Source organism: Sporosarcina sp. Y352 (genome assembly GCF_056786535.1).
This window is the reverse complement of record NZ_JBXCJE010000007.1, coordinates 115,343-173,013: the sequence shown is the minus strand read 5'-3', so window position 1 is coordinate 173,013 and position 57,671 is coordinate 115,343. Positions and strand designations below refer to the sequence as shown.

Annotated in this window: 47 protein-coding genes, 1 pseudogene and 1 other annotated feature (2 of these 49 running past the window's edge); of the genes and pseudogenes, 35 read left to right on the top strand and 13 right to left on the bottom strand. The window is 38.9% G+C overall.

From position 1 onward, the window contains the following. The 12 genes from AC1TO6_RS13740 to AC1TO6_RS13685 form a co-directional block, all read left to right on the top strand. Nucleotides 1–994 carry the 3' portion of a catalase gene (locus AC1TO6_RS13740; protein WP_482102201.1) on the top strand. Its footprint begins 368 nt before the window's first position, so 994 of the gene's 1,362 nt are visible here — the last part of the coding sequence; the start codon falls outside the window, past its left edge; it ends in the stop codon at nt 992–994. A gap of 191 nt (nt 995–1,185) precedes the next feature. After that, a complete protein-coding gene (locus tag AC1TO6_RS13735) occupies nt 1,186–1,740 on the top strand; it encodes a DUF6241 domain-containing protein (RefSeq protein ID WP_482102172.1) in 555 nt (184 codons plus the stop codon). Between the two features lie 364 nt (nt 1,741–2,104). Then, a complete protein-coding gene (locus AC1TO6_RS13730) occupies nt 2,105–3,247 on the top strand; it encodes an ABC transporter ATP-binding protein (RefSeq protein WP_482102171.1) in 1,143 nt (380 codons plus the stop codon). Next, nucleotides 3,225–4,718 carry a CehA/McbA family metallohydrolase gene (locus tag AC1TO6_RS13725; RefSeq protein ID WP_482102170.1) on the top strand — a complete coding sequence of 498 codons (1,494 nt, stop codon included), beginning with the start codon at nt 3,225–3,227 and terminating at the stop codon, nt 4,716–4,718. Before AC1TO6_RS13730 ends, AC1TO6_RS13725 begins: the two co-directional genes overlap by 23 nt. Nucleotides 4,719–4,774: 56 nt before the next feature. Beyond that, a complete protein-coding gene (locus AC1TO6_RS13720; protein WP_482102200.1) occupies nt 4,775–5,716 on the top strand; it encodes an ABC transporter permease in 942 nt (313 codons plus the stop codon). A gap of 25 nt (nt 5,717–5,741) precedes the next feature. Beyond that, nucleotides 5,742–7,433: an extracellular solute-binding protein gene (locus AC1TO6_RS13715; RefSeq protein WP_482102169.1), complete on the top strand. Its 1,692-nt coding sequence runs from the start codon at nt 5,742–5,744 to the stop codon at nt 7,431–7,433. A gap of 60 nt (nt 7,434–7,493) precedes the next feature. Beyond that, nucleotides 7,494–8,390: a carbohydrate ABC transporter permease gene (locus AC1TO6_RS13710; protein WP_482102168.1), complete on the top strand. Its 897-nt coding sequence runs from the start codon at nt 7,494–7,496 to the stop codon at nt 8,388–8,390. Between the two features lie 11 nt (nt 8,391–8,401). Further along, entirely contained in the window at nt 8,402–9,292 is an 891-nt protein-coding gene (locus AC1TO6_RS13705; protein WP_482102167.1) for a metallophosphoesterase family protein, read from the top strand. Then, nucleotides 9,293–10,633: an MATE family efflux transporter gene (locus AC1TO6_RS13700; RefSeq protein WP_482102166.1), complete on the top strand. Its 1,341-nt coding sequence runs from the start codon at nt 9,293–9,295 to the stop codon at nt 10,631–10,633. It begins immediately after the preceding gene. A gap of 43 nt (nt 10,634–10,676) precedes the next feature. Beyond that, complete coding sequence (locus AC1TO6_RS13695) at nt 10,677–11,456, top strand: DeoR/GlpR family DNA-binding transcription regulator (protein ID WP_482102165.1); 780 nt, start codon at nt 10,677–10,679, stop codon at nt 11,454–11,456. A 13-nt stretch (nt 11,457–11,469) separates the two neighbouring features. Next, nucleotides 11,470–12,492 (top strand): histidinol phosphate phosphatase domain-containing protein, encoded by a 1,023-nt coding sequence (locus AC1TO6_RS13690; RefSeq protein WP_482102164.1) that lies wholly within the window; start codon nt 11,470–11,472, stop codon nt 12,490–12,492. Nucleotides 12,493–12,872: 380 nt separating this feature from the next. Beyond that, nucleotides 12,873–14,288: a short-chain fatty acid transporter gene (locus tag AC1TO6_RS13685; protein ID WP_482102163.1), complete on the top strand. Its 1,416-nt coding sequence runs from the start codon at nt 12,873–12,875 to the stop codon at nt 14,286–14,288. Nucleotides 14,289–14,500: 212 nt separating this feature from the next. On the opposite strand, the gene AC1TO6_RS13680 is transcribed toward AC1TO6_RS13685, so the two are convergent. Then, complete coding sequence (locus AC1TO6_RS13680; RefSeq protein WP_482102162.1) at nt 14,501–15,853, bottom strand: trypsin-like peptidase domain-containing protein; 1,353 nt, start codon at nt 15,851–15,853, stop codon at nt 14,501–14,503. Between the two features lie 439 nt (nt 15,854–16,292). Between AC1TO6_RS13680 and AC1TO6_RS13675 the strand changes: the two genes are divergently transcribed. Then, nucleotides 16,293–18,830 (top strand): EAL domain-containing protein, encoded by a 2,538-nt coding sequence (locus AC1TO6_RS13675; protein WP_482102161.1) that lies wholly within the window; start codon nt 16,293–16,295, stop codon nt 18,828–18,830. Nucleotides 18,831–19,042: 212 nt separating this feature from the next. Here AC1TO6_RS13675 and AC1TO6_RS13670 read toward each other — a convergent pair whose 3' ends face one another. Continuing rightward, nucleotides 19,043–19,309: a hypothetical protein gene (locus AC1TO6_RS13670; protein ID WP_482102160.1), complete on the bottom strand. Its 267-nt coding sequence runs from the start codon at nt 19,307–19,309 to the stop codon at nt 19,043–19,045. A 204-nt stretch (nt 19,310–19,513) separates the two neighbouring features. On the opposite strand from AC1TO6_RS13670, the gene AC1TO6_RS13665 reads away from it, so the two are divergent. The 5 genes and pseudogenes from AC1TO6_RS13665 (at nt 19,514) to AC1TO6_RS13645 (ending at nt 23,688) form a co-directional block, all read left to right on the top strand. After that, nucleotides 19,514–20,155 carry an alpha/beta hydrolase gene (locus AC1TO6_RS13665; RefSeq protein WP_482102159.1) on the top strand — a complete coding sequence of 214 codons (642 nt, stop codon included), beginning with the start codon at nt 19,514–19,516 and terminating at the stop codon, nt 20,153–20,155. A gap of 71 nt (nt 20,156–20,226) precedes the next feature. Further along, on the top strand, nt 20,227–21,015 hold the full coding sequence (locus AC1TO6_RS13660; protein WP_482102158.1) for a 2-keto-4-pentenoate hydratase: 789 nt from the start codon (nt 20,227–20,229) through the stop codon (nt 21,013–21,015). A 22-nt stretch (nt 21,016–21,037) separates the two neighbouring features. Next, a pseudogene (locus tag AC1TO6_RS13655) lies at nt 21,038–21,220 on the top strand (4-oxalocrotonate tautomerase); the annotation flags it as partial. A 248-nt stretch (nt 21,221–21,468) separates the two neighbouring features. Further along, nucleotides 21,469–21,789, top strand: a complete 321-nt coding sequence (locus AC1TO6_RS13650) for an SGNH hydrolase domain-containing protein (protein ID WP_482102157.1) — start codon at nt 21,469–21,471, stop codon at nt 21,787–21,789. Nucleotides 21,790–22,132: 343 nt separating this feature from the next. Beyond that, nucleotides 22,133–22,397: a binding site (T-box leader), on the top strand. Between the two features lie 64 nt (nt 22,398–22,461). Then, nucleotides 22,462–23,688 carry an MFS transporter gene (locus tag AC1TO6_RS13645; RefSeq protein WP_482102156.1) on the top strand — a complete coding sequence of 409 codons (1,227 nt, stop codon included), beginning with the start codon at nt 22,462–22,464 and terminating at the stop codon, nt 23,686–23,688. Nucleotides 23,689–24,235: 547 nt separating this feature from the next. Here AC1TO6_RS13645 and AC1TO6_RS13640 read toward each other — a convergent pair. Next, entirely contained in the window at nt 24,236–24,553 is a 318-nt protein-coding gene (locus AC1TO6_RS13640; RefSeq protein WP_482102155.1) for a DUF3817 domain-containing protein, read from the bottom strand. A 263-nt stretch (nt 24,554–24,816) separates the two neighbouring features. Here AC1TO6_RS13640 and AC1TO6_RS13635 point away from each other — a divergent pair, with 263 nt between their 5' ends. Both AC1TO6_RS13635 and AC1TO6_RS13630 read left to right on the top strand, forming a co-directional pair. After that, nucleotides 24,817–26,205 carry an MFS transporter gene (locus AC1TO6_RS13635; RefSeq protein ID WP_482102199.1) on the top strand — a complete coding sequence of 463 codons (1,389 nt, stop codon included), beginning with the start codon at nt 24,817–24,819 and terminating at the stop codon, nt 26,203–26,205. 14 nt (nt 26,206–26,219) lie between these two features. Then, nucleotides 26,220–27,401: an amidohydrolase gene (locus AC1TO6_RS13630; RefSeq protein WP_482102154.1), complete on the top strand. Its 1,182-nt coding sequence runs from the start codon at nt 26,220–26,222 to the stop codon at nt 27,399–27,401. Nucleotides 27,402–27,683: 282 nt separating this feature from the next. Here the strand turns inward: AC1TO6_RS13630 and AC1TO6_RS13625 are convergent, their stop codons facing one another. From AC1TO6_RS13625 to AC1TO6_RS13600, 6 genes are all read right to left on the bottom strand, one after another. Continuing rightward, nucleotides 27,684–29,051 (bottom strand): amino acid permease, encoded by a 1,368-nt coding sequence (locus AC1TO6_RS13625; RefSeq protein WP_482102153.1) that lies wholly within the window; start codon nt 29,049–29,051, stop codon nt 27,684–27,686. Nucleotides 29,052–29,366: 315 nt separating this feature from the next. Then, nucleotides 29,367–29,501, bottom strand: a complete 135-nt coding sequence (locus tag AC1TO6_RS13620) for a hypothetical protein (RefSeq protein WP_482102152.1) — start codon at nt 29,499–29,501, stop codon at nt 29,367–29,369. Continuing rightward, on the bottom strand, nt 29,488–30,213 hold the full coding sequence (locus AC1TO6_RS13615) for an amino acid ABC transporter permease (RefSeq protein ID WP_482102151.1): 726 nt from the start codon (nt 30,211–30,213) through the stop codon (nt 29,488–29,490). The genes AC1TO6_RS13620 and AC1TO6_RS13615 overlap by 14 nt, the downstream gene beginning before the upstream one ends. A gap of 26 nt (nt 30,214–30,239) precedes the next feature. Next, entirely contained in the window at nt 30,240–30,938 is a 699-nt protein-coding gene (locus tag AC1TO6_RS13610) for an amino acid ABC transporter permease (protein WP_482102150.1), read from the bottom strand. Between the two features lie 120 nt (nt 30,939–31,058). After that, nucleotides 31,059–31,904 carry a transporter substrate-binding domain-containing protein gene (locus AC1TO6_RS13605; protein WP_482102149.1) on the bottom strand — a complete coding sequence of 282 codons (846 nt, stop codon included), beginning with the start codon at nt 31,902–31,904 and terminating at the stop codon, nt 31,059–31,061. A 16-nt stretch (nt 31,905–31,920) separates the two neighbouring features. Next, nucleotides 31,921–32,673 (bottom strand): amino acid ABC transporter ATP-binding protein, encoded by a 753-nt coding sequence (locus AC1TO6_RS13600; protein ID WP_482102148.1) that lies wholly within the window; start codon nt 32,671–32,673, stop codon nt 31,921–31,923. A 200-nt stretch (nt 32,674–32,873) separates the two neighbouring features. On the opposite strand from AC1TO6_RS13600, the gene AC1TO6_RS13595 reads away from it, so the two are divergent. Beyond that, nucleotides 32,874–34,037, top strand: a complete 1,164-nt coding sequence (locus AC1TO6_RS13595) for an acyl-CoA dehydrogenase family protein (RefSeq protein ID WP_482102147.1) — start codon at nt 32,874–32,876, stop codon at nt 34,035–34,037. A 67-nt stretch (nt 34,038–34,104) separates the two neighbouring features. Here AC1TO6_RS13595 and AC1TO6_RS13590 read toward each other — a convergent pair whose 3' ends face one another. Then, nucleotides 34,105–34,320 (bottom strand): hypothetical protein, encoded by a 216-nt coding sequence (locus AC1TO6_RS13590; RefSeq protein ID WP_482102146.1) that lies wholly within the window; start codon nt 34,318–34,320, stop codon nt 34,105–34,107. A gap of 273 nt (nt 34,321–34,593) precedes the next feature. On the opposite strand from AC1TO6_RS13590, the gene AC1TO6_RS13585 reads away from it, so the two are divergent. The 3 genes from AC1TO6_RS13585 to AC1TO6_RS13575 all read left to right on the top strand — a co-directional run bounded on the left by AC1TO6_RS13585 (nt 34,594) and on the right by AC1TO6_RS13575 (nt 38,105). Further along, entirely contained in the window at nt 34,594–36,168 is a 1,575-nt protein-coding gene (locus tag AC1TO6_RS13585) for a sensor domain-containing diguanylate cyclase (RefSeq protein WP_482102145.1), read from the top strand. A 65-nt stretch (nt 36,169–36,233) separates the two neighbouring features. Further along, the gene (locus AC1TO6_RS13580) at nt 36,234–36,680 is read left to right on the top strand and encodes a GatB/YqeY domain-containing protein (RefSeq protein ID WP_482102144.1); all 447 of its coding nucleotides are present in this window, start codon (nt 36,234–36,236) and stop codon (nt 36,678–36,680) included. A 342-nt stretch (nt 36,681–37,022) separates the two neighbouring features. Continuing rightward, nucleotides 37,023–38,105, top strand: a complete 1,083-nt coding sequence (locus tag AC1TO6_RS13575; RefSeq protein WP_482102143.1) for an NAD/NADP octopine/nopaline dehydrogenase family protein — start codon at nt 37,023–37,025, stop codon at nt 38,103–38,105. 106 nt (nt 38,106–38,211) lie between these two features. Here AC1TO6_RS13575 and AC1TO6_RS13570 read toward each other — a convergent pair whose 3' ends face one another. Next, on the bottom strand, nt 38,212–38,622 hold the full coding sequence (locus AC1TO6_RS13570; RefSeq protein ID WP_482102142.1) for a GlcG/HbpS family heme-binding protein: 411 nt from the start codon (nt 38,620–38,622) through the stop codon (nt 38,212–38,214). 278 nt (nt 38,623–38,900) lie between these two features. Between AC1TO6_RS13570 and AC1TO6_RS13565 the strand changes: the two genes are divergently transcribed. The 9 genes from AC1TO6_RS13565 (at nt 38,901) to AC1TO6_RS13525 (ending at nt 54,663) form a co-directional block, all read left to right on the top strand. Beyond that, nucleotides 38,901–39,770 carry an alpha/beta hydrolase family protein gene (locus AC1TO6_RS13565; protein WP_482102141.1) on the top strand — a complete coding sequence of 290 codons (870 nt, stop codon included), beginning with the start codon at nt 38,901–38,903 and terminating at the stop codon, nt 39,768–39,770. A gap of 549 nt (nt 39,771–40,319) precedes the next feature. Next, nucleotides 40,320–40,928: a competence protein ComK gene (locus AC1TO6_RS13560; protein WP_482102140.1), complete on the top strand. Its 609-nt coding sequence runs from the start codon at nt 40,320–40,322 to the stop codon at nt 40,926–40,928. Between the two features lie 851 nt (nt 40,929–41,779). Continuing rightward, a complete protein-coding gene (locus AC1TO6_RS13555) occupies nt 41,780–42,466 on the top strand; it encodes a GDSL-type esterase/lipase family protein (RefSeq protein WP_482102139.1) in 687 nt (228 codons plus the stop codon). 178 nt (nt 42,467–42,644) lie between these two features. Beyond that, nucleotides 42,645–43,295: a hypothetical protein gene (locus tag AC1TO6_RS13550; protein ID WP_482102138.1), complete on the top strand. Its 651-nt coding sequence runs from the start codon at nt 42,645–42,647 to the stop codon at nt 43,293–43,295. Between the two features lie 639 nt (nt 43,296–43,934). Next, the gene (locus AC1TO6_RS13545; RefSeq protein WP_482102137.1) at nt 43,935–45,230 is read left to right on the top strand and encodes a lamin tail domain-containing protein; all 1,296 of its coding nucleotides are present in this window, start codon (nt 43,935–43,937) and stop codon (nt 45,228–45,230) included. After that, on the top strand, nt 45,169–48,468 hold the full coding sequence (locus tag AC1TO6_RS13540) for an endonuclease (RefSeq protein WP_482102198.1): 3,300 nt from the start codon (nt 45,169–45,171) through the stop codon (nt 48,466–48,468). The genes AC1TO6_RS13545 and AC1TO6_RS13540 overlap by 62 nt, the downstream gene beginning before the upstream one ends. An 844-nt stretch (nt 48,469–49,312) precedes the next feature. Next, a complete protein-coding gene (locus AC1TO6_RS13535) occupies nt 49,313–52,345 on the top strand; it encodes an efflux RND transporter permease subunit (protein ID WP_482102136.1) in 3,033 nt (1,010 codons plus the stop codon). A 615-nt stretch (nt 52,346–52,960) separates the two neighbouring features. Further along, a complete protein-coding gene (locus AC1TO6_RS13530) occupies nt 52,961–53,686 on the top strand; it encodes a 3D domain-containing protein (protein WP_482102135.1) in 726 nt (241 codons plus the stop codon). A gap of 260 nt (nt 53,687–53,946) precedes the next feature. Further along, nucleotides 53,947–54,663, top strand: a complete 717-nt coding sequence (locus AC1TO6_RS13525) for an SGNH/GDSL hydrolase family protein (RefSeq protein WP_482102134.1) — start codon at nt 53,947–53,949, stop codon at nt 54,661–54,663. 100 nt (nt 54,664–54,763) lie between these two features. Here AC1TO6_RS13525 and AC1TO6_RS13520 read toward each other — a convergent pair whose 3' ends face one another. Further along, nucleotides 54,764–55,408, bottom strand: a complete 645-nt coding sequence (locus AC1TO6_RS13520; RefSeq protein WP_482102133.1) for a hypothetical protein — start codon at nt 55,406–55,408, stop codon at nt 54,764–54,766. Between the two features lie 291 nt (nt 55,409–55,699). On the opposite strand from AC1TO6_RS13520, the gene AC1TO6_RS13515 reads away from it, so the two are divergent. Both AC1TO6_RS13515 and AC1TO6_RS13510 read left to right on the top strand, forming a co-directional pair. Further along, a complete protein-coding gene (locus AC1TO6_RS13515; protein WP_482102132.1) occupies nt 55,700–56,047 on the top strand; it encodes a VOC family protein in 348 nt (115 codons plus the stop codon). A gap of 130 nt (nt 56,048–56,177) precedes the next feature. Continuing rightward, entirely contained in the window at nt 56,178–57,050 is an 873-nt protein-coding gene (locus tag AC1TO6_RS13510) for a hypothetical protein (protein WP_482102131.1), read from the top strand. 161 nt (nt 57,051–57,211) lie between these two features. Here the strand turns inward: AC1TO6_RS13510 and AC1TO6_RS13505 are convergent, their stop codons facing one another. Further along, nucleotides 57,212–57,671, bottom strand: the 3' portion of a protein-coding gene (locus tag AC1TO6_RS13505) for an acyltransferase family protein (RefSeq protein WP_482102130.1). Its footprint extends 596 nt past the window's final position; only the last 460 of its 1,056 coding nucleotides appear in the window; its start codon lies beyond the right edge, outside the window; the stop codon is at nt 57,212–57,214.

Below are 57,671 nucleotides of genomic sequence, written 5' to 3'. Positions count from 1 at the left end.
TTTTGATCTGGTCTTCAACCACATCCCTGTATTTTTGGTACGAGATGCCATACGCTTTCCGGACTCCATTAAGGCTTTTCTACCCTCGCCGGTAAATAACTTGATGGATCCCGAACGATTCTGGGGCTTCGTAGCTACAGCGCCAGAAGCAACCCATTTCGTTGTTCGGCTGTACTCTGATGCAGGCACAGTAAAAAGCTTTCGCCACATGCCGGGTCACAGTGTGAACACCTACGTTTGGAGGAATGAGCAAGGCGTTCGCAGTTATGTTAAATACCACTGGATTCCTGAGGCGGGGGAGCAGTATATAGACGCTCAAGAAGCGGCCAGGTGGAACTGTGAGAATCCGGATATTGCAGGTAAGGACTTACATGACACAATCGCTTCAGGAAAGCCCGTTGTCTATGGGCTTTATGTGCAGCTCATGAATCCACAAGACGCAACCACTCTACCCTTTGATCCATTGGATGATACGAAAATTTGGGATGAACAGCAGTATCCGTTGATACCGGTTGGCCGCCTGATGTTGAATCAAAATCCGGATAACTATATGGAACAAGTAGAGAAAGTGGCATTTTCACCGTCGAATCTTTTGGATGGGGTCGAATTATCTGATGATAAAATGCTGCAAGGACGCGCCAATATTTACTCGGATTCTCAGCGTCGGCGGCTTGGACCCGACTTCCGCAAAATCCCCATCAATCATCAGAGTGACTGGACGCCTGCAACACAAGTGACAAGTGGAAATGGCAGATACGTGGAAGGTCATCTCGTACGATCCGATTTGCCAAAACAAGATGATTTTACGCAGGCTGGGCAATATTATAATGCGCTTCCCCCTATGCAGCAAGAGCACCTAATAACGAATCTTTCTGCTGATCTCGCCGGCATATCCCCTGGAACGCTACGCATCGTTTTGACGTATCTGCACAACGCGTCTCCGGAATTGGGAGAACGGGTTGTAAAGGCAATTGAATTGCAGAAAAAAGGTTAAGGCTTGGCGCGTGTGCACAAAATCACTCAGAAAGTTCAAGACGATTTCATTCGATTGGAATCAGACCAGACAAATTGCTGTCTGGTTTTTCATTTGCAGGACTTAAAAGAAAGCACTAAAACGATTCTGGCAATTTTGATGATATAATAAAATATCGCTATTGTTTTTACAATTAAGTAGGGAGCGGTTTCATGAAACATAAAAAAGTTTTATACATAGCACTGGGAATAGTTGTACTTGGCTTAAGTGCCTATCTCGTTTTCCATCAATTCAGTAAAGGTAATGTAACAATCGAAGAAAAGACCGCTGATCCAAAAGGTGGAGGCGGGGAAGATTTTCAAACAGTCATTGAAATTGACGAAGTTAGAAAAGAACCAATTGAAGAGGAATTCCCAAGCTCGATGGATGAATTTGATGTGCAAGATGCGATTCATGGCATGTCACATCAAAAAGTGCAAGCAGCAGATAAATGGGGCTTCATTCCTTTAACTCAAGACCGTGTGAAACGCTTGATAGAAGTCGTTGACGAAAACAAATTCAACTATGAGCATGCAGACACATTTTTGCGGATCCTTACGCGCTGGTCAAACAATGATTTCTCACAGGCAGATGACGATCATAACGCGATTTGGGAACTTCAAGAAGGGACTGTGGGACGAGCAACAGGTATCTTGAGTGCTCAGGAAGAAAGGAAATTCATTAAAAAACATTTTAAAGTTGAAGTCAGAGAAGTAACCCCAGATTAAAAACTGGTGTTACTTTTTTTGTGTTTAAAATAAACGAATATCAAGAAATCGATTTCTGTATGAGATTCATCCGTTGTCAAAAAAACCATATCTTCTCATTTGATTTGACGGTAATTGTGTCGCGTTCACTTTGGCTAGAGCAAACCGATAAGGGGCAGAAGGAGAGTACATAACTAAATCCCGACCCGCCTAAAACGCTTGAATTTTATGAACTTATCTTGCAGTAGAAGCCATTTTAGGGTTTTATTCACAGGCACATTAACAAACTATTTACATTAGCAACACATTTGCTTAATGTTTGTTTGATAAATTATTGATGTAAACAAAAACGAAGCAGAAAAAATAAGTGTACCTGGGAGGCACCATGGCTAAATTATTAATACGTAATTTATCAAAAGAATATAGTGGCGGTGTAAAAGCGGTCAATGACTTTAATTTATCCATAGATGATGAGGAGTTTATTGTATTTGTTGGGCCGTCAGGTTGTGGGAAATCTACAACATTGAGAATGATTGCCGGATTGGAAAGTATTAGTGAAGGTGAAATACTCATCGATGATAAGGTCATAAATCGTCTTCATCCAAAAGACAGAGACATTGCAATGGTTTTTCAAAACTATGCGTTGTATCCACACATGACGGTATATGAAAATATGGCCTTTTCATTGAAATTAAGAAAGACACCCAAAAAAGAAATAAAAGAACGTGTGCATAAAGCAGCAAAAATCTTAGACATTGAATCTTTGTTAGGTAGAAAACCAGCGGCGTTATCCGGTGGTCAAAGGCAACGTGTAGCCCTTGGAAGAGCAATTGTACGTGATGCTAAAGTGTTTTTGATGGACGAACCCCTTTCTAATCTTGATGCGAAATTAAGAACTCAAATGCGTGCAGAAATTACAAAGCTACATAAAGAATTGAAAACAACAACCGTCTACGTTACCCATGATCAAACGGAAGCAATGACCATGGCAACTCGAATTGTCATATTAAAAGATGGTGTCATTCAACAAGTCGGAACGCCTAGAGAAATTTATGCAAAGCCGAACAATATTTTTGTTGGTAGTTTTATCGGTGCCCCTGCGATGAATTTTATTGAGGGGACATTAATAGACAGTGGATTGGATGTAGCAGGAACAATTATTCCGCTCCCCATTGATCAAATTAATCATTTACAAGCAAGAGGATATGTAAATAAAAGCATTGTCATCGGTGTAAGACCTGAACATATTAATATTTGCGATGAAGAGAGTGTAAACGACACGAGATACAATTTTACAACGAATGTTGAGTTAGCTGAGCTAACAGGATCCGAGACCATTTTACACGTGACTTTGAATAAAAAACAGTTGGTTGCGAAAGTAGATATGATTGAACCATTTGATGCTGACCAAGCAGTTGAAATGGTATTCGATTTTGACCATATACACTTTTTTGATAAAGACTCGACGGAACGAATTGAATTAAATTCGATAGGGATGAACGCAGATGAAACAGTTGTCGCTATTTAAAAAAACATTAGGAACCTATCAGATTACAGTTACCCCTGATGCACATCAATCCCATGTTTTATTAAGGGTGGAAGTGCCAAAGTCGACGCAAGAACTCGTTATTCAATACTCGTATTCACCAAGCGAGGAAAAGGAAAAAACGAATATCGATCAATTGTTTTCATTGTTTCAACAAGAAAATAATATGGCCACTTCAGATAGAGCACATATTCAATCCGTGAGAAACTTAATCACCATTTCAGCCAGTTCAAGTCAAGGGTATGAAGGAAGTTGCCATCGTTTTGAGCCCGCAAGTACGATTGTTATTAACAACACAGCTTCTTCACCAGGTATGAGAACAGGGAAAATCGAACCTGGATTTTGGGATATATCTTTTAACTTACATGCGCTAGTCACGCCAAAGACCATGATTACTTGTACAATCCATGCCTTATATGAAGATGAAATAAGCGTTCATCTGCCTATGAAAATAGAGAAAAAAGAAAAAAAGCCCTTAAAAAGACAACGCAACAAAAAAGCACATTCTACCTATCAAAAAGTTGAGTTGCATTCACATACACAACATAGTGACGCAATACATACAACGACAGAATTAGTAAACGAAGCCATTAAGCAAAAAATCGGTTGGCTAGCGATAACAGATCATAATACGTTAAGCGCATTTGATGAACTATCAATTAAAAGTCATTCAATCCAATTGATTAAAGGAATTGAAATGACGACATTACATGGTCACTTTTTAACATTAGGCTATCAAAATCAAAAGCCGGTAGATTGGACCTTAATTGATCGATTTAATATTAATGAAAAACTAAAGGTTATGAAAGAACAAGGTTTAGTCATTGGGATCGCTCATCCTTTTGATGTGGGCAGTCCATATTGTACAGGCTGTAGATGGCAGTATGTTTTGGAAACTGTTGAATATATAGATTTTATCGAAGTATGGAATTCAGAAGATCCCCACGATTCGTTGTCAAATGCAGATGCCGTTGCAAAATGGACGCAGTTGTTAAATGACGGTATTGAAATGGCTGCCACGTGCGGAAGGGATTGGCATCACTCTAATACAACAAAAAAACCTGCCTATTTGTATGTGGAGGCAGAAAAAAATGCAACTGAAGATGAAATATTACATGCAGTTAAACTCGGCAGAAGTTATATGACGCTTTCACCGAAAATCGAATTTGTCATTAACAATGAATGGACAATCGGAGACAGGATTACTATAGATGATTTGCCTGAATTGGAAATACGCATTCGACTGATCAACGCAGAAAATGTGAATATAGTTAAAATAGAATCAAATTTGGGAGAGTTATATGAAAGTGATCAGCTAGATACGAATTATTCTCTTAATCTAAAAGGAATAAATGAGCTGAAATGGTTAAGAGTATCTGCATTTGACCATGATCTCAATCGAATCTTATTAACGAATCCCATTTATTTTGCTGACAATCAAAAAAGCGATTAGGAAGGAGGATTTACTACATGGTGGTCACAACCGGGAAATATATGGGGAATTCAACTATGTTGAGAAAGAAAAAAAGGAAAGTTAAGCCTATGAAGCTCAACTATGAAAATTTATGGCAGCATCGGGCGCAATATTTAATGCTTTTACCTTGTATCCTATTCTTCATCATTTTTTCTTACTTACCAATGGCTGGTATGGTACTGGCATTTAAGGAGTTTCGATTTGATACAGGCATTTTTGGTGGTGCTTGGGTTGGGCTAGAATACTTTCGACGATTTTTCCAAGATCCTCAAAGTTGGACGTTTATAAAAAATACACTCATCATCAGTTCGATGAAATTAATCCTAGCATTACCATTTCCAATTATTTTGGCACTCATGTTTAAAGAGGTAAAAAACGATAAAATCAGGGGGATTTTTCAAAGTATTACTTACTTGCCCCACTTTCTATCGTGGGTAGTGGTTGTGGGAATACTTCAGAGTATTTTAGCACCAAACACAGGGTTGTTTAATCAGGCACTGTCCTTTTTCGGCGGTGATGGAAGTAAGTTTTTCTTAATGGATGAGGCAAGTTTCCATCCAATAATGTTTTGGAGTTACGTTTGGAAGGACATTGGCTGGAATTCAATTATCTATTTTGCAGCGATTGCTGGTATTAACCCCGCTCTGTATGAGGCTGCAGCAATTGATGGAGCGAATCGGTGGAGGCAAATCTGGCATATTACACTAACGGGGATAAGGCCAACAATCTTAATCTTGTTCATTCTCTCGTTAGGAAATATTCTATCTGCTGGATTTGATCAAATCTACCTGTTGAAAACACCTGGAAATACAGAGGTTTCTGAAATCATTGACACGTATGTAATACGTACTGGACTTCAAAGCGGTCAATTTGGCTATGCGACAGCAATTGGAATGATGCAAGGTGTTATCGGATTGATCGTCGTACTCGTAGTCAATCGTTTTGCAAATAAGAAGTTTAATACATCATTATGGTAAATAAAAATCAGAGGAGGAATTCACAATGAAGAAGTTATCACATCGATTATTCATACTGTTATTGGCGGGCGTATTATTGCTCACTGCCTGTTCAAACGATACAGACGACAACGCGGGACGCGAAAAGCCTGAGGGGGCGCCAGATACATGGATTGCTGACCGAACAATAAAAGGATTAGTGTTTCAGGGCGCAGGAGATACATCTGCAGAAATAAACCCGGAAATCGCAGCAGAATTAAAGAGAAAAACAGGAATTACACTAGAATTACAAGGGATTACTGGAAGTTCGACGGATGCATTGACTTCAGGGTTGGCCGCAGGTGATTTACCAGATTTTATCGCCTATTATTTAGATCATAGTGGACGACCTGAAATGCAAGTATTGTTAAAGGCTGGTCGTGAGGGCATGTTCCATGATTTAACGCCTATGCTACAAAACTCAACTATTTATAGTAAGTATTTTGAAGAAGGTTACTTACCGAAAGACACAAGAGACAATATTATGTTTAGGGATGAGTTTGACAAAGAAAGCTATTTTGTACACATGTCGATCCCACGTGAGGAAGGTACAGTAACTCGTAAATATGTTGGAGGACCGTATATTTTAAAAGACATCGTTGATGAATTAGGCATCAATCCAGCAGAAATAGATACAACGGAAAAGCTACGTGAATTAGCGGAACAGATAAAGGAAGGGAATTTCGAAGACAATAATGGAAAACCAATAACACCAATCGGTCCAACGGCATGGGGTGGACAAGACAGAGACTTTATTTTCAATGACCTAGTGTGGACTGGTGCAACAGGTGAGAAATTCTTGAAAGATAAAGTTGGAAAAATAAAGCATGAATCACAAACAACTTACGGACTAGAACGAGTCGAATTTATTAGAGGATTATTAAACGAAGGGCTACTACATCCAGAGTTCTTCACGATGGAAGAAAACAGAGCGAAAGAAGGCATTGTAAACAAATCGTTCGGTATTGTTTCTGATATGCATAATTACGTTGTACAAAATAATGACATGAAATATGTTCCACTTGGACCTATAGATACAGTGAACGGCGATTATAAAATGCAGTTGTCTTACAAATCTGGATATGCCGGATGGTCAATTCCTACAACAACGAAGCACCCAGAGGATGTAGTGAAGTTAGCCGACTTTTTAGCAAGTCGTGAAGGGAAATTATTAAGTCAATATGGAATTGAAGGTAGAGATTATACGTTGAATGAGGATGGAAATCCGATTGTGAATGAAGAAGTTTTAGCGTTAAAAGAAAATGATCCAGCTGAAGCAGCGAAGCTTGGTTTCAGAGGCGCTGGCTCCTATTGGGCTGAGCATCTTGGCTATACGGATATCGATAATATGGCGGATTTCGGTGAATATGAATATGGCGAAAGTATAGCCAATGACAATCAACAAGCTTCTCAAAAAATAATTGAACTATGGAATTATGATGAAAAATTTGCAAATGCCAGTGTAATTGATGGGTCGACTTCTAAATCATTTATCTTTGAATTTGACAATGGTGACAATTTAAATATCGCTTTAGATACGTACAATGAAAACTTGTTGCGAGCTTACTATAGTAAAACGGATGAAGAAGCGAAAGAAATTCTACAACAATCAAAAGAGTTACTTGAAAAAGCTGGATTAGATGAGTATATAGAGCTCATCGAGGAAAAAGAAAAATCAGGAACGACAATTAAGTTTTAAAACTAAATAGCTTGTTTTCTTTAGTAAAGAGAGCAAGCTCCTTTTAAAGGAGGGGTTGGCATGTCAGGTGGGCATAGTAAGTCATGGCGTTTCTTTAAAATATTAAATATTGTCATTGTGGTTCTACTTTGTTTAACAATCATTCTCCCTTTTTTGAATATACTAGCCCTCTCATTTAATGATGGAACGGATGCCCAGCGTGGCGGAATCAGTTTTTTTCCTCGAGATTTTAGCTTTGAAAACTATGTAGAGGTATTTAAGGAATCAGCCATACTGAGTGCATTTGGTATAAGTTTGTTTAGAACGGTAGTAGGAACGGTTATTAGTGTGTTTTTAACTGCAATGGCAGCTTATGCACTTAAAACAAAGACCTTACCAGGAAGAAAGTTCATTACATTTTTCGTCTTTTTCACGATGCTATTCAGTGGAGGAATTGTACCGTATTACTTGGTTTTAACTGAGCTCCAATTAACAAACACGATTTGGGTATATATTATTCCAAGCCTTTACAGTGTGTGGAATATTTTAATCATGAGGACGTTTTTCTATCAAATTCCAGACAGTATTGAGGAAGCAGCTAGAATCGATGGTTGCACTGAGTTTCAAATATTCTTGAAAATCATTCTTCCAATGAGTAAGCCTGTGATCGCAACGATTGGCCTATTTACTGCTGTTGGTCATTGGAATGATTGGTTCTCGGGGTCCTTCTATGTTAGAAATCCTGACCTTAAACCACTCGCAACCCTGCTTCAAGAAATGTTAACGAGTCAACAAGCATTAGCCGATAGCTTGTTGAGAAATTCTGGTGCCTATGCAGCTTTAGAGAATATAACGGTAACAGGTGATTCATTGAAGATGGCAACGATAATCATTGTTGTTGCACCAATTGTCATGGTTTATCCGTTTATCCAAAAGTATTTCGTGAAAGGTGTAAATATTGGTTCAGTTAAAGAATAGGAGGTTGAATGATGAAACTTACTGTGGGAGAAGAAGGGAAGTTCAGGATTTTGCAATTTACGGATTTACATGTGGGTTCAATGCCATTTCATGATCATGATGATCTTACGTTTAATCATTTAAAAGAAATGACTGAGCAAGCAAATCCAGATTTAATTGTCATTACAGGAGATTTAATATGGTCTGAAGGTGTACCAGGCCCTGAAAAAAGTTTTGAAGCATTAGTAGACGTATTAAATGCATTAAATAAACCAATAGCGATTACATACGGTAATCATGATGCAGAAGAAGGCATTACACGTACGCAATTACGAAAGATGGAAGAAAAAATTGAACAATTGGTTGAGAAAAAGCATTTACATGTTGTTGAGGATAGAGCTTCTTATTGTGTTGAAATTAATACCAATGAAGGCGAAGTTTCACATGTACTCTACTTAGTAGATAGCGGTGCAATTGACCCGCTAAAGATTGGTACATATGAGTTTGTTCATCCTGACCAAGTGACGTGGTTTAACAAAGTTTCCGAGTTATATAAGAATAGGGAGAACGAAGTGAAGCAAGATTTATTGTTTTTACATATTCCACTTCCGGAATATAAAGATGCATTCATGCATGGAAAAGTAAATGGTCAGAGATATGAGAGCATCTCTTCACCTGTGGTCAATACGGGATTATTTACGTCGTTATTACTAAACGGACATATTGCAGGCGTATTTTGTGGCCATGATCATGACAACGACTTTGTTGCCGATTATCATGGCATTCAATTAGGCTACGGTAGAGTGAGTGGGTTTCAGTGTTATGGAGAGCTTGTGCGTGGTGCCCGTGTAATCGAGATGAATCACAAACAATTATTTCAGACATATCTCATTGAAACGAACAACTATAGAAATTATAAGTAAATGAAAAACTTCAAAGAAATTCCTAATTTTAAATATCTATTCATTCCTTTGTTAGTAGAGCAATTTTTTCAACTATTACTAGGTAACATGGATGTGCTAATGCTTAGCCAGTACTCAGATAATAGTGTTGCTTCCGTTGGGCTAGCAAATCAATTAATCGTCGTCACAACTATGATATACGGATTTATAAATATTGGAACAACGATTCAGCTAACCCAACTTTCAAGTACGGATCAAAAGGAAAAAAGCGCAAAAATATTTACACATGCAATTTATTTAAATGTCATTTTCACCATCATTATGATGACTGTACTACTCGTTTTCAACGAAACTTTACTAAAATTAATTCAAACACCAGAAAACTTAATGGCCGAAGCATCGATTTACTTAAAAACTATCGCATACGGACTCATTTTTCAATCCATTATGGGCTTGATGGGAAGTGTTTTTAGAAGTTATTCGATGGTTAAGTTTGTGATGTCTGTGACAATATTCATTAATGTGTTAAATATTATATTCAACTATACAGTCTTATTTACACCCATAACCATTTTCGGAGAAGGCGTTTTTGGAGTTGCAGTTTCGACCAATATAAGCCGGATGATTGGTATGATTATCCTGTGTATCTATTTTTTGAAGTATAAGCAACTCCTTTTTGGCTTTATAAATTGGAAAAGTATTGAATTAAAAGTCATAAAAAAAGTACTTGTACTTGGCATTCCTTCAGCCGGAGAACATGTTTCTTACAACTTATCGCAAGTGATCATCACAGGTTTTGTCGCAAGTTTGGGCGCTGCTACGATAACAGCGAAGATTTATACACAAACAATTACTTCGATGGTATTTGCATGTTCAATGGCAATATCGCAAGCAGCTCAAATCATAACTGGTAAGCTGATTGGCAGCAATATGAAGGATATGGCTTACAACTTTTCAGTGAAGTTATTAATGAAGAGTATCCTTGCAACCACTACTTTAACAGCTGTGATTGCATTGTTATCTTCATTTATTATTACCTTATTCACCACAAATGAAGAAATCATTCAACTGACGATTCCGCTATTTTTTCTAAGTGTTTTATTAGAACCTGCTAGAACAGCAAATGTGATCCTAGTTTCAACTTTGAATGTAGCGGGAGATGTGAAGTATCCTGTATTAATCAGTATTATTGTAGTATGGGGGTTTGTCATTCCGATGAGCTTTATCGTCGGCGTTTGGTTAGGGTACGGGTTAATAGGAATTTGGATTGTATTTATAGTAGATGAGTGGATTCGAGCTTTATTGTTATTTTTACGCTGGAAAAAAGGCCATTGGAAAACCTTGAACATACTGGTGGATTGACAATTTTGTATAGATAAGAACAGCTGTAAGGGAGGATGTCATGATGAATAAAGACGAACGATACCGGTTTATTTTAAGTCAATTGGAAAAGTACGACAAAATAATGGTCGCCGATATTGCAAAGAGTCAAAATGTCACCCCCGAAACGATAAGAAGAGATCTGGCAGATCTTGAGATGAATTCACAACTGACACGTATTCATGGTGGGGCGGTTCCTTTTATACCTACTCAAAAAGAGATGGTCTATGATAGTAAAATGTCATTAAACTATGAGAATAAGTTGGAAATCGCCAAAAAGGCCGCGGAGCTCATTCAGCATGGAGATACGATAGCGGTAGATGTAGGTACGACAACGGTTCACATTGCAGACATGATTGAAGACATTCACTCATTAACGATTGTCACGAACTCTTTAAGTGCAGCTCTTCGATTTAATTTAGCGATTGAAGAAAAGCGTATTTCAGGACAAGTAATTATGCTACCTGGAGTTACGCATCCTGAACAATCATCTGTGAAAGGCACATACACCGTTGAATTTCTAAAAAGATTTAATTTTAACAAGGCCTTTATATCTTGTGGTGGGGTGACCAAAGACGCTGTCTATGATTTTGATATGGATGAATCACTCATATCAGAAGTCATGATTCAGCAAAGTCAAGAAGCCGTTTTGCTTACCGATTCATCCAAGTTAAATAAAAAATCGGTGTTCGAAGTAAGTCCGATTTCCAAACTAACCAAAATTATTTGTGATCAAGAAAAACCGTTAGACTGGCTCGAAAGTGGATATGAGTGGATATCTGTTACTGATCCAGTTTTGCAATAGGAGGAAGAATCGAATGAAAGTAGACTATCATATACACCTTGAAGAAGGACCTTACTCGTTATCGTTTGTTGAAAAAAGTTTGCAAGCAATGGAGCATTTTGAGCCAAGTCAAAAAAGTAAGCATACGAAAGAATGGTTGGTCGAATCCAGTGATAGGATGAGCAAACGATTAGATGAAAGTGAATACTCTACATGGTGGTTAGACTTCTATTTGCAAGAAGCTTTAAATAAAGGGATTAAAGAAGTGGGTATTGTTGATCACTTATACAGATTTAAGGAAACAAGAGATTACTTCACTAGATACATAGATGTGCGTTCGGATGATATAGGTAAGCAGCAAGCAGATTGGTTAGATAAAGTGATGGTAAGAAGTTTACAGGATTTTGTTTCGTTGATAACGATTGCAAAAAAAGAGTGGAAGTCAAAAGGTGTGACACTGAAGTTAGGAATAGAAGCAGACTATTTTGTTGGCGGAGAAGATGAATTAAAATCTATATTAAGTGACTTTGACTTCGATTATGTAATTGGTTCTGTTCATTTTTACGATGGATGGGGATTTGATAACCCTGCTCTCCAAAATATATTTAAACTATATGATGTAAATGAGCTTTACAAAAATCATTTCGAAACAGTCAAAAAAGCTGCGATGAGTGGGATCTTTGATTTCATCGCGCATTTAGATAATATAAAAGTTTTTAATCACCGACCTCCTGAAATGAGTTTGGTCGATGTATATAAAGACGTAGCAAAAGTGTTAGTTGAAAATGATGTAGCAACAGAAGTCAATGCGGGATTATATTACCGCTATCCTGTTAGAGAATTATGTCCAAGTCCTAAGTTTTTGGATATCTTAATAGCGGAAGGGGTAAAGTTCACTACATCATCTGACTCGCACTACCCGAATGATGTAGGTATTTACGCAGATCAAATTAAGAGTATGTTAATTGAAAAAGGTGTTAAAGAGGTAGTGACTTTTACGGATAGAAAAAGAGTCATGAAACCTTTTCACTATGATCATCTCGTTGTTTCATATTAATTGGGTAACTCATTAAAACTGCATAATAAAAAAACCAGACATTTGGGAAATGTCTGGTTTTTCTGGTGCGTTGCAAGCAAAACTAATCAAAGAATACAATGCAATTGCGTAGTTTAAAAGAGGAACACAAATACAAACACAAACACAAACACAAACACTTATTTGGTATATTTCAACAATCTATATCGCTCCTTTTACTAAATAGGATTCTATTTTTGAACTTTACATATATTCAAACAAACTGTAATATCAATCCTTGAGGACTGTTAAAGGAGGGAATGAATTCATTTTTTGGAAACAGTTACATAGTTTGTGAATGACGCAACAAGATGAAACAAATTTTTACATCTTAACAACTTAGAGTGAGGGGTGCGTGTCGTTTGAATAACAAGAAAAAAGATGTGAAACAGGAAAGCGCTATGGAGCGATTGGGGATTTCACTAGCGAATTGGAGTGAAAAGTGGTTCCCGGATGCGTATATTTTTGCGGTGATTGCAGTCGTTTTAATTGCAATTGTTGCCTTACTAATGGGACGGACTCCCGTTGAAATTGGGGTCGATTTTGGTACTCACTATTGGGACTTAATACCTTTTACAATGCAAATGGCCTTTATTATTATTACTGGATACGTCGTAGCTTCTTCTAAACCTGTTCATACATTAATTGCAAAACTTGCTGAAATTCCTAATTCACCGAAGAAAGCAGTCGCTTTTGTAGCGTTCTTTTCTATGTTTACATCTCTCATAAGCTGGGGATTTAGCTTGGTGTTTAGTGGAATTCTTATTAAAGAAATTAGCAGACGCGTCGACGGTGTCGATTACCGTGCGATGGGCGCGGCAGGATTCCTTGGGCTTGGAAGTGTTTGGGCACTAGGCCTTTCTTCTTCAGCGGCATTGTTAATGGCGACAAAAGCTTCAATTCCGCCAGCTTTATATGAAATCAGTGGTACGATTTCGATGTCGCAAACAATTTTCACTTGGCAAAACTTAGTCATGATCGTTGTTCTAATCACTCTATCAGTGTGGATTGCATATGTGTCTGCTCCTGGTAAAGACAGAGCGAAGACTGCCGAAATGGCTGGTATTGATTATAAGAGAATTGGTACCCTTGATAAAGAAAAAAAGAAGGCTGAAAGGCCGGGAGAATGGCTAGAATACAGCCCGATCTTAACACTTTTATTGGTCGGTATCGGTTCGATTTATATTATAAATGTGATTGCGCAAACAGGACCGATCGCTGCTCTTAATCTCAACAATTACAACTTTATGTTATTAATGTTAGGATTGCTTTTGCACTGGACACCAAGAAATTTCTTGAATTCAGTTGCCAATTCAGTACCTGCCATTGGTGGTGTGCTCATTCAGTTTCCTCTCTATGCAGGAATTTTCGGAATCTTAATGAACTCTGGACTGAATGATGTGGCAGTGAAGTTCTTTCTGTCGATTTCGACTGAAAATACGTTTCCGCTAATTGCCGGGATATATTCAGCCATTTTAGGGTTGTTTCTCCCTTCAGGCGGCGGAAAATGGATTGTGGAAGCGCCGTACTTGCTCGCAGCCGCAAAAGAATTAAATGTGAGCATGGCCTGGATTGTACAAGTATACAATGCTTCGGAGGCCCTTCCCAACATGATAAATCCATTCTTTATGTTGCCTTTATTGGGGGTTTTGGGTGTCAAAGCAAAAGACCTTGCCGGATATTCCATTTTACAATTGATATTCCACGCACCGGTTGTCCTATTCTTAGTATGGATTTTGGCAAAAACAATGCCTTATATAGCTCCTATTTTTGAATAAGTTTACTAGATTTTTACCCTTGGGAACTCTAGTAGGAGGCATTTAGATATTCCAGAGTGACGGTTGTTTGGTTGTGAGACAAATCGGAGTTGTATTAGAACCAGGCACCTTAAATTCATAAACAAAAAACCAGACATTGGCGAATGTCTGGTTTTTTGTTTATGATTTTTCAAGTACAGGTATCCTTCATTAATCTGCGTCTTAGAAACCTGTTAATTATAAATGAAAATATCCGTGATCTGGTAGGACCCGTATTCATCAACAATGATTGTATAGTCTTTTTCACGCTCGTAGTAGATGAGTTCTCCCGCTGCTGTGGTGAAGTCGAATTGTTCAAGTGTCGATACATAAGCTATTTCGTCGTGAATTTCAATACCGGTGACCGTATTGTTTGTGAAGTTAAATGTCATCCCTTGACCCGCAATCTCTGCTACATAGTCTTCCAGTTCGCGGTACGCCGCACTACCGGGCAACAGCATGTCTTGAATCCAGTAAAAATCTTCATCTTGCAAGGCCGTTGCATAATTGTCACGAAACGTGAGGATGAAACTTTCCAATTCACTTTCATCGAAATAGACAGTAGAGGTGACAGGGACTTCTTCGTCCACGACTTCCTCTTCGACGTACTCCTCGTAATTGTCTTCCGCTTCCGTCGTGGCACTAACATCGGCGTACTCATCATAGAAACCAAATACCCCGGCAACTTGATGATTCGTCATAGGGGATTTAGCCCAGGAATCCAGAAGGTCGACCATGCTATACATGGGTATCGAGAAGGCAAAATTGTTTTTATTTGTATAAAGAAGTGAGTTAATGCCAATTACTTTTCCAGATTTAGCATCTAACAGTGGACCGCCACTGCTTCCTTGGTCAATTTGTGCATCGACTTGATAGACATTGTCATAGCTGAATTCAAAATCAATTGTTCGATTAATGCCTGTCAAATAGCCGACAGAAGCGGAGTTTTCCAATCCTTGGGGGCTGCCAAGCGCAATCACTTCGGTTCCAATCGCAGATTCTTGCATTTCTACAGAGAGCGGTTCCGCGTTTACATAGTCCGCAACCTGTATCAATGCAACGTCATAAAGATCTGATATGCCGATGACTTGCCCAGGTGTGTCCTTGCCGCTCGAATCTCGGACAATCACCTCCGTGTAACCGACGACAACATGCGCATTCGTTACGACCAGTCCGCCTTTTTTATATAGGAAACCGGATCCGAGTCCCTCTTGCGTGAAAATCGTAAAGACCTTTGGCAACGATTCTTTAATAACTGCCGTTTTTTCTTTTTCAAGACTTTGTACACGTTCCACTTTCTTAACAACAGGCTGCACAACCTGTTCCACTTCTTTTGGTTTTTCCACAGCCATGCTCTGAACGATTTCGCTGGGCTTCTTGTCGTTTAACACTTGAACCAGCACATATCCGACTCCTGCCAATAAGAAAACAGTAAAGACGATGCCTATCCACAACCACTTTTTTCCGGATTTCTTCATAGAAGTACCGCAACTGCCACAAAACAGTGAAGTAGCTTCGTTTTTACCCCCACACTTCTGACAAAACATGGCCATACCTCCAGTAGTTTACTACTATCAGTATCACCCTATTTGACTTGAATTGAAAGAGTGATTTGAATTAAATGTATCCGTGCAAGAGGAAGCTTAGAATTATGGGGGCTGTCAGATGTTCGTGGAGTTATCAGTCTGCATGCAAGCATTATTTATATACTTACTAGTACTTTCGAAATCTATTTCTATGGAATTAGGTGGTTTTTGAAATAGGTATAATAGCATAAAAATCGTTGACTTAATCTGAGAATGACGGTAAATTTATGTAGAGAGTTGATTTGCCAAAATACTTTTATAATTTACATATACCAATGAATTGCTCGAATGTTAATGGAAAAACTCGAAATTTAATATTATCATTTTAGGTGTCTTTCACTATGAAATAATAAAGCCAATTTGAACAATATAAATTCACGTCTAGTAAGGAGGGGTGTACTTGTTTTCACGAATGAATAAAAAGAAAAAGTTAATGGCTTATTTGGAAGAGGAAAAAAGCTCATATCCTCAAATCTTTGAAAATTCTCCTGATATACTTCTCTTCGTTATTGATCTAAAAGGGATAATTGTGAATATCCGTGGGGGGAGTAACCAATTAGCGGGAGTTAGCGTTGAAGAAATTATTGGGGAAAAGTATAGCAATTTCATTTATAAAGAAGATGTAGAAAGGGTGGAAGGTTATTTCACCGACGTGTTAAAAGGAGAAGCTCAATATGTGAAATATAGGGTTCTAAATGAAAATGGGGAAAACATTCATATCGATGTAACGCTGACACCCATTCAATTAGAGAATGATGAAGTAATCGGTTTGTATGGATTAACACATAATATTTCCTATAAACAAGAATTAAAGCAAGATCTTCAAGAAATGCGTGAAAAACTTCAATCATTAATCCATTATTCTCATGAAGTTATCGGAATGCTCGACAAAGATGGAACAATCATCTTTGAAAGTCCGTCAATTGAGGCTGTTCTTGGCTATAAAGTGGAGGAGCTTACCGGAAAAAACTTTTTTGATTTGATGCATCCTGATGACCTTCAATCGAAAAAGAGTAAATTCAAAGAAGTTCTCAATCGACATAACACTCCTTTCACGGTAGAGCTTCAATTAAAACACAAAAATGGGGAATGGCGTGATGTTGAGGTCATCTATACGAATCTCCTCAATACACCAAGTGTGAATGGAGTTATTTGCAATATCCATGACATTACTGAATTAAAAGAGCAACAGCGAGAAATTCACTATATGGCTTACCATGATTATTTAACTGAATTACCAAATCGACGTGCTTTTGAAAATGGGTTGGATCTTGAAATACGCCTAGCGAATGTCGATAAGCGAAAGTTCGCCGTTTTGTTTCTTAATTTAGATGGATTTGGCTTTCTAAATGATTCATTAGGTCATGATATCGGTGATCTTTTATTAATTGAAATCGCAAGGCAATTAAAAAATAAGCTTACTAAAAACTTCAAAATGATAGCGAGAATAAGCGGAGACGAATTCGCGATTTTAACGACAAACCATCAAGACATATATTCAATTGAACAAATTGCGAAGAGGGTACTGCACGTTTTTGAGCAATCATTTGACATTAAGGACTACACTCTTTCCATTACGACGAGTATTGGGATTAGTATTTATCCTGAATCCGGAGATGACGCCGTTTCTCTGATGAAAAATGCGGGTCTAGCATTGTACCTAGCGGAGAAATCAGGAAATAATAAGTATCAAATTTTTTCACCATCCGCCAATGTCGGCACATATAAGACTTTTTCATTAAGAAATGAGCTCAAGAAAGCGTTAGAAGAAAATCAGTTTCTCGTCTATTACCAACCGATTGTACATGCGCGGACGAATCAAATCGCTAGTGTAGAAGCACTAATCCGCTGGAATCATCCTGATTGGGGAATCGTTCCTCCAGATGAATTCATCCCGCTGGCTGAAGAGTCTGGATTGATCACTCAAATTGGTGAATGGGTATTGCGGACGGCTTGCGAAAACGTATGCATATGGCATAAGGCCGGGCATTTCATTCAGGTATCGGTTAATTTGTCACTTGTGCAGTTTTTACAAACGGACTTGGTGGATATGATTTCTAGTGTTTTACAAGAAAATAAGTTAGATGCAAAATGGCTTAACATTGAGATTACCGAAAGTACGTTGATGGATCAAGAAGAAAAAGTGTTGGATAAAATAAAGCGTTTGCAGGCGTTGGGTATAGAGATTTCTCTTGATGATTTTGGTACAGGCTACGCGTCATTTAAAAGTTTAAGAGATATGAAACCGGACGTATTGAAAATAGATCGAGAGTTGATAAAGGACGTGTCTTCCGATAAGGACAGTGCTGAAATTGTTACTTCGATTATTCAGTTAGCCCATAGGCTCTCCATAGAAGTCGTAGCGGAAGGTGTCGAAACGATAGAACAGCAGGAATTTGTAGCTGATTTACAATGCGATTGGATTCAAGGGTATTTATTTAGTAGGCCAGTTTCAGAAGAAAATATCATCAAGTTATTAACAGGGCAATTGAATCCTGAAATTGAATCTATACCATTTAAAGAAAGAAGAAAGTATTTTAGAATTGATTTTAAGTATCCACTCGAAGCACTTATGACGATCTCTGAATTGAATGGAAAAAAGGTTCAATTGGGAAATACAAAAATAGTAGTTGAAAATATAGGGCCGGGCGGATTACGTTTTTTATCGAACATTAAACTTCCCGTAAGGTCGGATATTATATTGAAGTTTCAATTAACCATAATGAACGAAGAAATGACTTTTTATGGGACAATTGCGTATGATGCAGAACAGGAAAACCTCAACCAATACGGTATTAAATTTGTGGTTGATGAGAAGGAAAGAGAATACTTTATCAAGCATTTCAATCAATTCCAACTGCAGTTGAAAAAGGACCCGCTCCTAACCGGTCATTCTTTTATAACAGACAGTGTGGGGAAATACTTTAAGGGATTGTAGGATCTCCTAGGCGTTTGTTGGTCAAACTACTTGGGGAATGCACTGGAATGGCATGGGTATTTGTTTGAGGGAGTGTCCAACAAGGATAATGATCAGGTTTTGTCGAACTATATAAAGTAGGATTCATAGCTCTGTAAATAACAATAACGAATTTTAATAAAAAAACATCTCGAAAGATGTTTAGCAAAAATGTATGAATAGGGAGTAGATTTCTATCTCCAAGGTGAATTCATCTGTCTTTTCATTTTTTCTATTTCAGAGGTTAAATAATCAATCTGTTTTTGCATATTTTTACTATCTCCAGCATTATTTTGTTCTTGCCGTGCTTCTTCTAATGCTAGGACTGCTGCCAAAGTGGAAAGGGCATCCCCAAATGTAGTTATTACGCCTGCAATGACAGCAAGTTTAGCACTTTCACTGTCTGTTTGATTTTGACTATCTTGATTTTGATTGGAAAAGAATAAATTACTATTATTCAAACTGTTAACCTCCAATCACTTACACGTACTGTGTTTAATATATTCAAATATGTACTATTTCGTGAAAAGGTTTTAAGGTATTTAAAACATAGCACGACCATTATGTGTAATTGGAATTTGATAGTTGGTATGATTAATTTGGGGAATATCATATTACAAAATTAAAATCTGAATGCTACAGTAAATGTATCCAGGAGGGGCAAAATGGTAAACAAATTTGAGTACGAAGTGATGATGCCATCAAAGATTGAACCAGGAAAAAATCTACCTGTGTTATTTGCTCTACATGGCATTGGCTACAATGAACAACATATGCTAAGTATTTTTGAAGATGTAAAAGAGGATTTTATTTTAATTGGCATCCGAGGTCATTTGGAGCATGAAAAAGGATATGCGTATTACTACTTGAAAGGATACGGAAATCCGGATCGGGACCTTTTCGATGAAAGCATGAAAGGCTTAGAAAGCTTTATTGAATATGCATGCGCAACCTATCCGATTGACCGTGGACAAATATACTTAGGCGGCTTTAGTCAAGGCGCTATATTATCCAATTCACTTGCGTTAGTACTAGGGGATAAAATTAAAGGCATCGTCTCCATGAATGGTTATATTCCAGATTTCGTAGTGGAGGAATACCCGATAAAACACGTCAATCATCTGTTAGTTTATTTATCGGACGGTGAAACAGACACTATTTTTCCGCCGGAAGTCGGGAAAAAGAATGATGCCTATTTTAAAGAAGCAGGCGCCACTGTAGATTATAAAACCTATCCGACGGGCCATAAAATTGGAGAGGCTAATAAAAATGATCTAAGTCGCTGGCTGACTGAGACAATACGTTGAACTAGGTCGCTTACATGAAAGCTGAGCGCTCCAAACAAAAACTAGTATGTTGTAAAAAGGAGGAAATAGCTATGAATGCCAATCAAATAAAAGAAATTGCTACCTATTTAGTTGCAGGAGAAGTAGAAAAGCGTGAAATAGAAAAAGTGACAGCCCGTTTGAAGCCCGATTTAACAGTTGAAGAAGGGTATCTCGTTCAACAAGAGCTGGTTTCTATTAAGTTGGCTGAAGGTCGCAAGATTGTTGGGCCCAAAATGGGATTGACGTCTCAAGCTAAAATGCAGCAAATGAATGTTGATGAACCCATATATGGATACGTTTTCGATTATATGTTGATCGACAACGGAGGAGAGGTTTCCCTTAGTGATTTAATCCATCCGAAAGTAGAAGCGGAAATCGCTTTTGTGATTGGGGAAGACATTGTAGGACCTGGTGTGACAGGTGAACAAGTGTTGGCGAAAACCGAATCGGTTGTTCCAGCGCTGGAAATCATCGATAGCCGTTATGAAAATTTCAATTTTACACTACCTGATGTAGTGGCAGACAATGCTTCCACGTCAAGAGTTGTATTCGGTACGACTTTGAAAAGCCCAGACCAATTTGAACTCGATTTAATCGGTGCTACATTAACGATTAATGGGGAGTTAAAGGAGTCAGGAACAGGAGCGGCTGTTCTCGGTCATCCTGCAAATGCAATTGCGATGCTCGCCAATATGCTTGCCAAAAAAGGCGACAAGGTCCGAAAAGGAGACGTCATTTTATCAGGTGCACTCACTGGAGCCGTACTTCTTGAAAAAGGTGATGTTGTCAGCGGGAAATTCGATGGACTTGGTGAAGTTTCATTTACGGTAACAGAATAAATTCTAGAGAAAGAGGAGACATCGCATGCCGTTAATCCAGGTAAGTATTATAGAAGGTAGACCGAAAGAGAAGGTCGCTGAATTGATTGGAAATATTACGCAAACGGTTTCTGAAACATTGGATGCTCCGGTAGAAAATATTAGAGTTCTCGTCACAGAGATACCTAAAACACATTGGGGTAAAGCTGGAAAACCAATGTCGTAAAATGAATTGCGAATGAAGCTGTCATAATAAAGCCTGACCAGACAAGATACTTTATCTATCAACTGTTAACTGAAACGTGTTTAGAGTGGAATGCGAATCTACTAAAGCATTTACAAGAAGATCCACCTGACTTAATATTTACGACGTCTACGTTAAATAAGCGTGATACAGTTCCAGTAGATTATATAGTTCAGTGGAGTGAACTTGAAGGCATCAAGACGGTATTCGCGGTGCGGGATAATCCGTGAATGAAAAAGAATATTCCGCTTTGTTTAGGAAATGCAGGCGACCCATTAGATTGTGCAATTACGCGAGGTGGAGGGGGATCGAAAGTAGTGCCATGGGAAAATACAGAGGGGATTCCGTTCACTGTCATTTTTGCAGACTTGACTGAATACTTCTGTGATGACAAAATGTGCTATCCTGACATCGGAAATGTGGTTGTGTATCGCTTCAATAACCACCTCACTGCGACGTACGCAAAATCATTAGCGCCCGCTTTGAAGCAGCCGTTACAGGAAGCTTTGAAAAGTTTGGATGAAATGAAGGAAATAGAATTGTTGAATTAAGTATGTGTTACCTAAAGTTTAAGTGAAAAAAGTAACGCCAGCGTAAAAACTGGCGTTACTTTTTTTGAATTTATATTTAGGTACCCATCTGTCAGTTGGAACGCCGTATGCGATGAAAGTCGCACGTACGGTGTGAAGGAGGGGAAAAGGTAGCGATAACTTCAAAGCCTTACCTATTCCTATGAAGAAGAGTAAGTTGTGGTATGCATGAAGTAAATAATTACTGTAACAACAATACTATAAATGCATTTATTTCTTTGTCTGTTATAGAAATAATTAGTAATTTTCTTTTTTTTGTATTGAATTTTAGTTCGAAATAATATAAGATATATAAAAATCTGTATAAAAGGCTATGAAAAGAAGAGTAAACACACGTACTATCTACAGAGACCTCTGGTAGCTGAAAAAGAGGGATAGGAAATGTGTTGAAACAAGGCTTGGAGCTGTGCATTGGATTTGTTTGTTTTGAACAATGATGATGCAACGTATTCTCACGTTAACGAGATAGAGTATCACAGGTGATTTATTCACAAAGTAGTACTCGATTAGGCTTCTGCAGCAATGTGGAGGTGAACTGGGGTGGCACCGCGATATGACTCGCCCCCAAGATAAATATCTTGGGGGCGAGTTTTTTTATTTTGTTTTACAAAAAATAAAAAAGGAGTGGTGAACATGTCCAGATGGAAGTATCCTTTAATGCTATTAGGAGGAATAGGAATTTCAAATGTGGGTGGGTGGGTTTACCTAATCGCACTAAATTTAATTATATTGAATGAAACAGGTTCTCCGCTTGCAATTGCTTTATTATATATACTAGGTCCAATTGCAACTATATGTTCGAATGCTTGGGCAGGTAGTTTAATTGATCGGGTAAATACACGACGACTTATGATGGGATTAGACGTTTTCCGAGCACTATGTATTGCGTTAATTCCATTTTCACCTTCACTTATTTATGTTTATATACTAGCGTTTATCATTAATATGGGAAGTGCTATTTTTCAACCCACATCTATGGTTTATATGACTAAACTAATACCTGAAAAAGATCGGCAACGCTTTAATGCACTACGTAATTTTATCAACTCTTGTGGTTCACTAATAGGTCCTGCCATTGCGGGGATTTTATTTTGGTTGGGTACTCCTTATACTGCCATCCATGTGAATGCAGTGGCTTTATTTTTTTCGGCAATTATTATTATGATGCTACCTAATGTTGATTCAAGACTTGAAGAGACAGAGGGGCAAAGATTTACTTGGGATATGATAAAAAATGATTTTCGGGTAGTAATTAATTTCAGTAAGGACTATACCTATGTCACAAAGATATATTTATTATTTAGCGGTACTACTATATTCATGACTGCAATTGATTCTCTCGAGGCAGCATTTGCTAAAGGAGTACTTTCAATATCAGATACCAATTATGGGTTTTTATTAAGTGTCTTTGGAGCTGGAATTATAATGGGATCGATTATTAATTCAGTATTTTCGAAACAGCTTGCAGTGGATCTTTTAATAGGTTTTGGTACCATTTCTACCTCAATAGGTTATATAGTACTTTATAGTTCGAATGGCTTTTTTAGTGCAGCGCCTGGTGTATTTTTAATTGGATTTGCTGTAACGTTTGCAAATACAGGGTATTTGACTTTCTACCAAAATCATGTTCCTGTGAGGATGATGGGAAGGTTCGGAAGCATCTTTAGTGTTATTGAAGCAGGTTTCATTATTGCTTTAACGGTATTAATAGGTTTAGCTGCTGAATTAACTTCGATCCGTCCTGTGGGGTTAATAGGTTCATTTGCATTCTTCTTATTCGGGTTAATGGCATTGAAAGCTGTATCAGGTACAAAACGGAAGGAATATTTTAAAAAAGGTGCTGCTTCTTTAAACAGTTAATTATAAAAAGGCTTGACCGATAAAGTAATCGACAAGCCTTTTACTGCACCAGATTTATCGATTTTAAACTCCTATGAAAATTAAACGTCAAACTTCGCAAAAATGGCAACACTAAAAAAAACGCAGCTCATTTTTTTAAAATAAAGAGTGCAGCGTTCAGTTCCTGACTCAGATTATTTGTTGGATTAAAATTCAGGTACCACTGTGCAAGATATTATTTTGAAAATACACTAGCTAGAAATTAGTGAAATGCTTGAATATAAAATCTCTATTGGTTTTTTATACAATTGGTTGAACTTTTTGTTGTTTTTTGTTGTATAGATACCCTTCTGAAGGGTAAAGTATTGTTGAATTAAGTATGTGTTAGCATTTTGGAGCTTCAAGGCGGGAAAGTGGGAGGAGCGACAGGAATTTTGCGTGCAAAGGAAGAAATGGAATTTAGTGAAGAGCATTTTACAGCTCAAGTAAAAAAGTAACGCCAGAGTAAAAACTGGCGTTACTTTTTTGAATTTATAGTAGATGTTATAAAGGTCCTTGTATCAAGTACTTACATTTTAATAGACGTCCCGCTTGGGTTCTCTAACGTTTTGAGACGGCTGTCCAATATGAAATTACCAAATGGGATGAAGGCTGAAAGAACAGCGCCAATTGTAAATTTGAAAGGCCATTTTACCGCAATCATTGCATACACGATGGCAACCATATATGCGAGGAATATATAACCATGAAGCGTTCCAATAATAGTCACGGCACTCGGCATACCAAACCAATATTTAAGGGGCATCGCAATGAACACCAAGAGCAGCAGCGAGCTACCTTCGAGGAAACCCATGAAACGAAAACGGCCCAATGCATTTTTAAACATGATATCGCTCCTAAAATCTTCATTTTACCAACCCTCAGTATATAAGAAGTAAATGACTAAGTATAGAAATTGAATTGGATGGTTGATTGACGAACATAGCCACTGTCCAACAAACAAGGAATCTCCAACGAAACCATTGAAGCGTCCAACCAACATCAGCCACTGTCCAGCCAACTCCAAAAATTCTCCGACAAAGCATAGTCATGCATAGAAGTACTCTTTCTGTAAACAATGAAGTAATGAATTAAAGTGAGGGAGTGTAGATCATGACAACTGCCTATAAAGGTACAAATAAATTGATTACAGGGATTGTATTTGGGGTTTTAACATTTTGGCTTTTTGCTCAAGCGATGGTCAATGTAGTTCCCGCAGTTCAGGAAGATTTAGGCGTTTCTTCCGGGACAGTCAACATTGCTATTAGTTTAACAGCCCTTTTCTCGGGTATTTTTATCGTGGCTGCGGGTGGACTTGCCGATAAAATCGGTCGGAAGAAAATAACAAATATCGGGCTGCTGTTAAGTATCGTTGGTTCACTTTGTTTAGTGTTAGCAAATGGCTCGATATTACTCATTCTAGGTCGGGTTATTCAAGGTTTATCGGCAGCTTGTATTATGCCTTCAACCATTGCGCTCATTAAAGATTACTTTGAAGGGGCGGAACGTCAACGGGCACTTAGTTACTGGTCAATTGGTTCTTGGGGTGGTTCTGGTGCCTGTTCGTTATTTGGCGGAGCGATTGCAACATATATGGGATGGAAGTGGATTTTCATCTTTTCCATTGTCTTTGCAATTATTGCATTGTGGTTAATAAAAGACACCCCTGAAAGTAAAGCGAAACAAACGGGTAATTCTAAATTTGATGTCAGTGGCCTAATTGTTTTCGTTGTCACACTGTTGGCATTGAATATTTTCATCACACAAGGTGCTGAGATTGGTTGGACAAACTGGATTACAATTGTACTGTTAGTTGTCACAGTCATTGGTGCAATTAGCTTTATAAAAGTAGAAAAGGGTAAAGCGAATGCGCTCATCGATTTTGGGTTATTCAAAAATGCGCCATATACGGGTGCAACCGTTTCAAACTTCTTGCTCAATGCTGTTGCCGGAACGCTTGTTGTTGCGAACACGTATGTCCAAGCAGGAAGGGGTTTTACATCTTTTCAATCGGGTATGCTTTCAATAGGTTATCTCATTGCCGTACTTGCAATGATTCGTGTTGGAGAAAAAATTCTTCAAAAAATTGGTGCGAAAAAACCAATGCTTTGGGGTACAATATTGACGCTTATTGGTGTTGGGGTGATGGGCTTAACATTCTTACCAGACGTCGCTTACACAGTCGTTGTATTTATAGGATTCGCTTTGTTTGGTTTAGGATTAGGGATCTATGCAACACCATCTACAGACACCGCGGTTTCGAATGCACCTGACGATAAAATTGGTGCAGCATCGGGTATCTATAAAATGGCAAGTTCCCTTGGTTCTGCATTCGGGGTTGCGATTTCTGCGACTGTCTATGCGACGATTGCAGCGAATAGCGGGGTAGATGCAGCGGCAACTGGCGGTATTATTGCCAATGTGATTTTCGCAGTCATCGCGTTGTTATCAATTATCTTCATGGTTCCAAATAACGCAGGTAAGAGCGAAGTTAAATAAGGAGTGTTTTAGGCATGAAAGAAAAATTAATGGACATGTTGGATGAACGTAAAGAAGAAATGATTCAAATTCGCCGTTTTTTACATGAACACCCTGAATTATCATTTAAAGAGGAAAAAACAGCTCAGTATATAGCTGACTTTTATAAAGGAAAAGACGTCGAAATACAAACAAATGTCGGGAATGGGTACGGTATTATTGTGAAAATAGTAGGTGGGAAACCTGGAAAAACAATTGGATTGCGCGCAGATTTTGACGCGCTTCCAATTGTGGAAGAAACGCCCGTGCCGTTCAAGTCGAAAAATGAAGGTGTCATGCATGCATGCGGTCATGACGGTCATACAGCCTATTTGTTAGTACTTGCAGATTGTTTAATTCAACTGAAATCAGAACTATCCGGAACCATCACAATCATTCATCAGCATGCTGAAGAGGTACCACCAGGCGGTGCGAAAAGTATCATCGAATCTGGACTGCTGGATGATTTGGATGAAGTGTTTGGAATTCACTTATTACCAATTGCTCCTGTTGGGATGGTTGGTTACAATAAAGGCTTTGTTTTCAATGGAAGGGCCTATATGAAATTGAAAATACAAGGCCGAGGTGGGCATGGTTCTTCGCCTCATTTAGCAAATGATGCAATTGTCGCGGGTGCTCATTTCGTAACCGCAGTCCAAACAATCATAAGCCGCCGATTAAGTCCATTTGACGTAGGAGTAATTACAATTGGATCGTTTGATGGTGCGGGTACCTTTAATGTGATAAAAGATAGCGTAGAGCTTGAAGGTGATATCCGTTATATGACTGTTGAAACGAAAGAAACGATTGAACGAGAAGTAAAACGTCTTGTCAAAGGACTTGAAGTGGAGTTCGATGTAAGTTGTGAGCTTACGTATACACCAGATTATCCACCATTGTATAATAATCCTGAACTTACAGAAAAAGTGGCTGAAGCACTTAAAAATGCGAATATAAAAGAAATTACAGAGGTAAAAGAAGTGCCACCAATGGCGCCTTCCGAAGATTTTGCGTACTATGCTGAAAAATTCCCTGCTTGTTTCTTTTATATTGCGTGTTCACCCAAAGGCGTTGAAAAACCATATTTCAACCACCATCCAAAGTTTGACATCGACGAAGATGCACTCCTAGTTGCAGCAAAAGCCGTTGGGCAAGTTGTATGTAGTATGCAGGAATAGAATGATGGAAGTCGTTCAATAAGTGGTTATTGAACGACTTTTTGGTTTGTCCAATGAATGTTTGGAGAGTGTCCAACAAACTTCGGTTAGTGTGCAACCAACTCCAGAAAGCGTCCAACCAAAGGGGAAGTCTCCAACGAACCCATCAAAGTGTCCAATAAAGCCTGTGGAATGTCCAACCAACCTCAGTTAGTGTCCAACCAACTTCAGAAAGCGTCCAATAAAAAAAGGCACTAACACAACTCTAAATTGTGTCAGTACCTAAAAATCCCAATCAATCTATCAAACGACTTGTATTTTCCTCTGGTTTTTGTTTTTCCGGATCATATAAATCACAATTAGTAAAATAAACCAAACAGGTGTTACGAACAAAGCAATACGAGTATCTTCCGCTAGTCCTAGCACGACAAGAACGAACGCTAGGAACACAAGGATTAAGTAATTTGAAAACGGGTGAAGCGGCATTTTAAATTTATTCGCTTTCGCAAGTTCTGGTTTCGTTTTGCGATATATCAAATGGCAGATGACTGTAACGCCCCAAATATAGATAAAGCATACTGTAGAAATACTTGTAATTAGTGTAAATACACCTTCTGGCATTACATAGTTCAAAACAACGGCGATTAGAATGACAATAGTTGAAAAGAACAATGCATTGGAAGGGACTTTATTGGTAGTCAGTTTTGTAAATGGTACAGGTGCATTATTATCTTTGGCAAGTGAGTAAATCATCCGGCTTGTACTAAACACGGCGCTATTACATGCCGAAGCGGCGGATGTTAAGACAACAAAATTGACGATACCAGCAGCTGCAACAATACCTACTGCAACGAAGACCTGGACAAACGGGCTTTCCAGTGGGTTAATAGCGTTCCACGGATAAATACTCATAATAACAATAAGAGCGCCAATATAAAATATCAAAATCCGAATAGGGATATTATTAATGGCTCTCGGGATCACTTTTTCCGGGTTTTCTGTTTCACCTGCTGTTAGGCCGACTAGTTCAATGCCTACAAACGCAAATACAACCATCTGGAATGAAAGGATAAAGCCATTAATACCATTAGGGAACATACCACCATGGCTCCATAGATTAGTAAAACTAGCTGGGCCAGCATCGGTAGAAAAGCCCTTGAAGATCATGAAAACGCCAATAACAATAAGTGCTAGAATCGCGATGATTTTAATTAATGCAAACCAGAATTCCATTTCGCCAAAAAGTTTTACAGTTGCAAGGTTCATAAATAGCAAAATGACAAGCGCAATTAAACCTGGCATCCACTGCGGTACGTTCGGAAACCAAAACTGCGTATAAAGACCAACTGCGGTTAAATCGGCCATTGCAATTGAAATCCAGCAGAACCAATAGGTCCATCCGGTAACAAACGCCGCCATATTCCCCATATAGTCTTGTACAAAGTCAACAAATGAATTATAGTTCAAATTGGTTAGAAGTAGTTCTCCAAGTGCGCGCATGATTAAAAAGCAAATTATTCCTGTAATCAAATATGCAAATAAAATTGACGGCCCTGCTAAATGAATGGATTTTCCTGCCCCAAGGAATAATCCGGTACCGATTGCCCCCCCGATGGCAATTAGTTGTACGTGCCTGTTTTTTAGACCCCTCGACAATTCTTGTTCTTGCATGACATTTCCCACTCTCTGCTTTTTCTAGGATGTTTGAATTGTGAAAGTTTTAAGTATCAAACAATTGCAAAATAATATCCTAATGAAAGTTTAACATAATAATACTCAATTCGACAATAGGAAAACGCTTACAATTTTCAAAAAAAAGAATAATCAATATGTAGCGGGCAATAATTTTTTATCCGAACTATCCAACGAACCCCAGCAAGTCTCCAACAAAGAGTAAAGTCTCCAATCAAACCATCAAAGCGTCCAATTAAATCTAGAAAGTTTCCAACGAACCCCGACGAGTGTCCAACCAACTCGGAAAAGCATTCAAAAAACAGGAAAGTCTCCAACCAAACTATCAAAGTGTCCAACAAACCCCAGCAAGTGTCCAACAAAAAAAGCCCCATCTCTCAAAACATGAGAAATGGGGCTTTCATAAACTTCTATATCAAACTGTTGCATTCAGACCCATTCTTGCTTCAGAACGGCTCATTCTCTTCTCGAGTTTAAACAAGATAAATTCACAGATGAGGCAAAGGATCCAATAGATAATGGATGCGACTAAATACATTTCGATGAAACGGTATCCATCGTTCGCAATAATTTTGGAAATGGCTAACACTTCTACAACCTTTACGGCGAATGCTAAAGAGGTTGCTTTAATGAGCCCGATAAATACGTTTCCTAGATTAGGCAATGCGATTAATAACGCTTGTGGCAAAATGATTCGTGTTAAACCTTGTCTCGTTGTCATCCCAACTGAATAGGCGGCTTCCATTTGTCCTGCATTTGTGGCATTAATGGACGAACGGAAGATTTCTGCCTGATAAGCGGCTGTGTTTATTGTATAAGCAACAAGCGCGTATAGCAGTGGAGGAATTTCATCAGCATCTATTTGTAAACCCAGGCGTGGGTTCAAGTAATCGATGAGTACGGGCACACCGTAGAAAAAGACATATAGCTGAACAATCAAGGGCGTTCCTCGAATGAACGAGATATACAAAATGGATAACTGATTTAATACAGGTATTTTATATATTCTGCAAAGAGCAATGAGTAAACCAAAAATGAGCCCGAAAAGCATCGCGACAATGGCTATCGTTATTGTCCAAGGTACTCCTTTTAACACTGCGGGTACTTGCTCTAACGCAAATTTAAAATCTACAATAGCCATAATTTATCACTATCCTCAACAAGTTATTACTTAGATAGACCAACATGCCCTTTCTTGAAGACTTTTTCAGCATAGCCGACAAGACTTTCAATAATTATGCAAGTTGCCCAGTAAACAAGCGAAATCACAACGTAAATCTGAAACATACCGATGCCGTGATTATTGCCTAAAATGATTCGAACTTGCCCCATAATATCAATGATGCCAATCGTAAAGGCGAGAGATGTGTCTTTCAATAATTCGATAATGTTGTTACCTAAGTTAGGCAATGAAATCAGAAAGGCTTGCGGCAGTATAATTCTTCGTAACGCTTGTGAATAGCTCATTCCGACACTATATGCTGCTTCGAATTGGTCCTTTCCAACGGCTAAATAGGCTGAACGGATAACCTCTGACATAAATGCACCTGTATGGAACGAGAAGGCCATAATGGCAAAGAACAGCCGATCCCAATGATTAATATCTACGTTAATGACCAGTAGTAATTGGGGGAGTCCAAAATAGACTAGAAACAGTTGTACCAACAAAGGTGTACTTCTTGTGAATGATAAATATATGGTTGCAATTCCATAGAGAAACCGGTATTTCTGAATTCGTATAATCGCAATACCTAAACCTATGAGTAACGCGAAGAATAAGGATATTACTGTCATCAGTAGTGTTAGCGGGAGTTTATCTAGTACTCTAACGAATATGTCAATCCAATCTTGCAAACTCGAGCTCATCTTTCACACCACCTAATCAATTACGCCACCTATAGAGGTGGGAGTCTATTGCTGAATAAAGAAAAATATGTGCTAAATTACACCGCATGAACGCATTTCAATTCAATGCGGTGCTCAGTATTAGTTGTAGCTGAACCCTTTTTCATTGATGTAGTCGAGGTCTTGGAAGAAGTCAGTTGCAAACCACTTTTCGGATAGTTTCGATAGTGTTCCATCTTCCGTCAATTCGATTGTAATTGCTTCGATTTCATCGGCTAATTCAGTGTTTTCTTTATTATAAACAACAAAGAGAGGTTCTTTCGAAACAATTCCAGCTACTTTTAAATCCAAGTTAAGTGTTTCTTGAACAGCATCAAATGTCGATTTGTTAAGAAAAATCGCATCTGCTTTTCCTTCGTCAACGCGCTTTAAGTTATCTGCATTTGATGGGTGTTCCATGCTTTCAATCGTTAAAGGATTGTCAGGATTACTTGTGTTGTACCCATTTAATATTGAACGGAGCCCGCCCCCAGCTGACATAGGCGTGAACTTTTTACCAACCATGTCATCTAATGTTTTTATATCATCTCTGTCTGTTTTCGTAATAAGTGACGTTAGAGAGTAGCCATATTCCGTTTTTGGATAATGAAACTTCTCTTCTCTATCTGGATTTTTGAAAAACCAGTTAATTGCCATGTCAACTTTACCTGTATCAAGGCCCACTAGATTCGATTCTTCTTCACCGAAGATGTATTCGAATTTGTAGTCTGGCAATCTTTTTTCAACTTCTGCTAAATAATCCATGTCGTAGCCAATCGGATTGTTTTCATCGTCTGTATATAGGAAGGGAGGATTGACTTCATCGCTTAATGCGACTTTAATGACCTTTTTTCCGTCTTCCGTTGTTGTACTTCTTTCATTTGAACAACCTGCGAGAATAGCAAGGAAAATCGTTACTCCTAATAGTACTAGCCATTTACGTTTCATGAGTATGCCTTCTTTCTTAAATTTCATATTCTGGTTCCGGTGTAAGTCTTTTCAAAAATTGTTTTGTGCGATCGTGTTTTGGATGGACCAATACATCTTTCGGTGTACCTTGTTCAACTACAAGCCCGTCCGCCATGAAAATAACTTCTGTAGCCACATCTCGGGCAAAGTCAATTTCATGTGTTACAATTATCATCGTAATTCCTTCATCCGCAATTTTCTTTATAATAGAAAGAACTTCTCCAACCATTTCGGGATCGAGTGCAGATGTTGGTTCGTCGAATAATAATACAGAAGGCTTCAATGCCAGTGCGCGAGCAATTCCTACGCGCTGTTGCTGTCCGCCTGAAAGTTGCGTTGGGTAGTCATTTGCTTTATCTTCAAGACCCACTTTTTGAAGAAGTTCCATGCTAATCTGACGTGCCTCATCTACGTTGATTTTCTTCGCAACGAGAAGGCCTTCCATAATGTTTTCAATCACAGTTTTATTTTTAAATAAATTATAATGTTGAAAAACCATAGCCGTTTTTCTTCTTAACGTTAGGATGTTTTTTTTCGTTGCACTTTTTTCATCTATGGAAAAATCATCGATTGAAATGCTACCTTCATCTGGTTTTTCTAAGTAATTTATGCAACGAAGGAGGGTTGTTTTACCAGATCCACTTGGCCCGACAATCACCAAGACATCTCCTTTGTTCACAGTTACATCAATGCCATGAAGCACCGGATTCTTATTGAAACTCTTTTTAATATTTTTTAATGTTATCAATTTCCCACCCCTCCTTACATGTAATGAATGCATCATAACAGTACATACAATAGCATAAGTATTCCTAGTTGTAAAGTAGACATTGTGCAGATATACTAGTTATGTTGAAAAAAGAATCCCAATGAATCCGCTGTTTCTTGTAAGGCGCAGACGTACTACTTACGTTATAGATTTAACAAACCAATAAGGAAGTGTCCTATATGTCGAAGAAGGTATTTGTTGAAAATGCATTTCAAAAGGAATGGCTAGAAAAACTCATGAATCATGAGGAAGCTTTTAAGAGCAATTCGAAAGAAAACGATGAACAGACTCGATTTCCGAAAGGAAATATAAAAGCACTTGTTGACCTAGGTTATACGAAACTAACGTTACCGAAAGAATATGGCGGCGAGGGTATCAGCGTGCGTGACATGGTATTATTCCAAGAAACGATTGCTAGTTTTGACGGAGCTACAGGGTTAGCAATTGGGTGGCACCAAGGTGTTGTCGGAGAATTATATGAAAATAAATTATGGAGTGAAGATCTATTAACTTCATTTGCACAAGAGATTTTGGACGGGGCGTTAGTGAATCGCGCAGTGAGTGAAGCACAAACGGGAAGCCCAACGCGTGGTGGACGTCCTGGAACGAATGCCGTGAAACGAGATGGCAAATGGGTGATTACGGGTCAAAAAAACTTTACGACGATGTCACCTGTGTTAACACATTTTCTAGTGTCTGCATGGATTGAAGAGAAAGAGGGCATCGGTTTCTTCTTAGTTGAACGAGATTCAAAAGGCTTGTCCATCAAAGAAACGTGGGACGTTGTGGCGATGAGGGGAACAGAAAGCCATGACTTAGTGCTAGACAACGTTGAAGTTTCGGAAGAGAAATTTGTCGAATTCAACCAAGGTCCTAGGGGCAATACGTTGAACCCATGGATTCTGCACATTCCCGCTTGTTACCTCGGCATTGCACAAGCAGCTCGTGACTATGCAGTGAAATTTGCAGTCGAATACTCCCCGAATAGTTTACAAGGGTCAATTAGTCAATTGCCGAATGTCCAAAGTTTAATAGGCCAAATGGACTTAGAACTGATGAAAGCGAGACACTTCCTTTACAGTGTGGCGGATGCTGTAGATAATGACGCGCGTCGCGAACAACTAACGAATGAACTGGCAGCTGCCAAACATATCGTGACAAATTCAGCGATTACAATCGTTGATAAAGCGATGCGTTTAGTCGGAGCGAAAAGTCTTCAAATGTCCAACCCATTGCAAAGGTATTATCGTGATGTACGAGCGGGTCTACATAATCCACCAATGGACGATATGACAATATCTAAATTAGCTCAAACGGCAATCAAAGAAGCAGAGTCGAAATAAGATTTCGAGTACCTATAAAAAGACAGCAGCTTATTTCATACAGGCTGCTGTCTTTTATTATGGAATTTTAGTGTTTGGAGCTTTTTAAAAGGTGTGCGAGGCCTTTTAAAATAATTGCAAGCGCAAACAAGACAACCACTACGATAACGACAATAACCCCAATGAGCACTAAAGTAATTGGTCCAACGAGCAATACCGGAACGATGAGAATCAGTCCGAGAATCGCATAAGCTGCTAAAATACAAGCGAGAAATAGTGATATATCACTTTTAAAACTTGGCATAGTAAACACCCCCTTGAAGTTACTATATGTACAACTCTTCGCAGGAGTGTTAGGGCGATTATGCCTGTGTAAACAGCACGTTTGTTGTTTTTTGTATTGTGCGCATATCTAGTTCTACATCCTCATTTACATCATGCGTTTTCTGTTATTAAAGATATATAGTAAATGAATTAAATGGTATAGTAGTAATGAAAAATAGCATTATAGTTTACTTGTGAATCACAACGTCATTCACTCAACCTATATAAGCTAAAAGGAGAGCAACATATTGCGATGAAAGTTTCACTGAAATCCTTAATCCTCCTCGTGGCCTTACTGTCAGTTGGACTTACACTTTTTAGTAGTATTACATCAGGGTATCTAGTCAATCAGCAGACACTGGTTGAAAATACATTGGAAACAAACCGAGTGTACACCCAGAAACTTGCGAGCACCACTGATAATTTTTTTAAAACGACGCTTCAAGAATTGGCCTATAGTGCAAAAGATGTCTCGGGTTACTTGAAGCAAAGCGATTCTGAGTTACTCTTGTTTAATGAAGCAAAGCGTTTATTTGAGCGGAATAATACGTTTAATTCGGTCGTTATCGCGTCTGCATCGGGTAAGGTTATTGCAAATTCACCCCAGAGCATACAGATAAAAGGAAGGCAATTGGACACGGTTGGTGCACAGCAGGCATTGACAGAAAGAAAGCCACTTATCTCAAAGCCTTATCTGTCAATAACGAAACGTCTAATTGTTTTTATATCACAACCCATTTTTGATGACGAAGGAAATTACCTTGGTTTTATCGGTGGATCTATTTATTTACTCGAGAAAAATATTTTGAATGATCTACTGGGAGAACACTTTTATAAGGACGGTTCCTATGTCTATGTAGTGGATGAAGATGGACGAATTCTCTATCACCCTGTCAATGAAAGAATCGGGAATACTGTTCCAGGAAATCCAGTCATAGAGGATATTATGAGTGGAAATAGCGGTGCCCAAAGACTTGTAAACTCGAATGGGATTGATATGCTTGCGGGTTACGCGTATACGCCTACGACGAAATGGGGAATTGTTTCGCAACGGCCTGCGGAAGCTGCATTGTTATCGTCTAAAGACTTGAGAAATCAAATGATCCTTAAAACGCTGCCGTTTCTCTTGCTGTCGCTCCTAATTCTTATATTCATCTCCGGTCGAATTGCGGGTCCCTTACAACGACTAGCGCACTACGCAGAATCGAGCACAGAAAATAAAAGCCATACGGAAATGAAAAACGTGCATGCCTGGTATTACGAAGCGATTCAATTAGAGAATGCACTGGTTAAGAGTTTTTCATTTTTTGAAGATAAAGTGAACTACTTCAGTCACCGATCAACAACGGATCCGTTGACAGGGTTGGTAAATCGAAGGACGATGGACGAGCATACGGAGAAATGGATGGAAGAGGGAACGCCGTATTCAATTATCTTGTTTGACATTGACCGGTTTAAACAGGTCAATGATACATTTGGCCATGCAGTGGGAGATGAAGTCCTAAAATTTGTAGCGGATGAAATGAGAGCCGTTTCGCAAGTGCATTCTATTTGTTGCAGGTATGGTGGTGAAGAATTCATTTTACTGATGCCTGATACGACTATGTTGGAAGCTTTTGACGTCGCTGAACGATTGCGGAAAAAGCTAGAAACAACGGCTAGTCCGAGTGGCGAAGTAGTCACGATTTCATCAGGCATTGCAAGTTTCCCAGAATGCGGAAATCACATTAAAGAATTAATCGAAATCGCCGATAAATGTTTGTATGAAGCAAAAAGTACCGGTAGAAATAAAAGCATCATGGCAATGCACCACACAGATAAAATGTAAATCGTTCGTTTCTTAAAAGGAACCAACCTAGGCTATACTATTAATAAGGAAAGGGAGTTATTTAAATGACACTTAAGCAAAAACTGAAGGATTCGATGAAAGAAGCCATGAAAGCTAAGAATAAAGAAGAACTAACAAGCATTCGTTTGGTATTAAGCACGATTCAAAAAAAGGAAATCGATAAAAACGACGGCAATGAGCTTGCAGACGAAGAAGTGATGCAAATCATCCAAACAGAAATCAAGCAAACCCAAGAGTCCCTAATGTACGCGAAGCAATCCGACAAAAGCGAAATGATCACCAATCTTGAAAACCGCATACAAATGCTCACATCATATCTACCCGAGCAACTCAGCGAAGAGGAAGTCAAATCAATCGTAAAAAACATCATCGAAACAAATGGTTTCTCCGGCAAGCAAGACATGGGCAAAGTAATGGGCCTCGCCATGTCAGAACTAAAAGGCAAAACAGAAGGCGCTTTGATTAGTAAAGTAGTTAAAGAGTTGCTTTGATATAGATAAGCAGCTGAATCACAGGAAAAGTGGAAAGTTACCGGATAAATATTCCGTAACTTTCCGCTTTTTTTATTCAGGGGGGGATTTGGTGTATCTTACATACATCGTTGGTGGAGTTTCCGATGATCACATTGCGGTGTTTGTATAATCGAGTAACTTACACACGTCAGTATATGAACACCCTTAACGTCAACACAAGGTGTTAAGGGTGTTCATGTTTTCAGAATTAATGAAAAATGGTAAAAACAATGGTATAGTAGATAACTAGGGAGGAAACTTCTGGAAAAAGTAACGTTTAAAGAGTTGCATAGAATTTATCAAATTACTGGGGGGATTTTTATGAAAATCACAGTTGTAGGAGCAGGACATGGTGGAACAACAATCGCTGCTGATTTGAAACGTAAGGGTCATCTAGTCACTTTGTTAAAGACTTCAAAGAGTTTGCATAACGACAATTTTGATTACCTAACGAATCATAAAGGTCAAATCACTATTGTGGATGGGAAGGAAGAAAATACAGTCCATCTAGATGTAGTGACGACAGATGTTGAAGTGGCAATCAAAAATGCTGAAATGATTATTATTTATGTTCAAACGAATTACCATGAACAAGTTATTAAGCGTATAATACCTTTCATGAATGAAGACCAAATCGTGTTGCTGGAGCCGGGTTATTTATCAACAGCATATTTCTTGAAACATGAAAAGAAAAAGCGATTTACAATTGTTGAAGCACAAAGTTCACCAATTGACTGTAGAATTATTGAACCTGGTAAAGTAAAGATTTTGTTTAAAAATGTTAGAAATCCAATTGCAATTTATACGGAAAAAGACAAAATAGTTATTCAAGAAAAGTTAGATACGCTACACTATCATTTTATTTACCTCGATTCAGTCATCGAAGCTGCTCTCCACAACCCCAATTTAATTGTCCATACGATCGGAGGAATTATGAGTATTCCTCGAATTGAATATACGGAAGGCGACTATTGGATGTACAAAGAAGTGTTCACACCCCACGTCTGGAATATGGTAGATAGCCTTGATAATGAAAAAATGGATGTGCTGGAGAAGGTAGGGGCGGAACGATTGCCTTACGTGGAAGCCTGCAAATTCCGTAATTTTGAAAATCGAACAATCGATGCGAAAGAAGCATTTTTAACATATGCTAAAAACAGTTCACCAGAAGGCCCATTTGTAGCGGATTCAAGATTTATTACGGAAGACGTTCCTGAAGGTCTCGTATTGTTGGAATCTTTGGGGCAGATGTTAGACGTCAAAACGCCTACGTGCACAGGTTTGATCAACATCGCGTCTGCTGCTCTTGCGACGGATTTTAGGGAGAATGCGAGGACTGTCGAATTACTAGGTAAAGAAAACTTAGAGAAGATAATCGGCACGCTTGCTGTGTCAATAGGTTGAAAAAGAACCTATGTATTTAAATTGATTTGCATGTTCAATACAAAAGCCTTCCACAGAATCAATGGATTCTGTGGAAGGCTTTTGTCTATCTATATACAAAACCGTTTTACAATTTCTCGAATGCCTGAACTGCTGCTTCAGCAACTTTGACATCATTCGCCACAGCACTGCCGCTTGCACCTACTGCGCCTACAACTTTTCCGTCTTTCATCAATGGGAAACCGCCGCCAAAAATGACCAAACGGCCGTTATTTGTAGTGTTCAAACCGTAGAGTTCAGCTGCAGGGACAGTTGCCTGTTCCAAATTGCTCGTTGGCATTTTTAATGCGACGGATGTCCACGCTTTGTTTTGTGAGATGTCGATGCTGGCAATCCATGCGTCGTCCATGCGATGAACGGCTATCAAGTTACCGCCCTCATCCACTACAGAAATGACCATAGCCACTCCTAAATTGGTTGCTTCTTGCTCTGCCGCTTCAATTAGTTTTTTCGCTGTTTCCAATGTTAATTTTCCCATGTAAACTGAACCTCTTTCAATCGATTTGTAGTTAATGGACCCATTTGCTGTCACCTAGATGACCCACTCAGTCTAATATAGTTAAGCGGAATTTTCAGAAATCTGAGCGCTGTACCTTTCAGAAATATTCCTCAAATATAAAATTCTTAAATTGTCTAATTTGCTTGTAGCCTTCTCCTTTACGATCTACATTGACTTCTGAATGTTCCATATGTATAATACCAAGTAAACAGGTATACTTAATGTGATTTATAAAATAGAGGAAGTAGGTTGATTCTATGAATAAAACAATTTCAATTTATGCGAATAAATTACAACTTTCCGGAGTGCTTCATCTCCCAGAGAATGTTCATCATAGAAAAGTTCCACTTATTGTTTTACTACACGGATTTGTTGGGAGCAAAGTGGGCGAACATCGTTTATTTGTAAAAGCGGCCAGGTATTTCACGGCTAGGGGGTATGGTGTATTTCGTTTTGACTTTAGCGGTTGTGGGGAAAGTGACGGCGATTATGGAGATGTCACGGTCACGAAGCAGTTGAGCGAGGTCCAAGCTGTACTCCGTTATGTGTCGACTATTAAAGAAGTAGATGCAAACAATATTATTATGATTGGCCACAGCCTTGGGGGTGCTGTGGCTTCGATAATCGCTTCTCTAGACCGTCGCATACGCAGGCTTATTTTATGGTCGCCAGTGGGTAGACCGTATGAAGATATTTCGCAAATTTTGGGTGAACGTGCAATTAAAACTGCAGACACAAATGGGGGAGTTGACTATCATGGTTTTTACGTGAGTCAGGCATTTTTAACTGATTTGAAAAATCATCATCCTCTTGAATCCGTTCGTTCTTTTAAAGAGGCGGCATTGGTCATTCATGCAAAAAGTGACGAGGACATTCCGAAAGAACATACTGCCCGTTATTTCGCTTCATTGCAACAACGACCTATCCAAAAACCAATAAACACACATTATATCGAAGGTGCGGATCATACCTTTTCAAGCTACACTTACGAAAATGAATTATTTCAGACTTCTTTTGACTGGCTTGAAGAGCTCAAGGAGCATCCTCGGAGAATAAACACGATGGTGAAATTACATGCTTCTCACGAAAAGGAAGCACTAGCACCTGTATTGGCAAAACAACAGTAGGTTGATCAACACAATTGTGTAATACCTAATCAATGCTAGTCAAATTTAGCTTACAATAAACGGGAAAATTGGAGAGACACAGGAGCCTATCCTGGTGTCTCTCCAATTTTTTACCCTTTTAAGATAAAGTCATTTACAAATGTGTGTTACTGGATGCGACAAGTTATGTGTTTATTTAAACTTTTCAAAATAAAAGAAGGTATATTGATTTATTTGTCGAAACTGCACTGTATGGTCTGAATGTTCATGATATGATATAACTAGTTTTATTGGTAATTGATCCATTTAAGTTAGAAAAAGTACTATAGGTAATAAATAGTACTAGTCGAAATTACACACGGTTAAATGGAAGCGATTACATCTCGTGCTATTTTATTTGTTGAAAAAGTAGAGTTAAATGAGAATTATGGATTGCGTAGCTAATTCGTAGAGGGGGTGAGAAAAGTTAGGAAGAAAAGCATAAGGAGTATAAAGGGGAATTATTCCATTCTGTAACTAGTATACTCTTTTTAAATAAATATATACTATATTTGATACGGGGGAAGAGAAATGGGGAAACTTACTGACTATGTGATGGATTATAATACGATTTTATTTTTACCAAAGACAAATGAGTTTGGCGAACTATATACATTCGTTTTAAATGATACGTCATCATTTGACATAGAGGCTGGGCCGACTGAACTTATCGATTTTAACTTAAGGTACTACGGGTCTAGTCTAAAAGGTGCACGAGAAGGCGCGAATATGATTTTAGGGGATGGCAGAATGTATCCCGTTATTATAAACGAAAAACTCGACCTCTATTGGTTTCCAAGCAAATCACCAGCAAAAGAAGACTGCATCTGGTTTGCGCTGCATCATATTAAGAAAACCATTAAGCTGTCAAATGTACGCACAAAGGTAATCATGGGTAATGGTACTATTATCATTGTCGAGATGAGTAAAGCATCGTTTGATAAAAAAATACAGAAAGCTTACAATCTAAAGGGATTGATTGAGTCCAGAACGAAGACCACATTAAAGACGACAGAGAAGAGTGCACCGACGAACGCCAACGAAACCAAAGGGATTTACATCATTTCAAAGGTAGAGAAAGGAAAAAACTTTGAAATAATTTCAATACAAGCGCAATACGATTATGGAAAAGATGACTAGTTTGTTGTTCTATTGTTCGACATGCTTCTCGCAAGCTCGACCATATTCAAGAGAATTATAATTCAGAGTGTGGATTTGTAGAACGCTTGGCACTTTGGGGATGCCTTTCGCCCTGAGCCTGGATTGGCGCTTCGCATCCAGGCTCAGGGCTTCGGCTACCCCTTTGCCGTGCCTGCGCTGGGGTGTACAATATCGATAGAGATTTAATTCAGAGTGTACATTTTAGATCGCTTTGCGCTTTGGGGATGCCTTTCGCCCTGAGCCTGGATTAACGCTACGCATCCAGTCTCTGGGCTTCGGCTACCCCTTGTCGCGCTTGCGCTAGGGTGCACATTATTGAGAGTGAGTTGTAATTCGGTGTTTGGATTATTGACCGCTTTGCGCTTTGGGGATGCCTTTCGCCCTGAGCCTGGATTAACGCTACGCAACCAGTCTCTGGGCTTAGGCTACCCCTTTGCCGCGCCGGCGCTGGAGTGTACATTATTGATAGTAATTCTGAGATGTATGCACTGAGATTATAATGTGATTACTATTTGATTCTAATTTCATTGAAGAACGACGCACTATAGATTGTAAGCCTAATCCCGAATAACGAAATGAGCTTTCTTATATAGACTATCCAGCGAAGGCGCGACTTGGTGGTAGCCGGAGCGATAAGACTGAAAGTGAACTTCTTTCCGGCTTATCGCGGGAGGCATCCACAAAGCGTCGAAGCGGTATTAGCGGGATTTCTGATTCTATCCGTTTTTAACCTGTACTATCCAGCGAAGGCGCGACTTCGTGGTAGTCGGAGCGGGCTCAATGGGATTCTTTATTTCAACATATTTACTAGGAAAAAAGGGGTACACGATTTGAAAAAGAATAAATGGTTACTATTATCATTAGCGTTAAATATTGGAATCCTTGCTGTATTGCTAGTTGTTGCCAACAAAGACCCACAAGCGACCGGCAATGGACATACCACGGCCAAGACAAAGTACAGTGAACGGGTTTCCCTATTCGAACAAGTAGAAACCCAAAATGTAGATGCTGTTTTTGTAGGGGACAGCATAACTGAAAGAAGCCTATGGAACGAACTCTTTCCCGGGAAATTGATTGTTAATCGGGGAATTGAAAGAGATACGACGAAGAGTTTACTCAAGAGGCTAGACGGTATCATTGATTTGAAGCCAAAACAAATTTTCTTACTGATTGGTGTTAATGATCTGATTTATGATAAGAAAACAAAAGGCACGATTGAGAATTACGAACAAATTATTTTGAAATTACAGGAACAAGCTCCCGACGCTAAGCTATTCATACAAAGTATTTTACCCGTTAAAGAAGGTACACGTGATTTGGAAAACAAAATGATTAATGCATTAAATGAACAAATTCAAGCGTTGGCAGCTACTCATCAAGTTGCTTACATAGACATCCACCATAAACTTGAAAATGAAAGCGGCGTGCTGGATCCTACATACACTGAAGATGGACTCCATTTAAATGGTAAAGCCTACATGGTTTGGGCAGATGAAATCAGAGGCTATATCGAATGACTTTACGTTCTATGGACAGCCTAAAAGGCCACCATTTAAAGACAGTACTAAGAATTCTCTAGGGGATCCAATGAAAACCAGCCAAGATTCATCAAAGGCTGGTTTTTTGTGTATTGACAGACCTCCCGTTAATCAGTGCGTGTTATGATGTAAGTATAGATTTAAGGGAGGAAACGCTGTGGATAAGAAAGAACAACAGTTATTTGCGCATTATTATTCAAAGTTTGCTGAAAGACGTTTTGATGAGAAGGACTTTTATGCTTTTATGATGCTCGTAAATGATGAAGCACAAGGTATAGATAGCATTAAAAAACTTAGTGATTTTATGGCAGAACGAGAAAAGAGTATGGGGTACGTAAGTGAGTATCTCGAAGAGTGCAAGCATATTATTAATAACGTGGGCAATGGCATCAAAACCAAGAAGATTGAAGATGTCTTTTCATTTAAAGAAATTAGAAACGGCTTTAATACGTTGTTTCAACAAAATGGCTATGACAAGTTATCAAATGAAATCATTAATGATTTCATTCTATGCACGATATCATTATTACAGGATATTAAATTAGTTTCAGGTTCATTGAATAAACAGATAGGGCATCTCAGTTTTGCCGTATCCAGTAAGGATATATTTTTGATGGGCAATACAAAAATGTTAAGCAAGGGCAGCTATGTACCTGTGACTTTTCAGGTTTTGTCCGCAAAGAATAGTTACGAAGCCATAACACCCCAAGACAAAAACGATACCCCGTATCTTTTCAATGAAGAGCTCATCGAGGTTGTCAATATTGACGGAGAAATGATTATTACGTTTCCCGAAATCGTTACGTGAGTGCAATGTGAAATCAGACAGTTATATGCTGTCTGATTTTTTTTATGTGAAATACCAATCCGAGCTGAAGCGAGTAGGGTAAAGGTGGCGTGGTTTCTTATCGGTTCGCTTTGGACAAAGTTAAAGTATATCAAAACAAGCGCTTAGATTAGTGACTTCGTCGCTCCCTTTTAATGACCAAAGTAAAAGTGCGCTTACCTTTTATAATAAAAGAATAGAATCTTCTCTATCAATTTTCAAAGCGCCCGAAAATACAATTTCGGGCGCTACTCCCATTTCTATGGTTTCCTTATTGCAGAGAAAAAACCAATACGAGAGACATCCACAAAGCGCCGAAACGTCTATTATGGAATCAGTCACTAATAACTGGATTTTTTCATCTCACATAACTAGTAAAATGTGCATGGTTATTAGTGGATATATATATTAGTCAAAATAAATAATTTTTATACACATCAAAAGATTTACATGGAATTTACAAAACATTACAAAAGGTCACTAGGTGATCCTCCACATGCGGTGATATGCTGAATATGGAGATAAATTATTCAAATAATTGACTTGAAAGGGAGCGATTTTGCGCTTTTTGCAAGGATTTCGAATAAATGCTAGTTTTCAATCAGAAAGGGGAATTATTACATGCATATAGGAAAATGGAAAAAGCCTTTGAACACCTTTTTATCGATTGGTTTAGTAGCGAGTTTGCTAGTACCTGCATACCCGGCGACGGTAAAAGCAGCTGTTGCTTCAGATTTACTGATATCTGAATACGTGGAGGGAAGCAGCTTTAATAAAGCAGTGGAACTTTACAACGGGACGGGGACTGCGCTTGATTTAAGCAATTATACGTTGGAACTCTATTCAAATGGAGCGACGGAAGCTACTTCCAAAATCGCTTTAACGGGAACAGTGAGTAATGAAGAAACGTATGTTTTATATCATAAAGATGCCAGTGATGCGATTAAGAGTAAGGGCCAGTTGGAAAACTCAAGTGTCATTAACTTTAATGGTGATGACGCGCTTGTTTTGAAAAAATCTGGCGATGTGATTGACTCATTAGGACAAGTTGGGGCTACAAGTAAATGGGGAACCGATGTGACATTGGTCCGGGGTGCCGGGATAACAACAGGCGATACGAGTCCGAATGACGCTTTCGATCGTAGCGCTGAGTGGATTGTTTATCCTAAAGACACATTCAATTATTTAGGATTCCATGACTTCGAAGGCGGAACACCGGTAGATCCTGAGGATCCTGAAGACACTGAAGACCCTGCAACTCTCATTTCAATCGCAGAAGCGCGATCAATGAATAAGGGAGAGACAGTAACTATTAAAGGAATCGTAGCGGCGAATTTGAAAAATACGATTTCCGTCCAAGATGCTACGGGTGGTATTGCCGTGCGTCCAACTAGTTTGAATGCCGTGGTTGGTGATGAAGTTACTTTAACTGGGACACTTGCCGATTACCGCGGTTTGCTTCAATTAGACAGCGCGACAATCGCAGTGAAAACTGCAAATGTAGGCGCACCGGTTGCTAAAACAATTACAGGTGCCAACGTTGCGGAAGAAAACGAATCGCAACTCGTACTGACAGAAAACATTGAAATCATTGATGTTCAAACTGGCGCAGGTTGGGCCAATTATATTGCGACAGATGGTACAACGGAATTTATCGTTCGCGATGAAAACAATGGATTGGACCTAGCTGTTGGTACGCAGTATGAATCTATTTCAGGCATCGTGCAGCAATTCGATGCTAATTACCAACTCATTCCACGCTCTAAAGAAGACATCATCGTAGATAGCTCAATTGTCCAACCTGTTAATGCGAATCCTGCAAGCGGTACATTCGTAGGGGGGGACTACGGTTACACTGTCAACAAGCACAAAACAAGCAGCCATTTATTATACGGTAGACGGAACAAATCCACTTGAATTTGGTGTGAAGTATGAAGCACCTATCAACATTACAGAAAATACAACCATTAAAGCAATAGTAAAAACGGAAGAGGGTCAAGTTAGTGAAACGAATACGTTCGCCTATACAATTACCGACAGTCTTCAAATTCATGATATCCAAGGGGAAAGCCACACTTCTCCATTCGACAATCAGACAGTTGAAGGTATTGAAGGCATTGTCACTTATTCATTTACACTAAGTGGTTCGACATACTACCATATCCAAACGCCCGATGCGGCAGCAGATGACAATGCAAAGACATCGGAAGGAATCATTCTTTACAGTGGACGGAATGCTTGGCCGATTCAGGTTGGGGATTTAGTAACTGTCTCCGGTAAAGTCAGTGAATATGCAATTGACGGATTTGCGGATCGACAAGTGACTGACATGAAAGCAACGCAAATCAATGTCCGTGATGATCAAGGCGGAAAAGTAACAGTCTTAAAAAGAGGTGTTCAATTACCAGCACCTATTCTTATAGATGAAGAAAGTATGCCAAGTGAACAGATTGATAGCGACGGTTTGTCCGTATTCAATCCTGACGTTGACGCAATTGACTATTGGGAGAGCTTGGAAGGAATGCGCGTCCAAGTCGGCAATGTCAAAGCTGTATCTCCGCAAGAACATGGTGATTTAATCACGGTACTTGAACAGGCACCGACGAATACACTGCACGGTGGTCTACTGTTAGAAAAAGACAATCAAAACGCAAACCGTGTCCAGTTCCGATTAGAGCCGAATGGTGCGGCCCGTGATTTTGAAGTGGCTACTGGCGATACATTTAAAGGTCCGATTACAGGTGTAGTTGGCTACTCATTCCAAAATTATAAAATCTATGTGGCTTTGGATGAAATGCATGCGGCACATACAAAAGGCAATGCAACACCTGAAAAAACGAAGCTTGTCAAAGTAGACGATAAGTTAGCGATTGCATCGTATAACTTGGAAAACTTCTCGAACAACACAAAATCGTCATCTGCAGACAAAGCGCGAAAATTAGCAAGAGCGTTTGCGGAAGATATGCAGAGTCCCGATATTATTGGTGTGACGGAAGTCCAGGATAATAACGGAGAAGATGCCGGGGATTCAAAAGCAAATGAAAGTTATGAAAGATTGATTGCTGAAATCGTGGAGGCGGGCGGCGTGAACTATAAATACGTCAACATCGATCCGGTTTCGAATCAAGACGGTGGAGCACCGAATGCGAATATTCGTGTTGGATTCCTCTACAATCCGGAACGTGTATCGTTGACGGAAGGCAGTCCAGTAGGAGACGCATCTACTTCGGTAGCTTACGAGAGTGGAAAGTTAACACTCAATCCAGGACGCATTGACCCGCAGAACGCGGCATTCGCTAGCAGCCGTAAGCCACTGGCTGCACAATTTGACTTCCAAGGTGAAAGCGTAATTGTAATCGCGAATCATTGGAATTCAAAATCAGGTGATACGCCACTATTTGGTTCAACACAGCCTCCTATCTATGGCAGTGAAGTACAACGTAAACAAATTGCGAAGATTGTCTATGATTTCATTGAAGATGTAAAAACGGATAATCCGAATGCGAACGTCGTTTCTCTAGGCGATTTTAACGACTTCCAATTCTCGGATAGCTTAAAGATTCATGAAGGAAATCTTATGACAAATATGATTAACAAAGTGGAAACGGCTGATCGCTACACATACCTCTACCAAGGTAATTCGCAAGTGCTCGATCATATTTTAGTTTCAAATCACTTAGTCGATCAAACCGAAATTGATATTCTTCATATCAATGCAGACTTTACAGATATGGCAGGCCGTGCAAGCGACCATGACCCAGTCCTCGTCCAAATCGGATTCGAAGAGCCGGTTGTTTGGGAACCGATTAAAGTGAAAAAAGTGTATGACTTAGTGAACTTTAAAAAGAAAAAGTTGAACATTGCAGAACCTAGTGTTGCGGTGAAAATGGATGCGAAATCTTATCTTGACGAAGGAATCCTATTCAAAGGAGATTACTTGGAAGTTAGCGGAGAAGGCTTTAGGACAAATAAATTAATCCTTCAACCGAAGAAAAAAGGCGCAATTGTCGATTTGAAAGGCACTGTTATGAGGGATGTCGTCATAGATGGTCCACATAATCTTCAAATTAGAGGCGCTGAAAATGTGAAGAATATCGAATTCATCAATGGTGCAAACCCAGATGCAGTCGAGTTTTACAATTCAAATGGGAAAAGAATCGGTGACCCAACGAAAGTGGAGAACAAAGCACCTATCGTCACCAAAGTAATTTCGAATAAAACAGTGACAGAAGGAGAGAGTGTCTCAGTTGTACTTACTGAGCACTTCTCGGATCCTGATGGAGATGAACTGACGTTTTCATCAACAAAAGGCGATGTAAATACAGGAATATTATCACTTTCACTTGAAAAAGGTAGCCATATTGTGGGTGTCACAGCAAGTGACGGCGAAAAAACGGTTACGACAAGTTTCAGTGTGACAGTAACAGCCGTAGCAATTCCTGCTGATGGCTACTATAAGGACGCCATTGGAAAAGAAGGGCAGGCATTGAAAACGGCACTTCATGACATTATTTCGGTGCAAAAGCAGCTAGACTACTCTGAAGTGTGGGCGGCACTGCGGGAGACGGACAAAGATCCGAACAATCCGAACAACGTGATTTTGTTCTATTCCGGAGACTCACGCTCTAAAGATCGCAATGGCGGAAACGTTGGAGATTGGAACCGCGAGCATGTGTGGGCAAAATCCCACGGCAATTTTGGTACAAGCAGAGGACCGGGTACCGATATCCATCATTTGCGTCCCACAGATGTCCAAGTGAATAGTTTACGCAGTAACTTGGATTTTGATAACGGCGGAAGTAGTGTGAAAGGATGTAGCGGATGTTACAAAACAGCGAATTCTTGGGAGCCGCCCGATGCAGTAAAGGGTGATGTCGCTCGAATCCTGTTTTACATGGCTACTCGCTATGAGCAAGGAGACCGTGTCGATCTTGAGTTAAATGAAAAGCTTAACAACGGAAGCAATCCGTATCACGGAAAACTTTCTGTTCTTTTGGAATGGCATGAATCAGATCCAATCGATGAATTTGAGCGAAACCGCAACGAAGTTATCGAGCAATGGCAGGGGAACCGTAATCCATTCATTGACCATCCGGAATGGGTAGAGCTCATTTGGCCACAGGTTGGTGCAGAAGATGTACGAATTGCATCGTGACTTATAGTGCCTAATTGAAGATAAAAAGTAGCCAGATGACAGCTCACTGAAAAAGTCCACTTGTAAAGACTGGGATATAAATAGCCCAGGACACATGCCTCGGCTGCCACAGAAATGCGCCTGCGCTGGTTGTTCTTTGGTAATAGTCGGGATATATCCTGAATAATGTCTATTAAATCAAAAGTACCATTTACACTGAATGAAGGAAGAACTGGACTACTGCCTGGATCGACTAAGTCAGAGCAGATAAGAAGTGGGCAAAAGCTATAAATAGTGCAATAAAAGGGCAACTTCCGTCAATTTGGTGGAAGTTGCCCTTTTCTCAAAGAATAAGAAAGTACATAAATTTAATATACTGTGCGTGCAGTGTAAATTTTATTTTGCAGAATTACAAATAATATCCATACTTTATTTGTAAGCATGATAAAAAGACAGGTGAGCACCTGCAAGCAAGTAATCATAAGTAGTTAAGAGAAACATCTTCGACTTCCCCGGTAATCAGGATGAAACAGATAAAAAAACAAGGTGGGGAAGCCAAAAGGCGACCATTTCCTATTGGAATCCAACAGGTTCCCCAGCAGTCCGGATCAACTGGAGATTCTATCGGAAAGAGCTCTTATTACTAATATACGAGGTATCTGGTTCTGAAACAATTCGAAATTCAATGAGAACCTACTACCCATTAACGCTAAGCCTTAGGTCTTAGGATAAGATAATACTAAGGAGCAATGTGGAATATATTTCTATTTTATACAATTAAGATGCAACTAAAACTATGGAAGGTAGCATATGTTGATGAGTCGGAATTTTTTAAATTATTATATTTATTAGGAGGAGAATTTCTATGTCGACATTTACCAAATGGGCTTTTGGTAACAAGGCCGCTGTCGCTGTATTTACCATGTTAATATTAGTGATAGGGGTTGTCAGTTATTTCAGACTACCTATGGAGTTTTTACCATCTGCCGATAATCCGCAAGTCACTATTATTTCCATGGGTCAGGGAACTGACTCCAAAACAATGGAATCTGAAGTAACCATTCCGATTGAAAGAGCAATTACAGGGTTAAATGGAAAAACATCCGTCTATTCTACAACTGGAGATGGGTTTTCAAAAGTGGATCTGTTCTTCGAGGCAGGAACTGATATGAAACAAGCCAAACAGGATGTACAAGAAGCGATAAGCAATGTAGCTTTGCCTATCTATTTATCCAAGCCAACAATCTCACAGCTAAATACTTCTATGATTCCGATTGCTAACATTGCCGTCAGCTTTAATGAAGGTTTGACTACTGAAAATATGGAGTTTGCACGCGAAAAACTTACATCTCTCTATCAAGAAATCAAAGGGGTCTCCAAAGTAGATGTATATGGGATTACAGATTCCATCATTTCCGTCAAAATTGATGATGGTAAATTAGCTGAAAATCAGATTTCTCTTCAAGCGATTATGAGTATTCTTAATGGTCAAAATACCGCTGTAGCTGTCGGTGAAAAAATTATTGATGGAAAAACAAGCAATATTAAAGTAATCGGCGATTTAACAAGCATTGATAAATTGAAAAATTTAACTGTAGCAACTAATTTAACACTCGGGGATATCGCCACGATTAAAGAAACAAAAGACTTGAATTTCATTAGCCGTTTTAATGGAAAGGATAGCTTAGATATTAGCATCACAAAGGATAGTCAATCCAATGCGGTGACTATTAGCAAAGAAATCGAAAAAGTGACAAAGGAAATCAATGAAAATTATAATCAGCAGGAATCAGTTATTTACATTTCCTCTGCTGATTTAGTTGAAAACTCCGTTCATACGATGATAAAAGAAGTTCTCCTTGGTGCACTATTTGCAACGATTGTTATTATGATTTTCCTACGAAATATCCGTACTACTTTTATTACAATTGTATCAATTCCATTATCACTTTGCTTCACCCTATTTCTACTGTCATGGTCTGGTGTAACATTGAATATATTAACGCTTGGCGGTGTAGCTGTCGCAGTTGGGCGTTTAGTAGATGACAGTATTGTCGTAATCGAAAATATTTTCCGTAAAATGCAAACAGAACAATTCTCAGTCCAATTGATTATTGATGCAACTAAGCAAGTTGGAGTCGCTATTACTGCTTCAACCTTAACAACAGTAGCCGTTTTCTTACCGATGAGCTTGTTAAATGGTGGCCTTCAAGAATTCCTTTTACCATTCGCTTTAACGGTTACCTATTCTTTGCTCGCATCTCTGCTCGTCGCTTTGACGGTTGTTCCGTTAATGAGTGCGGGATTATTGAAGAATACAAAGTTGCCTGAACCTAAACGAGCTGTTCGTTTTCCGAAAATAGTTACATGGTCCCTGAATCATAAATGGATTGTCTTCTCCATTTCCATTTTCCTATTCATCGGATCCATTGGTACTTACTTTGCTATCCCAAAAGGTGCAGTTGATAGCTCCTCTGCAGACTATGTTTTGACAACGCTAAGTTACCCGAATGATACACCACTTGAAAAAGTTAAGGAAAAAACAATGGAACTGGAGTCATCTATTCAAAAAATGGATGAAGTAAAACATGTGTTTTCACAGGTAGGTTCTCCAGCTGAAGCGGCACAATATGGCTGGGTTGGATCACCGACTGAAGCAACCTTCAGTATTTTATTAGAAGATAAAAAAGATACAGAACATATCGTAATTGAAATGGAAAAGAAAAAAGATCAATATCCTGATGCCCTCTTAGAAGTAACTACTGCTTCCTTTATGATGGGAGGAGCAAGTACGAATATTACCATTGATGTAGTAGGCGGAAATTTGGCGAATCTTGAAAAAGTGGCAACAACTATAAAAGAAAAAGTACAGAACCTGGAAGGCGTAGAGGAAGTTACGACCAATCAAGATGAAAAGAAAACCGTGCACTCCCTCGTTGTTGATCCAACAAAAGGAAACACAGAACAAATCGCACAACAGTTAGGTGTGATGTTAAATAAGACACCAATAGGAACGATTAGTTTAGACGATAAACAAAAAGTTGTATTTCTAGAACCTCTCCTGGATACGAAAACACCTGAAGACATAGAAAATATACCAGTCATGACTGATACAGGTCTAGTACCAGTATCATCTATTGCTAAGTTACAAAGTGAAGAGCGTTCAACTAACCAGTTCCATAAAGATGGGGATGCCTACCTCCGAGTAACAGCCTCGGTTGATCCTGCAAAACTATCTGAAGTCTCGAGCGGAATAAATGCAGAAATTTTCGGTGATAAAAATGACAAGGAAGGCATGGAGCTTCCAGAGAATGTCGAGGTTCTGGTAGGCGGATCAAGTAGCCAACAAGCAGATGATTTTACAGATTTATTTCTCATTATGCTTGTTTCCATCGGGATTGTATTTTTAATAATGGTTATCACATTTAAGTCAATCAAAGCGCCAATCGCTATTCTTTGCTCTCTACCACTGGCTGCAATAGGCGCCATTTTAGGAGTTCTTATCAGTGGAATACCAGTTGATATCACGGCACTTCTAGGAGCATTAATGCTAATTGGTATCGTCGTAACAAATGCGATTGTACTTTTAGACCGAGTAAAACAAAATGAACAAAAAATGATTATTCGTGATGCGCTTGTTGAAGCAACCGCGACAAGGATGAGACCGATTTTCATGACTGCGATTGCAACTATCTGTGCGATGCTTCCACTTCTAGTGAAACAAGCAGAAACAGGAAGTTTAGTATCACAAAGTCTCGCGATTGTTGTTATCGGTGGGTTAGCCATGGCGACCCTGCTAACTCTGATTGTTGTCCCTTGTATATATGAATTGCTTTATTTTAGAAAGTCTAAGAAACAGCGAATTGGTCAGGCTGCTGAACAAGATACTTCCATATAATAAAAAACAGACCTTAGCTTAAACGCTATTGGTCTGTTATTTATTGTTTGTTCTTGCTTCTTATTAAATTTTAAGTACCTATTCAGTAAATACAACTCAATTCTATAATAATACAAAGTAGATTAATACCTACGCGGTTTTTCTTGTTTTTAATATAATTACTTGGAAATATGAATTGTTTGTCTTTGTGTCTGACGCAGGTACCTCTCAATTAACGGTAACTTGATGACCGAAAAGAGCGCAAAGATAAGTGGCGAAGTCACTTATCTTTGCGCTTATTTTGTCTTTAATTGTGTAGGGTTGGCTTAGTACAAAGCGAACTTATAATGGTCAATAATAGATTGCGGCACTACTGGGTAATCCCCAGTCGGATTTGGCGTAGTATTGTTTTTCAGCTTCCGTCGAAGGTGCCCCTATCGCGGGACAGAGAAGTGCCGCGTCTCTGTGACTAGTAGTATATGCAAAATTACCGACAACTATACAGATTGTTTCAAATAAATCAAAGAGGTGAATTGTGTCACACAATTGATATCTTCCACACACATACCTGCAACGGTAATGAAATCTTTGGGGGGTATACTAAGTTTTGGTAGTGAAGAGGAGGAAGTTCAATAAATGAAAAAACATATCATTGCACTAGCGGCAATTGCAGGATTATCAATAGGGGCGGCAGGTCAAGCATCTGCATCTAGCGTTCATACGGTAGAAACAGGAGAAACATTATGGTCTATTTCGCAAGAAGAGAATGTCAGCGTCGAAAAATTACAGGCTTGGAACGGATTAGAGTCTACTCTTATCTATCCGACACAACGTCTTAAAATAGAAGACAAAGTAGAAGACAAGGTGAAAACATACGTCGTCGTAAAAGGTGATACATTGTTCAAAATTGCAGGGGCTCACAACGTCTCAGTGGGTGCTTTAATGACGAGCAATAATCTCTCAAGTGATTTAATCCATCCGGGCGACAAGTTAGTCTTTGGGGGTTCAAAAGCTCCTGCATCATCTAAATCTGTTGCACAGACAACAAAAGTAGCGGCAGCTTCACCGGCAGCAAAAGAGATGACTGTGACAGCGACCGCGTATACAGCTTATTGCGACGGATGCTCAGGCGTAACAGCGACAGGAATTGATTTGCGTTCAAATCCAAACCAAAAGGTCATCGCAGTTGACCCTTCCGTAATTGCACTTGGAACGCGCGTATGGGTTGAAGGGTATGGAGAAGCAATCGCTGGAGATAAAGGCAGTGCGATTAAAGGAAATACCATTGATGTCTTTATGGAAAATGAGCAAGATGCCCTAAACTGGGGACGTAAAACGGTTAAAATTAAAGTGCTTAATTGATGAAATTGTAGGTATACATACATAATAGTATGTAATATTTCAAATGAAATAACAGCGTAAAAAATGGAACTCAGCCTTGTAAGTAAAAGGCTGAGTTTTTTGTGTGATGACTTATAAATCAGCGTTCATTTCCACGTGCGTATCCAGTGAAGATATTGGAGAAACGATCTTTGTTCGGATGAAAGTTGCCGGACCTCTTTTGCTCAAGTTAAACTAGACGTTAGACATTAGACATTTATTTATCAGAGGGGTTGAAAAGAATGCCAATCATTCGTTCTATTATAAAAAAATACTTCACAAAAAAACAACAACCTATCGAAAGTCGTTGGGCAGGTAAGAAAGTTAACTTTCTCGGAGACAGCATTACGAGCGGTACCGCTAAAAGAAACTTTGTGACTTATGTGACCACTGTCGATCAATCCTTAAAGCTTGGAACTGCGCGTAACTATGGGATTAGTGGCGGAACGATTGCAAGCCGGGATCACTTATTCCCGGGAGAGGGACTGGATGACAGATTACCCCCTGTTGTGTCGCGTTGGCAAATGATGAATACGGATGCGGATATTGTTTTCATGTTGATAGGAACGAATGATTATGCAGCACAAATACCTATTGGAGACCGAGACAGTACGTTGATTTCCGATTTTAACGGCTCGTTTAACATTGTACTAAGTGGCCTCAAAGCCAAATTTCCAAATGCAGTTATCGTCGTCAGTACACTTTTGAACCGCGTACCCAAACCGACGAAAACCCATCCACTCACCATTGACCAATACAACAATGCAATTTTGGATAGATGTAAAGAACACGCGATTACATGCTTTCATTTACATGAAGTGAGCGATTTGAATTTAGAGACAGACTACTTGCAAGGGCTTTTTCAACTTACTGCAGATGGGTTACATCCAGGTAAAGAAGGTTCCGCAATCTTAGGAAGACGGATCGCAGAATTTATCAATTCAAACCAGAAAAGCTGAACGTCGTAAATGGATAACGCGTTCAGCTGAGAGGGGCAAAAGGAATTTTACATAAATCCGTTAGGGGAATCGTAACTGACAAGTAAAGAAATTCCCTATTTTACCTCCTTGAAATTTTTTGCCACCAACTTTTATTCCGTGCTGCTTCCTCCTTCAATTCTACTTCTTTTTTGATACCTTCCACAGTTGCAGAAACTTCTTCCATGCTTAATCGTAAATTAGAAACCCTTTCCGATTCGTGACGGTTTAACAAAAGCTTTAATTCCCCGATATTTTGCTGGTAAAGCTGATTTGATTCTTGGAGTTCCTGAAGCAAAAGCCGTTCCCTTTCAACTCTTTCTTTTTCAACATCATCTAGCTTCAAAACAACTTGCTGAAGTAGCTGATTCTGTAATACAAGCATAGATTTCAATTCGGCAACTTCTTCATTAACTGAAATCAGGTTCAAACCTTCTTCTGAATTGGAAGTTAGGGTGATGGGCAGTCCTTCAGTTTCCAGCTTCTCATTGACCACATCCAATTTATGACCGTCGTTATACAGCTTCCTGATAATCTTCAGCTTTTCTATTTCAGTAATTCTGATTCTGTATTCTCTTCCAATCTTCTTAAAGTGGATGAATTGCGCGTGATTTAGGATATAGCGTTTCAGAGTGGCGTTTGGTATGCCTGTAAGTGCTTCAGCTTCTGTGATCCCGATGTATACAGCATCATTAAGACTTGCTCCATTCACTTGTTTATTCATCATTCATGCACCCCTAATAACATATTTTGTATGAAATTCACACAATCACATCATTCATTTCAGAAAAGTTGGAATCATTCATTTACTCAATCAGTATCTATTCGACAATGGACATGACTTTCCCTTTTAAAAGGAAATGATTCAACCATTTCCTTTTGTTTAATAAAAAGGTATTCGTATTATTGTGGCCGAATATAGACAAAGTACTGTTCTTGTTCCAACCTAGTGGCAGTAGAAGAAACTTTACATTAAATCGAAAACTATAGATTAAAAGACAGACAGGAGATAGATACGATGATAAAAGGTTTCGGAGGAATATTTTGGAGAACTAAGAATATGGATGTTGTGAAAAAATGGTACAGTGAAGTGTTGAAGATTGAAATAGAAAATTGGAATGGGACTGTGATTAAACCTCAATTAGAAAATGAGACTATCTTTTCTTTCTTTACCGAGAATGACAGTTATTTTCCAACAGAACAACAAGTGATGTTAAATTTCGAAGTACATGATCTAAACGAGACTATTAAGCATCTTGAACATATTGGTGTACTTCTTGAAAAGAAAAAAGAGGTTAGTGAATACGGAAAGTTTATTTGGATTAAAGATCCTGAAGGTCGACTTATCGAGCTTTGGGAGAAATAGCGGGTTGTGATCATTTGCTATTAAGTAAACGGGTGCGTTTCTACAACAAGTAGAGGCGCATTTTTAATGGGCAGAATAGTTGAAGATTATTCGGGAAAGATACCTTTAAAGAAATGGTAGGTGGACACTATTGAAGAAAACACTCTACGTCCTTTTTTGTATCCTATTTCTCGCAAATAATACGGGTGTTTTTGCGAAGCAAGCTGCACCTAACCAAGATATTAATAAGTATTTTTTTGATGTCAATTTAATTAATTCAGTTAGCCAAGTGGCTGAAGCAAAGAAGGATACCAATCAACCTTTTTTGGAACAATTGAAGACGCATTCATTAGAGCATAGTGATATTGAAAACATTAAAGTTGAAAATAATTCCGGACTTCAGCGTGTATTCAGTATCAATGATGGTTTTCAAGAACGTGTACTCAGAAAAGTGGTGTACTGGCTTAATAACTCTGCCCGAGTGAAAGGAACAACCGAGGTACCTGTAGATAATCCATCCAATAAATTGACGTTAAAAATGGCAAATGGTGAAGTGATCACTATGGAACCCGCTTATACATGTGTAGTTAAAAATAAACGCAAAACCTGCACAGCTAAAGAAGGGGAATTAATCGTTGCAGAAAATAGACAAAAAGTGCGATTAAAATCACAATCTCTCTATGATTGGCTCATGGTAGGGTGGAGAAAAGAAGTGGACGGACTTACTAAAGAAGAGTTACTTGAAGAAGCATTGTTCACACGTTATTTATACCAGTTGGGCCCATCTTATTCGGAATATTTCATGTGTCCAAAAATCAAAATTGAACCGATTGATGGCGATCCTAGGAGACATCTCATTTTTGCCAGTGCTTTAAATTATTCAGGACACCACGGTGGAGATTATGATAAGCTTACTTTTTCTGTAAGTGATTCTAACCTAACAGGGTTACAAGTGACAAACGTAAAAATAAAGAAACATATTTCGCAAGAAGAAATCGAAAAACAATGTCGAACGTTTGATTAAACGAGTGTCAATTTGATTGTTGAAATAAGGTGTTATTTGTGCTTAAATGGTGATATATAGGCATTTTAAAGACCGCTAATTCATATGTGAATTAGCGGTCTTTTTCGTGCTTTAGTTTGTATGACTCGATTGAACAAGTTAGTCAACGGAGGTTCAGCTATTTAAGTTGTAACGGGAGGCGTACGCTTTTTCGGTGAAAATCCACCGAGTAGCAGTTTTCCGTGCGGCAGCAATTTCTGAATAATGATGGAAACAACGATTGGTACGATTAATCCAAATGCTGTGAATCCAACAATTCCATACGTAAAGTAATCATTTAACAAAATATCTGTAAAGATGTGCAAGTACATAATCGTCAGTGAGTGTTTCTCAATCCATTGTAGCCAGTTGAGCGACAAGCGAGTAGCAATGAGTTGAACTACGCCAACCAGAACGAGCGTGAATGACAATGGAATGATCAAATCTAACACGAAATGTTCATAACGTAGAAATTTCATACTCAAATGATAGTCAATTACATGGAATTCATCTAGAAAATAGGCTGATATACTAACAGTCAATCCAGCGAGTAACCACCACTTCGTGACATTCATCCAAATCGACTTTAAATAATAGCCCAGT

Excerpts from the sequence above, each read along its gene's own strand:
- AC1TO6_RS13650 (WP_482102157.1), top strand. The coding sequence starts at position 21,469 with ATGAAAAAGAATATTCCGCTTTGTTTAGGAAATGCAGGCGACCCATTA.
- AC1TO6_RS13525 (WP_482102134.1), top strand. The coding sequence starts at position 53,947 with ATGCCAATCATTCGTTCTATTATAAAAAAATACTTCACAAAAAAACAA.
- AC1TO6_RS13535 (WP_482102136.1), top strand. The coding sequence starts at position 49,313 with ATGTCGACATTTACCAAATGGGCTTTTGGTAACAAGGCCGCTGTCGCT.
- AC1TO6_RS13700 (WP_482102166.1), top strand. The coding sequence starts at position 9,293 with ATGAAAAACTTCAAAGAAATTCCTAATTTTAAATATCTATTCATTCCT.
- AC1TO6_RS13575 (WP_482102143.1), top strand. The coding sequence starts at position 37,023 with ATGAAAATCACAGTTGTAGGAGCAGGACATGGTGGAACAACAATCGCT.
- AC1TO6_RS13715 (WP_482102169.1), top strand. The coding sequence starts at position 5,742 with ATGAAGAAGTTATCACATCGATTATTCATACTGTTATTGGCGGGCGTA.
- AC1TO6_RS13695 (WP_482102165.1), top strand. The coding sequence starts at position 10,677 with ATGAATAAAGACGAACGATACCGGTTTATTTTAAGTCAATTGGAAAAG.
- AC1TO6_RS13560 (WP_482102140.1), top strand. The coding sequence starts at position 40,320 with ATGGGGAAACTTACTGACTATGTGATGGATTATAATACGATTTTATTT.
- AC1TO6_RS13660 (WP_482102158.1), top strand. The coding sequence starts at position 20,227 with ATGAATGCCAATCAAATAAAAGAAATTGCTACCTATTTAGTTGCAGGA.
- AC1TO6_RS13725 (WP_482102170.1), top strand. The coding sequence starts at position 3,225 with ATGAAACAGTTGTCGCTATTTAAAAAAACATTAGGAACCTATCAGATT.
- AC1TO6_RS13580 (WP_482102144.1), top strand. The coding sequence starts at position 36,234 with ATGACACTTAAGCAAAAACTGAAGGATTCGATGAAAGAAGCCATGAAA.
- AC1TO6_RS13690 (WP_482102164.1), top strand. The coding sequence starts at position 11,470 with ATGAAAGTAGACTATCATATACACCTTGAAGAAGGACCTTACTCGTTA.
- AC1TO6_RS13520 (WP_482102133.1), bottom strand. The coding sequence starts at position 55,408 with ATGATGAATAAACAAGTGAATGGAGCAAGTCTTAATGATGCTGTATAC.
- AC1TO6_RS13585 (WP_482102145.1), top strand. The coding sequence starts at position 34,594 with ATGAAAGTTTCACTGAAATCCTTAATCCTCCTCGTGGCCTTACTGTCA.
- AC1TO6_RS13640 (WP_482102155.1), bottom strand. The coding sequence starts at position 24,553 with ATGTTTAAAAATGCATTGGGCCGTTTTCGTTTCATGGGTTTCCTCGAA.
- AC1TO6_RS13610 (WP_482102150.1), bottom strand. The coding sequence starts at position 30,938 with ATGAGCTCGAGTTTGCAAGATTGGATTGACATATTCGTTAGAGTACTA.
- AC1TO6_RS13630 (WP_482102154.1), top strand. The coding sequence starts at position 26,220 with ATGAAAGAAAAATTAATGGACATGTTGGATGAACGTAAAGAAGAAATG.
- AC1TO6_RS13565 (WP_482102141.1), top strand. The coding sequence starts at position 38,901 with ATGAATAAAACAATTTCAATTTATGCGAATAAATTACAACTTTCCGGA.
- AC1TO6_RS13680 (WP_482102162.1), bottom strand. The coding sequence starts at position 15,853 with ATGTTTTGTCAGAAGTGTGGGGGTAAAAACGAAGCTACTTCACTGTTT.
- AC1TO6_RS13645 (WP_482102156.1), top strand. The coding sequence starts at position 22,462 with ATGTCCAGATGGAAGTATCCTTTAATGCTATTAGGAGGAATAGGAATT.
- AC1TO6_RS13615 (WP_482102151.1), bottom strand. The coding sequence starts at position 30,213 with ATGGCTATTGTAGATTTTAAATTTGCGTTAGAGCAAGTACCCGCAGTG.
- AC1TO6_RS13665 (WP_482102159.1), top strand. The coding sequence starts at position 19,514 with ATGGTAAACAAATTTGAGTACGAAGTGATGATGCCATCAAAGATTGAA.
- AC1TO6_RS13730 (WP_482102171.1), top strand. The coding sequence starts at position 2,105 with ATGGCTAAATTATTAATACGTAATTTATCAAAAGAATATAGTGGCGGT.
- AC1TO6_RS13705 (WP_482102167.1), top strand. The coding sequence starts at position 8,402 with ATGAAACTTACTGTGGGAGAAGAAGGGAAGTTCAGGATTTTGCAATTT.
- AC1TO6_RS13620 (WP_482102152.1), bottom strand. The coding sequence starts at position 29,501 with ATGCAACAGTTTGATATAGAAGTTTATGAAAGCCCCATTTCTCATGTT.
- AC1TO6_RS13545 (WP_482102137.1), top strand. The coding sequence starts at position 43,935 with ATGCATATAGGAAAATGGAAAAAGCCTTTGAACACCTTTTTATCGATT.
- AC1TO6_RS13735 (WP_482102172.1), top strand. The coding sequence starts at position 1,186 with ATGAAACATAAAAAAGTTTTATACATAGCACTGGGAATAGTTGTACTT.
- AC1TO6_RS13605 (WP_482102149.1), bottom strand. The coding sequence starts at position 31,904 with ATGAAACGTAAATGGCTAGTACTATTAGGAGTAACGATTTTCCTTGCT.
- AC1TO6_RS13515 (WP_482102132.1), top strand. The coding sequence starts at position 55,700 with ATGATAAAAGGTTTCGGAGGAATATTTTGGAGAACTAAGAATATGGAT.
- AC1TO6_RS13590 (WP_482102146.1), bottom strand. The coding sequence starts at position 34,320 with ATGCCAAGTTTTAAAAGTGATATATCACTATTTCTCGCTTGTATTTTA.
- AC1TO6_RS13530 (WP_482102135.1), top strand. The coding sequence starts at position 52,961 with ATGAAAAAACATATCATTGCACTAGCGGCAATTGCAGGATTATCAATA.
- AC1TO6_RS13625 (WP_482102153.1), bottom strand. The coding sequence starts at position 29,051 with ATGCAAGAACAAGAATTGTCGAGGGGTCTAAAAAACAGGCACGTACAA.
- AC1TO6_RS13710 (WP_482102168.1), top strand. The coding sequence starts at position 7,494 with ATGTCAGGTGGGCATAGTAAGTCATGGCGTTTCTTTAAAATATTAAAT.
- AC1TO6_RS13595 (WP_482102147.1), top strand. The coding sequence starts at position 32,874 with ATGTCGAAGAAGGTATTTGTTGAAAATGCATTTCAAAAGGAATGGCTA.
- AC1TO6_RS13570 (WP_482102142.1), bottom strand. The coding sequence starts at position 38,622 with ATGGGAAAATTAACATTGGAAACAGCGAAAAAACTAATTGAAGCGGCA.
- AC1TO6_RS13720 (WP_482102200.1), top strand. The coding sequence starts at position 4,775 with ATGTTGAGAAAGAAAAAAAGGAAAGTTAAGCCTATGAAGCTCAACTAT.